A 53,198-nucleotide genomic window follows, 5' to 3' on the forward strand; every position below is an offset into this window, starting at 1 on the left:
AGGCCGCATAATCCGCCGGAGAGGCAGGGGACTTCCCTGCCTTTCGTGGCATCAAAGGCCGCGCGCCTGCGGCGCAGAATAAGCAGGCTGCGCTGACGCGCTGCCTGCATTATTCCTGCGCGTGGTAGTCTGAAGTTCCTGTCTTTTGGTCAGATGGTTAATATTCCTCATTCTCCTGCTGGCGATGATCTTTATTTTTCTTTCACTGATATGGATATAAATGTTTCTTTTCCGGGCGTCGTCCCAGAAGGGACACGGCTGTCGTGAACGGAGCCGGTAAACCGTCTCCGCCCTTCGGGCTTCCATCCTGACGCAAATTCAAATTCACGCTTGCAGCATCCTAAAGGATGCGCCGCTTTCACCGTGGCGGTAATAAATTACCCCACTCTGATGCCCTGAACGGAAATTCGTCTTGCGCCGATTTTCCGTTCAGGGATGTGTGCATTCTCCAGGTGTGACTATTGTTCGATTTCATCAGTTCGCGTAGGGCTGCTTTTAGCATCAGCCAGAAAGGAAATAAAGGGGTATATAAACGCTGCGCGCCCCTTTATTTCCTTTCTGTCAGCTGCTCATTGCCCTTCGCCGCTCAGTGATGAAGTCGAACGATGTAATAACCCAATGAGGAGAAAACCAGAATGCACACATTAAACGTCAAAACCGCCACTCGTGAATCAGCCGAACAATTTAAAATCGATGAACGCCAGCGCTATTGTGTTACAGATGGCGATGAGCGTCTTGATTTTATTCCTGCGCTCTTTTTTACGCCTTCTGCTGATAATATGATTGCCAGCTGGTTACGTCAGCATTCCGATTATGATGGTGGTTTCTGGAGTTACTGGATAATTCCGCAGGGCACCGGAGGAAACGTGGCTCCGAACTGTGTCAGATTCACCACGACGCAAACCGGATATATCGCACCTGAAGGTGAACAGCGCTATAACATGATTATTCCTGGTAATTACTTTGAAGCAGAAGTCAGTGCCGATGCTGCCGGAATTATTGCGACCCTGATGATTATGAACTGGTTGTCCTGGCAGGTTGCCGATATGGGGCCTGAATATTCGAAAGTCTGTAAACACCTCGTCGCTCGTCAGGACGCACTGAAAGACTACATCAGTATCATAAAACACCCTGAAGCATATTTAATTTATCGGGCTATTGATTGACGACATAAATACTGGATGAATAAAAAGACCTCCTGTTGAGGTCTTTTTACTGTTTTGAGAGAGTCTGCCCTGAGTCTTTATTCTTTTTTATCGCCCGGTATGTTGCCTCAATTTTTCTGGCATAGATATATCTTCTCTGCGCCTGTTCTTCTGTTTTCCGGAAACCTGCATTATACGCCCCCACGGCCTGCCAGCTGACTCCCCACTTTTTGAAAGCTATTGCAAGATAGTAAGCCCCGGTGTAGATATTCATACATGGGTCGGAAATAAGGTGCTCCGGTTTTATTCCATAACGAGCCAATTCGTTAAAGTGCTGGGAGTCCACCTGCATAAGTCCGGAGCCAAAACCCGAAACAGGATTGTGGCCTTTAACGTCTGTGCGGAAGTTCGATTCATTCCAGGAGATTGCCCGAAGCAGATCTGGATCTATATGATAATCTCTGCCCGCCATATCAAAACAATCTGCATTAGCATTCTGAGCGGCTATCAGGAGTAATGCTGCCAGAAGTAGATTCCTCACTATTATTTCCCTGTGATGTGTTTTAGATGCCCTGATGATCGCATTATTACCTGATCTCAGGCAAGCCAAATATGGCCGAGAATTACTCTATGGATGCCTGTGCTAATATGCTTCTCCGGTAGTTTCTGTCTCACACCCCACGCAAAATTTCATTTTGCAGGATTATATACTTAAATCATGTATTTACGATTGGATTATGAATGCAAATTAGTGTTTTATCGCACAGAAGGGCACTGCCATAGTGCCGTAATGTCGCCTGTTTGTGGCTCTATTGTGGCTAATGTAGTGCTAAATGAGAATAATCATGCAATTACTATGAATGCCACACATTGCGGTGCCGCTAAATGTGTGGCATTGTAGTGCCTGATTATGGCCAGTTAGCACTGCAATAGTGCTGAATATTTATTGAGGCTATTTTTAAACAGTGCCAGTGTGGTGCTGTCAGGGCAAGAGGGAAATAAAGTTATGCCACGGCAGAATGTTTATATGAAGCAAAAAACAATTGATGGTATCCGACAAATCGTCGATATGAGAAGGGAAGAGGGCGCGACAGCTTCCGATGCCAATATCTCCAGTGTCTGTTCCGAAATGCTGGAACTGGGAATGCGTGTATACCTCAATGCCAAAAATAAGAAGGCATCAGATGCAGAAGCCGGTGAAGATGTATTTCAAAGTGCGCTTTTTGAAGAAGTAGTAAAATCAAGAATGGCATCACAGGAGATACTGGCACTGATGTTTTCTTTGCAGGATATAAAATCTGATAGTCGTAACAATTACGATAAATTGATCGACTCTCTAAAAGAGAAAACAGATTTACGGGTCAAAAAGGTACTCAACAGAGAGTAGAATTTTCTGGTTAAGGAAGCCAGCTAACAATAGTGGTATGGGATGATTGCTACTTTTCTATTTTCAGAAAAACCATGCAATATATATGATGAATTAGTTTTGTAAGTATATCTTTTTGTGGTATATTTTAAATACAGCATAAGGTTATGTTGTAGACAATAAGACTTCGCTCACACAGGGGGGTTCGAGCCCCCTGCATGAGCTAACCATTAACCAACCAACTTTCAGGAGTATGGTCATGGCTACGCACGATCGTATGGATCTGAATGTCAGATCTCAAGCGTTTTATCACGATTTTTCTCCCTATCTTAAAAAAAGTCATGAAGACTGGTACATAAAAGATGCAAGTCATAAGTATCTGGGTGCTAGTGCAACATTTGCGTCACGTTTTTTTCCTTCTGGAATCGTTTCTGTGATTGGTTTGGAGGATTCAAGTATCCCAGCTATTACAGCCAATGATATTAATATTATGTATGCCTTCGAGAATAAAGTAATTCAAACAAAAAAAGATATGACTATTTTTTCTTGTGGTTATTTTATCGATATTGAAGGTGCTAATTGTTTTGTTTTAAAAATGGCTCCTTATTCTTATCAAGGAAGAGATTCGGTACTTGTTGATGTGATAGATATTACATGCCATAGCTATATCCATGAATTGATACCATCAATTTTCACCGGAGAGCAAGTGGTCATGTCAAATGTATCTCTTAATAATTTTAAAGGCTTCAATCCGTTGGGTAAAGTTACTAGCAAAGAGTGGGAGGTGGCATGGCTTATTATTTGTGGTTATTCATCAAGATGGATTATTAACTATCTTAATCTTAGCAAAAAAACAGTTGAGTCAAAAATAAAAAGCATCTATCAGAAACTACAGGTTTTTGATCAGGGAGGTTTATTGCGAGTGGCAAGGTTTTATGGATGGATTAGATTTGTACCTGAAAAATTTTCCTCAGACACTGTTATTTTAAAGGTTAAATGATATTTAAATCCGGTAATAGTGAATGTCAGTGATGATGTTCACTATCCGTATATGCAAACTGTAAATATTCCTCTCGACATATGTATGCTCAGAGAACGTTCGATATCGCTGTGAAGCTTCAATGATTTTATTTACTACCAATAAATTGATTCAGATCAACATAATGTTAACTTTTTTGATCCTTTTTTTGAGAGAAAAAACTAGTTTTCCTTATTTATTATTTGGTTATCAAAACCACTGTATTTTTAAACACCGGGCAGTTGCCCGGCTAGTCAAAAATTTTGCTTATGAAACAATTTATCTCAGTTTATGACGGAGAATTTTGTTGATGAGCAAGCTAACGACAACAGTCCCTATAAAGCGTCCCAAATCCATTACAGTCATCCTGACCGCTGAGGCCAGTGAGCGACTTACTGCACTGGCAAAAAAAAGGTAAGCGTTCCCGCCAGCTTGAGGCCATGCTGCGTATTCATGACAGCCTGAAACGTGTACCTGAAATTACGGGAGACTATTGGGAGATCACCACGCTCTGATATTTCTGGACTGAAAGGGAATATCACCCGACCTGCATTATCGATATTCCCTGCCATTATGTCGGACTGACGCCAACGGTCTGATTTCAGTTTTTTTGTTTTGTCTTATCCGTTTTTTCTTCACCGATAAAACGGCGGGCATCCCTTTGCCCAAAATCCGTCGGGCGAGTTTCCCCCCACGACAGGTGTGACACCCTGGGGCGGTAGCGTGTCTGAAGACGTTTGTACAGATAATCCCCCGCGGCTTCTGCCTTGCGGGCGTCGCGGGGGCGTATCTGCCCGAACAACTTAATCGTTAATTAAAGGAAATAATATGGCTGATATTTCAGTGATAAATCAGGGGGCGGACGTTGTCTGCAAGGGGAATAAAAAGGGACTGCTCTCACGCATGGTATCTGCCGTGAAAGCGGTGCCGTCGCTGGTGAATAACCGTACCGCGAAGGCGCTGTTTAAGTATGTGGCAATGCCGCTGGCATTATTTCTGGCGGCACGCGGTATGGCGCATGCCGAAGACCTGACGGCGGCCGGCAAACAGGATGCGACTGATACCTTTGGTGAAGACTCCACCATGATGTACTACTTCATGATCGCGGAAGTGGTGCTGGTCTTCCTGCTGTACCTCAAATCACATAACCCGGCGACCTTCCTGCTCATCCCGGTGTTTATCGTGATTACCAAAATCATCTTCTCCATCATTTCTGCCCGCTCCGGGGGCTGATCGGCACGGAGACTAGTCAATGGATGAGGAACGCGCTTCGCGCTTCATGTTTCCTCAGACACTGACAGAGCAGACACGGCCCATCGGACTACCGATGGATGAGAAAATAGCCCTGTTCGCACCGATGGGATGGGGCTTTTATACCGGTAAGTACGTTACCGGTCTGGTCATTGCCGTTCTGCTCTGGTTCTGTCTGAAGTATTTCAAAAAGGGGAGAGGGACCGACTGGCTGCTTAACGCCTGCTACTGGTACCTCCCGTCTTCACTCTTCAAAGGCATGTACAAAGTCATTCCCGATTCGTCATTCCGGCTGTGGCTGCGTTGATGGCCAGGAGGTATTCCCATGGACCTGAAGGCAAAGCGCCTGTCGGCCCGCTACACATCACTCATCTTTCTGCTGCTTCTGGTGTTCTTTGGTCTGAGTCTTGCCGGCAACCTGGTGGCCTGGTTGCGACTCGATACGCTGATTAACAGCCGTGAAGAAACCTATATCCCGATGGGGTTTGATACCCCGTTCACGCTGACGCGTAACCGGATGGATGCGAATTATCTGGAGCAAACCGCCGAGTCACTGGTCTTCCTGCGCTACAACGTGTCACCGGAATCGGTGAAGGCCAATCACAAAGCGCTGCTGCGCTTCTTTGATAACGAAGAGCGTCCCGCCATGCAGGAAGTGCTGGCCAGCGAGGCGCAGCGCGTTATCGACAATAACGTGACGACCGCCTTTTATCTGTCCGGCTTCGACACGTACCCGGCTTCGGGGATTGTGGATATTCACGGGACGGTACAGCAGTGGATAGGCAATCGTAAGCAGCTGCCGGAAGACAAAACTATACGGATGGCACTGCGCTATCACCGGGGTATTACCACCATTCAGGATTTCAGGGAGCAGGTGGATGAAAAGAAAAAATAACAGGCATGGCAGGCACCGTCTTGCATTGCTGGCCAGTCTGCTCTGTCTGAGTGGCAACGTACTGGCAGAGCCGGTGGCCGCACTACCGACAAAGATACCGGTTTCGCCGGACAGCCAGGTCCGGGTCGCGCTCAGCAACACTAATCCGAATCTGCTGGTTGTGCCCGGCGATAAGATTATCGCCGTGGACAGTGCGCAGGGGATGTTTCTTAATGACAACAAGGCGCTGGGGCAGGCTAACGGCGGTGTGCAGCTGATGACCGCCCAGACTACCCCGTTCACCTTCTATGTCCGCACGGAAGGAGGGCTGACCGTTTCTGTTATTGGTGTCCCGCAGAAACGGGATGGCCGGGTGCTGCAGTTTATCTCCAGCCGTCCGGTACAGCATGATGATGCGCGGCGCTGGGAGCAGTCGCAGCCGTATGTTCGCACCCTGATCTCTGTCCAGCAGGCGGTACTGAGCGGCGGCGTACCGAAAGGGTTTACTGAAGCTCCTGTCGTGGCGGTACCGACATTTTCCCTGCCGGGCTGGTTGTCGGTGACGCCTCAACAAATGTGGAGCGGTGGTGGGCTTCGGCTCTATCGCCTGACGGTGCGTAATCGTGGTGCCAGTGTGCTGGCTATACCTGAACGACTGTTTCAGGCACCTGGCGTACGTGCAGTGATGGTGTTTCCGTTCAGTACCACGCTGATGCCCGGTACCGATACGCAAGTGTGGGTCACGGTCAGCAACGACGGGGAGGGGCAGGCTAATGGCTAACATTAACGTGCTGACCCGTCGCAAGCAGATGGCGGTGCTGATCGCCGTGGCGCTGGGATTAAGCGCTATCGGCGGTGTCGCCTGGTATATCGGTGCACCATCAAAGGTGTCCCCCGGTAAGAGCCAGGCAAAAAAACCGGTACCGGATATGACCGGCGCGGTGACCTCCAGTACCTTCGGTAAAAAAGTCAGCGATACGGCGGTGGCTGACCTGCAGCATACCGCGAATCAAGCCGATAAAAAGCTGGCCAGCTTCGAGAATCAGCTCAATAAACTCGCCAGTGAAAACAAGGCCTACCGGGAGAAAATTCAGTCACAGGATGATGATATCAAACTGCTGCAGACGCAGATTGATGCCATGAACCAGGCAGGCGATAGCGGCAGCGGTCATGCGTCGCCTGGTCCGGGAGCGCCAGCCGGCACCCTGCCTGTCGGTGGCGGTTCAGGCGCGGTCCCACCGCCAACCGCCTTTTACCCGGGCGTTCCCGGCAATCAGACGACGGTGAATATCGCTCCACAGCTGAATCAGGGGCTGTCCACCATGAGTATCGATTACGGCGAAAAAAAGGATGATGCGCCGGCGCTGCCGTATATTCCGTCGGGGAGTTTTGTCGGGGCGACGGTGATTGAGGGGGCGGATGCTAACGCCTCTGTCACGGGTGAAAGCGCCTCATCACCGATGCAGTTCCGCCTGACCGGAAAGGTGATTTTACCGAACGACGGGGAATATGACCTGCGGGGCTGCTTTGTAACCGCAGCCGCTTACGGTGATATCTCCAGTGAGCGCGCGCTACTGCGTACCGACCGTCTGTCCTGCCGTGTTCATGGCCACGTTATCGACCAGCCCTTCAAAGGACACGTCTCCTTTATGGGGAAAAATGGCATCCGGGCCGAGCCGGTCATCCGCAACGGCAAAATTGTCGGCTATGCCTTTGCCGGTGGTGCCATCGATGCAATGGGCAGCGCCATATCGAACGTCGGCTCAACCAGCGTTGGCCTTGGTGCAGCGAATACCGTCAGCGGTGGCGATGTTGCTCGCGCCGGGTTCGGTGGTGGTACGTCACAGGCAGGCAAAACCCTCTCAGATTACTTCATCAAACGCGCTGAACAGTACCACCCGGTTATCCCGGTCGGTGCCGGTGTGCAGGTTTCGGTCGTCTTCCAGGAAGGTTTCCAGCTGCAGTATGCCGATGTGAAGAAGGAGAAGAAGCCTGCTGTATCTTCCCAGGAAAAAGCGACCGGCAACGGGATCACTATCACCAAAGAAGCGCTGCGCAACCTCAATCTCGGGGACTCCGTGGGTGCCATGAAGGACCAGATACAGGCAGGAATGCAGGAGTCGATGCGATGAAAATTTTATGGACAGGAGTCAGAGCGGGATGGCGGGCGATGCAATTTCACTACACGGGCCCCGGAGCGGCGTTGCACGTCATGGCGCTGACCGTCCGCTGTCTGCTGTGGTGGGCTATGGGCTGCATTCTCTTGCTTATGGCCTATGGCGGACTGCTGCTGTTTTATCTCGAACAGATGCCGGAACGGGTGGCATCAACGATTCCGGACCTGCTGGCGGTGGTTCATGAGGTGGTGGTTCGCTGGCAGTGGCAGTGCATCACGGTACTGAGCTGGAGCCTGCCGCTGTTCTGTCTGTGGGTGACGCTTGTTCGATTTATTCCGGAGTATCCTGCCGGCACTGACCGTACCCGCATTCCGTTCAACCCGCGTCGTTAATTTTTCTTCCCCACTCAGGAGATTGTATGCGTAAACCACAACGCCATCCTCTGGCTTCGTTGTCTTCCCCGGAGCTGGCGCAACACATTCTGGATAACTGCACGACGTTTATCACGCTGAGCCAGCCTGCTCACCCATTCCACCTGCCGGATGGGCCGCAAAGAGGCCATACGATAGTTGTCGGGCGTACCGGCGGCGGTAAAACCGACCTCTGCGCTCGCGTCATGAATGATGTGCTTCGCCGTCCCGGTGACGGTCGCGCTGATAAGTGATAAGCGCCACCTCTTCGGCGCACCGGCAGCCATAAAAATCTTCACCCGCTGACCCCCTTTCTCTCAGGATAAATCATGAATAAATTCATTATGCCTTTACTGGCAGGCGCTGGCCTGCTCTCCGGCTGTGCCGGGATGAACTCTGACTTTGACTGTAATACCGTGGCCCATGACCGCTGCATCACCATGGAGCAGGCTAACCAGCAGGCGGCAGGACGTACGTCGTCTTCCTCTGCGATGCCCGGCGTTGATGGTGATGCAGGAAAGACGGACGCGGCTGCTGAGACCCTGCCGCGCCTGGCACCGGTTCCGGTCTCACCCTCACCGCTGACCGGTATTCAGGCGGCTACCCGTGATGCGGGTTCGCGCTCAGTAAGAACGACGACGGGGAGTCTGCTGCCCGCGCCGCACCCGGTTCGTCCGGATGCGGGAGGCCCGGCAGTACCTTCTCACCGGCCAGCCGTTTCTCCTGCCTTGCCGGCGTCATCACCTGTCACTGAAGCCCGGCGCTATGCCGATACCGGGGTCAGTCAGCCTGTACGGATCAATCCGACCACGGCACGACTGTGGATTGCAGGCTGGATTGACCGGGATGATGTTATGCATCAACCGTCGGTAGTGTCTTTCGTGGTGAAGCCTGATCACTGGGCCGGGAGCTGAATATGGCCCTGCATGATGAACTGTTCCGTCGCCTGATGACCGACTGGCAGCGGAAGGATGGTGCCGCGAAGGCCGGAGAGGCGCTGGATGATATGGACTACCCTTCTCTGGTCAGCGTGCTGCCGTACCAGCATTACGACAAAGACAGCGGCCTGTTTGTAAACCAGAACACCATGGGTTTTATCCTCGAATGTACGCCGCTGATTGGGGCCAACGACGGTATCGTGGAGGCCCTGGACAATTTCCTGCGTAACAAACTCCCCCGCGAACAGCCGCTGAGCGTGCTCCTCCTCGGGAGCAAGTGCGTCAGCCATCTGCTGGATAACGGTCTGTCAGACATGGCCTGGCAGGGGGAGCAGGCAACGCGCTTTGACCATATCACCCGCGCGTTCTATGAACACGGTGCCCTGTACGGACTGCCTAACAACAAAGGCTACCCGCTGTCGCTGCGTAACTATCGCCTCTTTATCAGCTACGCCGAGCCGTTGCGTCGTGATGTTGATGAATTGTTTGCCTCGCTGGGTCAGACGATGAGTATCGTACAGCAGTCGCTGTTTGCCGCGAACCTGCACTCTGAGTTGCTGGATGATCGGGGTCTGGTCGGGCTGGTCCGTGAAATTGTGAACTTCCGCCATGATCGCATCACGCAGCCGTCTGATGAAGTAGATCCGTATGAAGAACTGAATGCTCAGTGCGTCGCCCGATCTATCAATCTGAAGGTGACGCCGGATTGTCTGCACCAGAGCCAGTCCTCCGCAGAGGGTGGTCGGGTGAAAACCCGCATCATGAGCTACATGCCGGAGAAGAACCCGGTGAAGTTTGCGTTGTGGCAGGGCGGGAACAACCTCAGCAATCTGCTGGACCCGACGTCGACGGTGCCATGCCCCTTTGCTATCACGCTGACGACAGAGCTGGATGTTCAGGCGAAGAGTCAGAACGAAGCGGTACGCAAGTTTGCCACCAACGATAAGCGGGCAAACTCCCCGTTCGGTAAGTGGGTGCCGGGGGTTAAAAAGGCCGCCCGTGAGTGGGACGGATTGCGTGAGCGACTGTCTACCGGGCAGTCGGCGCTGGCGCGCTACAGTTTAGGCGTCACGCTGTTCTGCGAGGATGATAATGATAAGGCCCTGATGTGCGAACTGGCGCTGCAGAATACCTTCCGCGCCAATGGCATTTCACTGTGCTCGCCCACCTTTATGCAGCTGCGTAACTGGCTGTCGCTGTTTCCGTTCATGATGCCGGAAGGGTTATGGAGCGATATGCGCCGCAGCGGTGCGACACTCCGGGCGGAGTCCTTCAATGTCGCCAATCTGTTGCCGGTGGTGGCGGACAACCGTATCTGCCCGAAGGGCGTGCCCATTCCGTCGTACCGTAACCAGCTCTCGTATCTGGACCTGTTCGACAGCAAGTCAGGGCTGGGTAATGACAACTATAACCTCGGGGTGTGTGGCACCTCCGGGGGCGGGAAGTCTTTCCTGATGCAGACCATCATCCGGCACATCCTCGACAGCGGAGGGCGGGCCTGGGTGTTCGATATGGGGGATTCGTACAAGGCCCTGTGCGCCAACGTTGGCGGGGTCTATGTCGATGCCACCGACCTCAAGTTCAACCCGTTTGCCGGTATCGTCAATATTGTTGAATCGGCAGAGAGTATTCGCGACCTGCTTCTTGTCCTCTCAAACCCGTCTGGCAAAGTGGAAGATACCGCCAAATCCATCCTGCTCAACGCCGTGCAGGCGGTATGGGAAGGAAAGGCACCGTCGAAGCGTAAGGGGAATGCCGTTCTGATTGATGATGTTCAGGCGCTGCTGAAGGCCTGGACCGCCGACCCGGAATACCGGGATACCACAACGGTCCGCAGTTTAATGGAAGAAATGGTGGTCTCCCTGCACAAATACACCACCGGCGGCATTTACGGCGAGTACTTCAACAGCCCGGAACCGGCGCTCGATGACAACGTCCGCTTCTGCGTGCTGGAGATGGGGCGCCTCAAGAACAAACCCGACCTGCTGGCGGCCATCATGTTCTCGATGATGATTTACGTGGAACAGCGGATGTTCCTGTCCCCGCGCAGTGAGCGTAAGGCAGCCATCATCGATGAGGCCTGGAAGCTGCTGGCGAGCGAAAACGGCTTTATCGGTGACTTTATTGAGAACGGCTACCGCACGGCACGTAAGTACGGAGGGGCCTATATCACCATCACCCAGGGGATTGAAGACTTTGACGGCGACAAGGCCAGCATCGCGGCGAAAGCCGCCTGGTCCAACTCATCGTTCAAGATCATTTTGCGCCAGAACCCGGAAGCCTTCATCAAGTACAACCAGAAGAACGAAGGGCAGTTCAGCCAACCGGAGCAGACCATCATTAAGGGCTTCCCCTCAGCAAAAGACGCGCACTTCAGCGCCTTTATGCTGCGCGTGGCTGGGCAGGTCTCGTATCACCGCCTGATTCTTGACCCGCTGAGCCGGGTGATGTTCTCGTCCGATGGCGATGATTTTGAGTTCCGTGAACAGTGCCTTAAGGAGGGGAAAACCGTCCACGAAGCGCTCTGGTTACTGGCCCGTAAAAAATACGCTAAGGAAATGGAGGTGCTGGAACAATGGCAGATACAGTCGTGAATCAACCGGAGTCCCCTGAATTACAACCGTCTGCGGACGTTACCCCGGCAGACGGAACGCGTCATAACGTCTCTTCAACATCATCCCATCAACGTCTTAGTCGCCGTCGCCGGCGCTGCCTGGTACCGGTGGCCTGTGTCACCGCTTTTATTCTGGTCATGAATGCCGGCATCTCGATGTTGCTGGCGCAATGGCAGCGACCGGAGACGGTGAGCTTCGATATGACCGGTACGGTGAATAACTTTATGGCTCAGGTGGCCGGGCGTCATCTCAGCGATGATGAGGTAAAAGCCACCACCGCGCGTTTTAATACCGCCCTCAATGCCTCGCTGACTGACTGGCAACGCCATCACGGCGCCATCATCCTGGTGGCACCGGCGGTGGTGGGTGGTACCCGCGATATCACTGCAGATGTTCAGGCAGAGGTGGCGAACCGGATGGCAGAGGGAGAGAGTCATGAGTGACGAAGTCGATGTGGCCCAGGACGTTGTTGAGCTGACGAATACCGTGGCGGTGCAGGCTATCCGCCATCAGTTGCAGGCAGCGGGGAGCGAATATTGCCAGTCATGCGGTGAAACTATCCCGGAGGCCCGGCGTCTGGCGGCACCGTGGGCAGACACCTGCACGCCGTGCCAGAGCGTACTGGAGCACCGAAATAAGGTGGGCTACTGATGCATAAACGATATCTGACGTTGTTGCTTCTGGTCTGTCCACTGGTCGGGCAGGCAAAAGATCTGGGCTCATGGGGGGATGTCTGGCCGGTGCAGGAGCAGAGCTTTCTGGCGCTGATTCAGGATCGCCTGCAGGGTTTGCAGGATAACGGCCAGCTGGCGGAGCTGCAGCAACAGTTCCAGGATCGGGTGGTGGAGCACACGCTGCGCCCGGCACCGGCAGAAGGGCTGGTTACAGACACGCAGGCACATACGTCCTGGTATGACCCGACCTTTGTGGTTGGCCAGACGCTGGCCGATGCACAGGGTCAGGTCTTTGCGCGTCAGGGCGATACCCTGAACCCGCTGGATACGCTGGCGCTGAATACCACCCTCTATTTTATCGACGGTGATGATACGCGTCAGGTCACCTGGATGAAGGCGCAAACCCCGCCCACGCCAACCTACAAGGTCATTCTGGTCAACGGCAACATCAAAACGGCAGCAGATGCGCTGTCAGAGCGTATCTACTTCGACCAGCAAGGCGTACTGACGAAGAAACTGGGTATTCACTACATTCCTGCGATGGTCAGTCAGGACGGTAAGCGCCTGAAGATCACCTCAGCCCCCATAAAGGAGGCCCGATAATGCTGTTCCCGCTTGTTATTACCCTGCTGTGTTTCACCGTCGGCGCGCTGCTGTTGGTGGTGATATTCCAGCGACGGGAATACCGTCGCCTGCGGGCGGATGCCGATGGGATCGTGATGCGCTATCTGGCGGTTGCTGAGCGGTTTGAGTCTCTGGTCCGTGAGCTGACGGAGCCTTACGGCGGTGTATTGTATGATTTGATGGAGGTGGAGCAGCTTGCGGCCCGGATGAAGGCGTTGCCCGACCGTGAAATACGGGAGACCGCTGAGCCTATTCTTGAGCGCCTGAATGGACGAATGCGCATGTTACTGAAGCAGGTGTCAGACCGTTATCGCCTGTCTGATGCCGATCGGCAGCGCTGGCTGAGTGAACAGGAATACCCGGAGGCCGGCAAATGACATTCAGACTTTCTGCTTTTCTACTGGCCTGCGGTCTGACCATCGGTACCGGTACGCTGGCCTCTGAACCCGAATGCCAGGGGCGATTTGTCAATCCGATCAGCGATATCTGCTGGGAATGCATGTTCCCGATGTCCATCGGTAATGCGACGGTGTCCTCCGGTTCGTTGCCGGATACGGAGAATCCGTCTTCCCCCATCCAGTTCTGCCCGGTCCCGCCGCCTGTCTTTCAGCGTATCGGACTGGCGATTGGTTTCTGGGAGCCGTTTGCCCTCACGGATGTGACCCGCGCGCCGTTCTGCATGGTCAATCTCGGTGGCGTGAGTATCAGCGCCGGCAAGCTCGGCAGCGGCGGCGGGAAACGCCAGGGGGCGGTCAATACCGGTGCCTTCTACCACGTCCACTGGTACAAATACCCGCTGACCTGGTGGCTCAATATTATCACCGACCTCGGCTGTCTGCAGGGCGGGGACATGGATATCGGCTATCTGTCCGAACTGGACCCGACCTGGGATGACAGCTCGCTGGCCTCGGTGCTGGCACCTGAAGCGTTTTTGTTCGCCAACCCTATCGCGCAGGGGGCCTGTGCCGCTGATGCGCTGGCCAGTGCCGTTTCAAAACCCTTAAACCCCCTGTTCTGGTGTGCCGGTTCGCACGGCAGCATGTACCCGTTTACGGGGTTTGTTTCCAATCAGGCCAGCCCACAGGCCGCCAGCGTGCTGCTCTCCGAGCGAATGGACTACAAGCTGCACCGCCAGGGGATGATCCTGAACAGCGTCGGCGCCGATACGGCCGTGTGCTATGAGTATCCGTCGCCCATTATGCCGAAAGATCGTTACCGCTATCAGATGGTCAACATGTATCCGGACGCGGGACGTTGTCACCCGTTTGGTCGTACCGTGATGGCCTGGGAGGCCGGGCATGCCACGCCGGCGAGCCGACAGAACTTTGGTTACCTCATCTGGCGCAAGCGTAACTGCGTCTTCCTCTGATTTTCCGGGAACAATCTGATGAACCTTAAAATTTTTACCGTGCTGGTCGGTGCACTGCTGGCGGCTGCCAGCGTACAGGCCGATGGCCTGACAGACGAGCAGCAGCTTTTTCGTGCACTGCGGGAGCAGAGTGCGGCGATACGTCAGCTTCCGCAGAACGCCGCAACCCTGCCGGACGTCAACGCCCTTCTGCAGGACAAGATCTCCGGGGCTGACCGGCAGTGGATAGGTGATATGCAACGCCGGGTGCAGTCGTCCGTTGCGCCGGACAGCGAGGCCCGCCCGGATGCGCTGTACTTTCTGTCGTTTTCCATCCCCGAGGAAGGGCTGAAGCAGATGGTCCCGGCGGCAACGCGCTTTCATATCCCGGCACTGATTAATGGTCTCGTGGATAACAACTTCCGCAAAACTGTGGAATCGGTCTTTCGTCTGGCGCGGGAGAACAATCAGGGCGGGGTGCAGATAGATCCCCGGCAGTTCAGCAAATACGGCATCACCACGGTTCCGGCCCTGGTGGTGACCTGTGATGCCGGATATGACCGCCTCACTGGCAACCTGAAACTGAAGGAAGCTCTGGAGCGGATTGCAGCAGAAGGGGATTGTGCCGATACGGCGAAGAAGTTGCTGAAGGAGGGTGCATCGTGAAAAAACAGCTGATACCGGGCATTTTGTTGCTGGCAACGGCGGTATCCGTACTGGCCAGCCCGCAGTATGACGAGGCGGCAAAGTATGCCGGCAGCGTGAAGAATCAGGGGATGAATGTGATGAAGGGGACCGACCCGGCGGCGGCGATCCCCGGCTACACCGCGAAACCGGATGAATCCGGTTATTACGGCGGGACCACCGCCACCAGTAATCCCGACCTGGAAAACGCCGGCAACAGTGAGATGCATAACGGAGAAGCCGGTAAGACCATCATGGAGGTCATTAAGAATCGCCCGAAGGATCTCATCTCCACCGACGCTCCCTTTATCAGCGGTTCGCTGGATATTGAGGATAAGGCTGAAACCATCATGTCTGGTACCGATACGCAGTGCAAGGATGTGAACGTGGATAAGACCCAAATCACCAATTACACCTGCGAACGTACCCCGGCGGTTGAACTGGCCTGTACACGCACCGCGGGTCCCGGAGGAGGTCATGAAGAAGATACAACAGAAGACAAGCGTTTCATTATCAGTCACGATCACTTCACGTTTTCCCGGAGTGGAAAACAGATAGTGTTTGGGTTTTCCCCGCCGGAAACCGGGGTCGTCCTCTCTGCCCGTCTCAATATCACTACTCAGGCATACCTGTTAAATTCAAAAGTCAGCTTCATGAACACTACCTTCAATGCAAGCGGAAGCGGCGATTTTACGCTGAATGCAGCAGGAATGCAGTTGAATGAGGGAACGGTAGTGCAGGGAACAAGCTGTTCGGGAAACGGTACCTGCATTGGCTCGGTGGATGACATCCTTTTCAGACAGCTTCAGCAGGGGCAAATACGTTTCACTCTGACGGTGATGATGAGAGTACCCGCCAAAAAATGGGTCCCGGACGTGGTGTGGTCAGAAAACTGTCCGTTCGACAAAACAGACCAGGTGCTGATCAACAGCGTCTGTACCGACCCTGGTGGCGATCGCACTTTTGCCATCAACGGTGAGAACTATGTTCTGCACAGCGACTGCTGGCAGTATACCGACACGTATGTCTCTCAGTCTGCCGATAACGGTACCTGTAACGACTATATGCAGAACCCCGCCTGTACCGTTGGCTCCACTGCCTGCCTCGACAGCCTGAATGGTACCTGTTTGCGTGAGCAGGTAGTCTTTTCCTGCGAGGAAAAAATGAGCGGCAGCGCGCAGCTGTGCGGTGGTGAACTGGTCTGTACTGATGGCAGCTGCGACCAGCTGGATGACGGTAAGTCAAATGGATTTCAGTCAGCCGTTTCGGGGCTGGCCGCGCTGGCCGCTGCTGGTAAAGATATCGCCGCCCTGAATGGTGTCAACGTCTCCGCCTTTACCGGTGAGGGCCACAGCTGTCGTAAGGCGATGGCGGGTTTCAGCAATTGCTGCAAGGACAGTGGCTGGGGTAACGATGTCGGACTTGCCAGTTGTAACACCGAAGAGAAGGCGCTGGCGGAGGCCAAAAAGCGCAAGCTGAGTATCTACGTCGGCTCGTACTGTGCGCATAAGGTGCTAGGCGTCTGCCTTGAGAAGAAAGAAGGGTACTGCCAGTTTGAGAGCAAGCTCGCGAAAATCGTTCAGGACCAGGGGCGTCGCGGCCAGCTGGGTATTGGCTTTGGCAGCGGAAGTTCGCCGGACTGCCGTGGGCTGACGGTGCCAGAACTGCAGCGTCTGAATTTCGATAATATTAACTTTGCCGACTTTTATGATGACCTGGAGAACGGTGCCACGCTGCCGGCAGACCAGGAGCTGCTTGACCGCGTCAAAGAGCAGATTGCCGGTAAGGTGACGGGAGGAGGCCAGTGAAGCGAACATTCTCTATAGCTTTTCTGTTGCTTGTTACCGGGGCGCAGGCAGCGACCGTCAGTACTGAACCGTCACAAAGCGCATTTCCTCCGGCTGCCTTCTCATCCACCGGGACCTATGTGGATGCGCCCATTGTGGGCTGGCACTGGTACAACGAACCTCAGCCAGAAGAGGAGGATGAGCCGGAAGATGACACTGTCCCGCTTAGCGTCCTGCCGCCAAACCTGCAGATGTCACTTCTGCAGAAGCTGACAAAAGAAAAGCTCAACAGCGCCATATTGTCCCCTTCCCCGGAGAAAGCAGCGGACTACCTGCGCATGCAGTCCTATCTGATGAACCTGTCCGGGCAGTTTACGCAGTCAGCCAAAAAGGCGCTGCTGCTGTATCCGGACCTCGATTACAACCTGGAGCACAGCCGTTATAACGGCACCGCAACCCTGCAGCAGACGGCGGCCCGTCAGCAGCAGAATGATGCCATTCATAACCTTGGTCAGCGCTATGGCCTGTTTATGTTCTACCGGGGTAACAATCCGCAGGATCTGCAGATGGCGGCCACGGTGAACCAGTTCTCACAACAGTACGGACTGTCGTTGATCCCCGTCAGCATGGACGGCGCGCGCAGCGAAGCCCTGCCACAGACCCGGCAGGACAGTGGCCAGGCGGCGAAGATGGGCGTCAGCCAGTTCCCGGCCCTGGTGCTGGTTGAACCGGGCAGTGAGCAGTATCAGCCGCTGGCCTGGGGCTTCATGACGCAGGACGACTTAGCCCGCCGCTTCCTCGATGTGGCGACTGATTTTAAGGCGCAATACTAAGGTAAGGGAAAATATGACAAAAGAAGGCATTTCTCATCATAAGCACGAACAACAGATCAGGCAGGAGAACCTGCTGATGTTTTGTGGCATGGCCTTTATGGCAGCGGGGCCAGTGTTCTGGTATCTGGCGGGGATGGCGCTGGATGCGCGGGCTATTAGTCTGGGGCCGGACAAGGTTGATGTTCTTGAGTGGGTCAGTATTGCCGTTTCGCTATTGCTCAGTCTCTGTGGTGCCGCCCTGGGTCTGGCAGGCTGGGGGCTGGCGTCATGGCATGCCTGGCGAGCGGTACGGCAGCCGGGGGGACTGTGATGAAAATCCAATATCCAAAAGTGGCGCTGGGGCTGGTACTGATGCTGAGCGGGTTTGTATTGATGGCGCACGCCTCGACGCTGGATGAGCTAAAGGCGCTGGAAGCCGGCAAGTCAGAATTGCAGCCCCGGGCAGAGCTAAGGTCAGTACCAGAGACTTCCACTACGCCTGCGGGGCGGGCATACCGTCTTCCGGATGGTCGTTCGATAAATACTGCCGATTATCGACTGGTGTTGTTTATGCAGTCTTCCTGTCATTTTTGTCAGCAGTTTGATCCGCAGCTTATCCAGTTGTCCACGCAGACGGGCTTTAAGGTGTTCCCCTATACGCTGGACGGAAAGGGCGATGTGAGTTTTCCGCAGGCGATCCCGGCCCCGCGTGCCGTTCTCGATCAGTTCTTTGGCCCCGGTAATAACGGCGTGACGCCCACGACCTGGCTGGTGAACGTGAATACCCTGCAGAGCTGGCCACTGGCGCAGGGGATAACAGATATGAACAGTCTGCTGCAGAGGATAAATCAGGCTCTGATGTTCCATCAGAGGTAGCGTCCCACTTACCGCTTCATATAACTCCTTTTATCTGTAACTTCCGGAGAACTTCAATGAAACAGGCATCTTTTCTGATGAAATTTGCTGTTGTCTTTTTTCTGCTGGCGATCGCCTGTGGCTTTGCTGGCTGGGGCGCATGGAAATACTGGAACGCCATGTTCAGTGCGCTCGGTTATGGCATTGCGGAATTTATGACGCTAAACGCGGAAAATCAGTCGATGAAAACCCCGCTCAATCTGACTATGTATGCCATGCCGGTTGGCTTCTGGTGTGCAGCGGCCGGCTTTCTTGCCGCATCCGGTGTGTCTTTTCTCCTTGATGTTGTTGGTGATATTAAAACGCATTTCGTTGATTTGTATTTAGCCATGCGTAGTAAGGATGACAACCATGCGTAAAACGCTTCTGGCCGGGATACTGGCGCTGGTCTGTAGTGCGTGCGCGTATGCAGATGTGAATGGCGATCTTAATAACTACTTCAACAAGCTGGGTTTTGAAGGTAATGCCACCGGCGCTGCTGCCTGGCAGGGGCAGGCGGCAGGCTATATGACCGGCGGTAACCTGTTTCTCAGGAGCCCGGTCAAACAGATGCAGGTGATGTCGTTTACCCCGCCGTCACTGAATGCCGGCTGCGGCGGCATCGATGCCTACCTCGGGTCGTTCTCATTTATTAACAGTGACCAGCTGCAGCAGTTCATCAAAAACCTGATGGCCAACGCCCAGGGGTATTTCTTTGACCTGGCGCTACAAACCGTGGCACCGGAGCTGAAGGACGCCAAAGACTATCTGCAGAAGCTGGCGGCGGACATGAACAGCATGAACATCTCCAGCTGCCAGGCGGCACAGGGCATCATCGGCGGCCTGTGGCCGAAGACTCAGGTCTCCCAGCAGAAGGTCTGTCAGGACATTGCGGGGGAAAGCAACCTCTTTGCCGACTGGGCTGCTTCCCGCCAGGGTTGTACGGTCGGTGGAGAGATGAACAGCGTGCTCGATAAAGCCGGCGACAAGGACAAGGACCGGGTGCTGCGTAACAAAAACCTGATGTGGGAACTGCTGGGGCGTAATGCCATGCTTGACGGGGACACTGAACTGAAAGAAATGGTGATGAACCTGACCGGGACGTTGATATTTGACCGCAATGGCGCGGCAAAATCTCTGATACCGGAGGTAAACCACCAGGGATTACTGGTAGCCCTGATGAAGGGCGGTAATGTTGAGATCCAGCGCTGCGTCTCGAGCGGCGATTGCCTGGAGCTGAAAAACGGGTCCGTGACTATCAGCAGTAACCGCGCCCTGATATCGCGGGTGAGAGACATGATTGGCAGTATCCGCGATAAATTGCGAACTGATGAACCGCTGTCAGCGGCGGAGAAAGGGTTTATCCAGAGTACCTCCATTCCGGTGCTGCGCTACCTGGTGGACCCGATGCAACTGAGCCTCAACGTTGACATGTTGTCCTCGTTGTCGGATTACATCGCCTACGACATTATGCTGCAGTACCTGAAAGAGCTGATTGAACAGGCCAAACTCTCTCTGGCCAGCAGGAATTATGATGAAGAGGTGATGAAACCGCTGAGGGCCAACATCAGCGAATCCAGCCGTCAGGTGGAGGCTCTGCAGCAGGAAGTGCAGGTGAAAAGCGATGCGCTGGCTGAGATGGACCGCCAGATGAGCTACCTGCGTCAGCAGACCTCAAGCCAGCTGCTTGACCGCTATCAGCAGAACTACCGCTTCGGCGGCAGCGAAGGGGGCCTGTGATGGATGCGGTTTATGTCCTGAGCGGCGGGGAGTTCCTGACGGCCATCTTTAACGGCGTGGCCGTCCTGATGGGGACCACAGAATGGGCCTCAATGTTTCGTATTGCGGCGCTGATGTCGGTGATGGTGTTGTTTGCCACCTACATCCGCGGTCATGACCCGCTGGAGGTGCTGAAGTTTATTGCTTTCTTTATGTTTCTCACCAGCGTGCTCATCATACCCAAGCGAACGGTGCAAATCATTGACCGCAGCGACGCAACCAGTGTGCATACGGTCGCTAATGTGCCGCTGGGGCTGGCGGCACCAGCGAAGTTTATCACCGGCATCGGTACCGCCCTGACGGAAGGCTTTGAGGCTGTATTCCATACCCCGGATTCCGCCACCTACAGTAAAACCGGGATGCTGTTCGGCGCCAACCTGGTGGGGACCGCAACCGACTTTGCCTTCCGTAATGGTGACCTGGCAGAGTTGTTTACCGCTTATGTGCGAAACTGCGTGGTAGGCGATATGTTGCTTAACCACAAATACTCCTTCCAGGAACTGATGAACAGCGAAGACCCGTATTCGCTGATATTCAGCAAGCCCAGCCCACTGCGCGGTGTGATGGTGCCGTACGGTAATACGATGGCAAACCGGGAAGGGTTCTGGACCTGTCAGGAGCTGGCAACCGGCGTGCTGCAACCCCAGCTGACCACCGACACCCAGAATGGCGGTAAGACCTGGGACTACTATGTTGCCCGCCTTACCGGCGGAAAACCCAATGCCAGCGCGCTGTTTGGTACCCTGCTGGGTGACAGCTACAGCTATTACTACGGCGGTGGGAGTGGTGCCAGCCAGATTATGCGACAGACCGTGGTGATGAACGGCCTGAAGCAGGGCATCGCCTCCACCAGTGCGCAGAACGGCGATGCCGCCGGTCTGGTCAACCTGGCCTCGCAGTCGTCCTATACCAAGATGCGTCTGAGCCAGGCCACGTCAACCAGCATTGCCACCACCTACCTGCCATTGCTCAATACGGTGTTGCTGGCGATGGTGATTGGTCTGTTCCCGGTGATTATTTTGCTGGCCTCCATTCATACCCTGACGATGGAAGTGCTGAAGGGGTATATCTTCACACTGATATACCTGCAGGCCTGGGGGCCGATGTTCGCTATCCTCAACTACGCGGTCAGTATGTATCTCACGGGTAAAACAGGGGCGCTGAGTTTTTCGCTGTCGAACCTGTCGGTTATCCAGCAGACCCATGCGGATATTGGTTCGATTGCCGGCTGGCTGTCCCTCTCCATTCCGTTCCTCGCCTGGGGTATCGTCAAAGGGCTGGGTAGCGCAGTGTCGCAGGCCGGTAACTACCTGGGCACAGCAATGAACAGCACGGCCTCTTCTGAATCCTCCCGTGCCGGCGACGGCAGCTGGGCATTCAATAATCTGCAGACCGACAATGTTGCCGGCAATAAGTGGGACACCAATTACGCCAGCCGTAGTGGAATGGCAATGACCCAGATGGGCAACGGTGCCACGGCAACCCGGACACAAAGTGGTGCATCGGTCTACGATACCACCGGGGCGATTTCCCGGTTGCCGACCGATATTCAGCTGGACCGTTCGGCTGTCAGTGGATTCCAGCGTCAGCAGCGTGAGGCAGAGAGTCAGCTGCAGAGCCTGAGCAACTCGCTGAGTCACTCGGCCAGTACCGGGACCTCCCAGCTGTCGCAGTGGGCCAGCCAGCGAGGGAGCAGTGATACCGTCAGTCGTGGTGCTGATAACAGCATCAGCGCGAATGATGCCGCGGCTATCAGTAAACTACAGAGTGCCGTGGCGCGTTATGCGCGTGACAATAATGTCAGCCAGGCTGATGCACTCAGAGCGGCAATGGAACAAAGCCAGAATGCTTCAATTAATGTCGGTGCAGGCGTGACGGCAGGTATTGATACCAGTAGGTCTATTGCAGGCAAGGCAGTCAAATGGACGACCGGGCTGAGTGGTAAGCTGGAAGGCCATATTAAAGGAGATTACACCGGTAACAATGGTTCTTCGCACGGTACCAGTTCGGATATGAGCAACCGGACCAGCCATACGAAGGACTTCAGCGCTCAGGATCTGAAAGATATCCGCCATGGCGTTGATGTGGTCGCCAGTCACCGAACCACCGAAAACAGCAGCCACACGGACAACGCGTCCGGCTCGTTGCTTAACCAGATGGCGGCGACGTTCAGTGATATGCGTACCCAGGCCAGCCAGTACAGTGACACACAAAATCGCAGCCATGAATATGCGCAGATGGCAAGTTTTGTGGAGAACAATAGTGCGGCCATCCGTAGTAATGCCACTCAGGAGTTTGTTGAATATGCGAAACAGAATCATCCGGATGCTGAACGTGTGCTGACTGACGTATCCAGCCCGGAAGCGCGTGCCGAGCGAGAGGCACTGGCTGGTCGTTTTGTGGAAGAACGTATGATGCCGCAACTGGAAGCGCAGTTCCGGGCCAATCAGGGACGAGCTGCAGAAGGAATGGGCGATACGGTTGCTGCCGGTGGGTTACAGGGTGTCAACCATAGTGATTTTGAAGGCCAGCAACAACATATGGCGCAGACGGCTGCCGGGCATGGTGTGAAAGCTGATGGTGAGGTGGCTGGTGAAGTCACACAATCGAGAGCGAATGCACAGCGAAGTGTTGATTCTGCTCAAGAAAAGGTCAATCATCAGCAGTCAGAGGTGAACAAACAGTATACTAATCTTGAGCAGGAACATCAGGTGCAGGGACGTCGCTTTGATGAAGCAAATAAGGCTGAACATACTCGTCAGGAAGCTTGGCCTGTCATAGACAAAGTGGACTCCGATAACGCGAAAAAGACACTTGATGAAACCATGAATAAATTTAAGGGTAAGTAAATGGTGAAACGAAGTGATATTGAAAATGATGTGAAAATGTTGATGCAGTCATTTAAAAACGATTACCGCATTCCTACCTCTGGAGAGATTATATCCCCAATAATTAAATTGATGTCAGTTGTTTATATGATGCATTTTGTGGTTATAACGGTAGGGTTGATCGTTTGTGATAAAAAAATCTGGTTTCCGGGGATTGCCATGTGGTTAGTTTTGTCTTGTGGAATTTTAACTGTTATGGCCATCATGATGGCCTATGGGAATCTTTCTCTGCTGATGTGTATCCCAAAGGAAGTGCGTGAAAAATCATTGCTTGTTAATTTGGCTAAAAAGAAACTAAGATTATATGGTCTAATTATGATTGTGTTTAATACTTTTGTCGCTGTTGTATTAATCAGCGAACGATCATCTCTTATTATAGGCTATGGATTTTCTTGGTTTGCTTCTTTCCTAATTGGCGGGGTTGTTTTCAGCATGTCCATGAGTCGGTACATGACCCCTGCAGTGGTCGCAACACTCGATAAAATTCGCCAGGTGGTCTCCTCTCCTCAAATATCATCAAATAGCGAAGAAGTTTAATAATAAATTTTTGTGTTATTCTGGTTTATGGAGGGATGATAATGTTGGGGTTTAAATGGAATAAAAAGGAAAAGAAAGAAAAGCAGGCGAGTCCAGTTGATGTTAGCCTTGGAGTCAAAAAGCATTTATTTGCATTAATTGTCAATAGAACCAATAAAGAATGGTATGAAAAGAATGGGGCGATTGGTTTTATTAATTTCATTGGTTCTTATGATGGCGCGGAGTTATTGCCCGCTAATATAGAATACCCTTTTGTATACACATGGATGGACCTCGCTCATGAAGGTGGGATGCGTATGAGCTTTAATACGCGAGATATGAAGTTTTATTGCCAGGCCGTCATTGAATCTTTGGGTATTGACGAGGTTAATGAGAATTCAGATAGCATTGTTAATGAAGTGATTGACGATTTTGTGAAAATACACACAGAGACTTTCTTTAAATTGATTGAGGAAATCAATAAGGGTAATGTTTAATTGTCACTGCTGTGAATGTTCATTGTTTTGAGATTCAATGAATGTAAGTATGTTTTGATGAGGTTTATGCGTTGGCATTGAATTCTAGGTTAAGGGGCAGGATTCAGTCCTGTCCGAACTTACTAGGTTTGTTAAAAGCTATTTTCTGTTTTTTACTCCGAGACTCGATGTCGACCCGTTAAATATCTAATCCGCCATGCCATCGTGCTGTCACTCCCGGCAGTGCTTGCTGCTTCTATCTAAATTAAGGTTCAGCTATGAATTGTTCTGATAATGTCAGTTCTGATGCCGTGTTGCCTGAAGGAAATATTTTGTCTTCGCGTCAGACAGGAATGGGATACGCCCATATAAACCAGCTTCTGCCCAGAATGAAATGGAATAATAATGACCTCATTATCATTTATGATCCGACTGCTGCATTTCGGGATGTGTTTTCTGATGCACTGATTGTCTCGCCTTCATGTGAATATGCCGGGAGGGATAAATGAGTTCCACCAAGCATATTACTCAGGGCGGGCAGGTATTCAGCTATATGCTGAATATGTTTATGCAGGTCAACCGCCGTATTGCCTTCTGGTTGTTAAATCTCTTTTTTGTGCTGACACCGTTATTTTTCTGGATGAGGGTCCCGTGGCAGGACATGCGTAATGGTGGGCTGTACTGGTGGTTATACCTTTCCGCTGGCGGTGAAAAGGCGTTGTTCAATGTCCCCCCTGTATATGACGTGCCCTACGACGGACAAACGCTGCATTTTACTTCAGCAGCCATTCTGAAAGACCCCTATATGACCTATGCAGGTCAGCTGACGCTGCAGGAACTGTTTATTGCGGTATTCCTGGCGAGCTGTGTGGTGCTGGCGGTGGCGTATGGCGTCTATTACCTCCTGCGCCGACTCGGTGAGAAGCAGGCTCAGGACGACATGGTGGGTGGCCGTTCGCTCACAGAGGACGTGAAGTCGGTGGCCAGAACCCTGCTCCGCAATAATGAAGCATCGCCACTGCATTTTGACCAGTTACCACTGCTGCTCGACAGTGAGGTTAAAAACCTGTTGCTGCATGGTACGCCCGGCTCCGGTAAATCCAATGCCCTCAACAAACTGCTGCAGCAGCTGCGTGCACGCGGGGACATGGTGATTATCTACGACAAGGGCTGTTCGCTGGTTAAGCGCCACTTTAATGAAAACATCGATAAGCTGCTGAATCCACGTGATAAACGCTGTGAAAACTGGGATTTGTGGCTGGAGTGTCAGTCCACATCGGACTTTGATTCCATTGGCAATACGCTGATCCCCCAGAGTACCAAAGAAGATCCATTCTGGACGGGGTCTGCCCGTACCATTTTTACCTCGGTATCTAAACGTTTCCAGAATGACCCGCATCGCAGCTATAACGCGCTGCTGCGTACCCTGCTGGCCATCAATCTGAAGGCACTGCGGGAATACGTGCAGGGTACGGAAGCCTCCAACCTGATGGAAGAGGGGTCTGATGCTCAGTCGAACGAAAACTCACGTTAGGCGGCAAAGGTCGTCTGAAAAATCGATTAATGGACAGTAGTGTCCGTTAAATGCCATTTGCCGATTAAAAACACACCGTTTTCGGCGCATTTTTCGCTGTCCACAATGTTTTGATTTATCAGACAAAAAAGTCTTAACGTGAGAAACCGTTCCGTTGAGCATCGAACCCCGAAGAGAAGGTGGAGAAGACCGCCATTTCTATCCGTGGTGTACTGACCAACTACGTGAAGGCATTGCGCTACATGCAGGGGATTGAGCGCACCGGCAAACCCCGCTTTGCTATCCGCGAATGGATGAAGCAGGTGAACGAGCCGGGGCAGCGCAACGGCTGGCTGTGGATCACCTCCAATGCACGGGAGCACGAGTCCCAGAAGCCACTGATTTCCATGTGGCTGGCGCAGGCGGCCAACTGCCTGCTGGAGATGGGAGAGAACCCGACCCGCCGGGTGTGGTTTATCTACGATGAACTGACGTCCCTGCATAAGCTGCCGGAACTTCCTGGCGTACTGTCGGAGGCCCGTAAGTTTGGTGGCTGTTTTGTCCTCGGTTTTCAGAACAAACCGCAGCTGGATTTCACCTACGGTCGTGAATTTGCTGACGCGATGATGGATTTACTCAATACGCGCTTTTTCTTCCGCTCCCCGGATGAAGGGGTGGCGAACTATGTGATGCGTCAGCTGGGCCAGCGCCGGGCGAAGGTGTTTAACGAGCAGTACAGCTATGGTGCAGATACCGTACGTGACGGGGTGTCGTTCAGCAAGCAGGAAGATGACCAGTATCTGGTCAACTACTCCGATATCCAGTCTCTGCCGGACCTGACCTGTTATGTGACCCTGCCGGGGAATTACCCGGTAGTGCGTATGAATATGACTTACGAAAAAATGGACTTTATCGCGGCAGAGTTCCTGCCACGGGAGCTGAATGACAGTCTGGATCAGGAGATTGAAGAGGAAATTACCCGCCGCGAGCTGGATGAAGACAGCATCGACAGGCTGCTTGCTGTACAGAGCAACGAGCCTGCCGTTCCGGCAACAACAGCACCAATTGCCACCGTATCTTCGGTCACTGCGGCAACAGAAACTATCAATTCATCCCCTCTGCCACCGGCCACTGTATCGTCCTCCGTACCTGATACCCGGAGCAGCCAGGCATCGACCAGTCCGGTCCAGAACGGTGGTCGGGTGAAGGAATATGACGGACTGCAGGTGGATACGCAGACCGGTGAAATTCTGACTGAGCCAGATCGTTACGAAGACTATGCGGCGTACGAGCAGGAGGCCCTGCAGGCGATGAAGGAAGAAGAGAAAAATATCCTCGTTCACCGTGAACATGACGAACCGGACAGGGAGTATGAGCCGGGGGACCGCTGGTAATGCTGACCGTATCATCGACTGCTGGCGGCGGAGCCAGCTACTACATGGCGAAAGATAATTATTACTTTCTCGGCAGTATGGAAGCGTCCTGGATGGGGAAAGCCGCAGAGCTGTTAGGGCTGGAAGGCCCCGTGGATGCGAAGACATTCGATGATGCCCTGGCCGGATTTTTCCCGCAGGGCGTCGATCTCTCCCGGATGTCGGGCGGTCAGAATATTCACCGGCCGGGTTACGATCTGACGCTGTCGGCACCCAAAAGTATTTCCGTACTGGGTGTGGTACTGGGCGACAGCCGTATTCTGGAGGCGCATCAGCGTGCTGTCGGTGTGGCCATGGGGGAAATTGAAAGACTGGCCAGTACGCGTGTCATGGTAGATGGGGTCAGCCAGACAGAGATGACAGGTAAGTTGCTGGCTGCGGCTTTCCACCATGACACCTCGCGTGAACTTGATCCACAGCTGCATACGCACCTGATAGTGATGAACCTGACGGAGTACCTGGGGGAGTGGAAGACACTTTCCAGCGATAAGGTCGGCAACAGCGGGTTTATTGAGAACGTCTATGCCCTGCAGGTGGCGCTGGGCAAAATCTACCGTAACGAACTGCGTCAGGCCGTGGAGGAGATGGGATTCCGGACCGTGGTGACCGGCAAAAACGATCTGTGGGAAATCGAGGGTGTTCCGGTGGAGATATTTTCACAGCGTACGCAACAAATTCGGGAGGCCGTCGGGGATGGCGCGTCCCTGAAATCCCGTGACGTGGCGGCGCTGGATACGCGTAAGGCCAAACAGAAAGATCCCGACCGGGTAGAACTGCTGACCGACTGGATGAACCGTCTTGAGCAGGAAGGATTCGATATCGGCGCGTTTCGCCAGGAAGCTGAAGCCCGTCTGAAGACAATGGACAGTGACAGAGCTGTACGGCCGGAGACGACCCCGGACGATGTCCGTCAGGCGGTAAGCCTGGCGATTTCTCAGCTCAGTGAAAAGCGGACCCGCTTCACTTATTCCGACGTACTCAACCGGACGCTGAACAGTCTCGATGCGCGGGAGCAGATTGCGGTGATGGCGCGTTCGGCCATTGAGTCGGCGATTGAGAGCCAGCTGCTGATACCGCTGGACCGGGAGAAAGGTCTGTTTACCTCCTCTATTCATCTCCTGGACGAACTGAGCCTGCAGCAGCTGGCCGGGGAGATGAAATCCACCGTGGTGATATCCGGTGGTGCCCTGGCCCGGTCTTCTTCGTCTGTGCCGGTGATGCAGCAGATTGAGGCCGACCGCCCGGCACTGGCGATTGTCAGCCAGCCCGGAGGCGCGGGCGGTATGCGCGAATCGGTGCTGGCCGGGGTGCAGCTGGCGCAGTCACAGGGACGGGAAGTGGTGGTGCTGGCTACCGACCGCAGCAGTGAACGCTGGCTGGCTGAACAGCCTGGTCTGGCGGATAAAGTGGTGACGCTGAAAGGGCTGTCAGAGTCTGCGTTGCCGGAGAACAGTACGCTGATTGTGGCCGGGGCGGAAAAGCTCTCCGTCCGTGATGCGCTGACGGTCACCGACCAGGCACTTCGTGCGCAGTCCCAGCTGCTGCTGATGGACAGCGGCGGGCGCAGCGGGACCGGCAATGCTCTGCAGACGCTGGAGGCGGCCGGGGTGACCCGCTACCGGGCGGAAACGGAACGTACTGTGGCTGTCAGCGTGGTCAGTGAGCCGGACAAGAGGCAGCGCTATGCGGCTCTGGCCCGGGATTATGTAACGATGCTGAGCCAGGGAGAGAACGTGGTGGCCCAGGTCGGCGGCGAGCGTGAACAGCAGACACTAACGGCTGAGTTGCGGCAGGCGCTGCTGGAAAAGGGACTGCTCGGGGTAAAAACGGCGTCCATCGACACGCTGGTTCCGCAGTGGCTGGACAGCAAAAACCGCCGCCAGCTGGATACGTACCGGGAGGGCATGGTGCTCGAACAACGCGCTCCGGACAGCCGGGCACCTCAGCGCTATACCATTGACCGCGTCAGCGCGGAGACCCGCACACTGATGCTGGTCGGGGAGGATGGCCAGCGTCAGGGAATGAAGCTCAGTCAGGTGGACAGCAGCTGGAGCCTGTACCGGTCACAGACCGTTGATATTGCCGAAGGGGAGAAACTGACCTGGCTGGCACGGCAGGGCAAACAGCGTGCCGGTGACAGTGTCACCGTTACGGCCGTGCGAAAGAACAGCCTGGTGGTGGAGCATGACGGGCAGAAGCGGGTTATTCGTACCGATGAACCGCTGAAGGCCGGGTACGGTTACGTCACCTCGCCGGGAAAACGCGTCAGCGAGCAGGGCACGGTGCTGGCAGCGGTCTCCGGTCGGGATACCGGTGCGACAATGCTCAATACCCTGGCCCGCAGCGGCGAGCACATACAGCTTTATACCCCGCTGGCGAACGATGAAGCTGAACGCCGGTTATCCCGCTCACCGCTGTACCGTACCGCGCTGGCGCAGGTGAATCCGCAGAACGGTGAGCTGGCTGACGCGATGTCGGCGGCGCAGGATGCGCTGATGAGTCCGGCTGAGAAAGCGGTACGGCAGGCGGTGACGCTGACCCAGGGCAGTGAGGTGGTGTTCAGTCGCCCCGACGTCCTGGCGAATGCGCTGCCGTTGCATGCCTCCCTGCGTAAGGATGATGTGGACCGTGAGCTGGCCCGCCAGGTGCAGACTGGTGAACTCATCCCGGTACCGGGACCAAAAGGTACGGCGCAGCAGCTGTATGTGACGGCCGCGAGTTATGAGGCGGAGAAACGCGTCATCCGTCTGGTGGTGGAAGGGCTGGATACGCAGTCATCGCTTCTGAGTCACGCTGACCCGGCACTCTTTGCCGGGCTGACTGCAGGGCAACAGCAGGCCTCCAGCCTGATACTGGAGAGCACCGACCGCTTCATCGGGATACAGGGTTATGCCGGTGTGGGTAAAACCACCCAGCTGAAAACCGTCCTGGCGGCGCTGGAGACCCTGCCGGCAGAGCAGCGTCCGGATGTTGTCGGCCTGGCTCCGACCCACCGGGCGGTGGGCGAGATGGCCGATGTTGGCGTTAAAGCGCAGACGCTGGCGAGCTTCCTGATGGATGTGGAGCGCCGGATTCAGGGCGGAGAGACGCCCGATTTCAGTAAGACCCTGTTCCTGGTGGACGAGAGCTCGATGGTGGGTAACCGGGATATGGCCGATGCGATGGGCTATATTGCCGCCGGCGGTGGTCGCGCGGTGCTGAGCGGTGACCGGGACCAGCTGCTGCCGGTGGATAACGGCGCGCCCTTCACTCTGCTGCAGGAACGCAGTCCGTTAGATACCACCATCATGCAGGATATTGTGCGCCAGAGTCCGGCACTGAAACCGGCCATTGAATCGGTCATTGCCCGCCAGGTCCCGGCTGCGCTGGACACCATCCGCAGCGTGACGCCGGATACGGTGCCGAGAACGCCGGGTCGCTGGTCACCGACACAATCCGTGGTGGCCATCCCCCAGACGAAAGAGCAGAAGGAAGAGCAGGGTGACCGGGTGATACAGGCCATCGTCGATGACTTTACCGGTCGTACCGCAGAAGCACGTGACAATACGCTGATTGTCACCCAGACCAACGCTGACAAGAACGCCATCAATACCGCCATTCATGCTCAGCTGCAGGAGCGCGGCGAGCTTGGCCGTGAAGTGGCCATTACCGTGCTGGAACGGGTGAAAACGCAGACCGACAGGCTGAAGTCGGTGGCGGGGATGGCTGCGCAACACGGCAATATCGCGCTGATTAACGACCGCTATTATACCATCCGTGCCGGACAGGACAGCCGCCAGAACGGTTATGTCGAACTGGTTGATGAAACCGGTCAGGCACAGGCGCTGTCGGCTTTTGAGAGCAGCCTGCGGGACATTGCGGTGTTTAAACCCCGCGAGATAAAGGTATCGGTCGGGGAGAAAGTCAGCTTCTCCCGGTCTGACCGCGAGCGCGGACGCGAAGCGAACAGCAACTGGACCGTCACCGGCGTGACAAAAGAGGGCGAGCTGCAGCTGACTCAGGGGGAGGAGACCCGCATCCTGAATCCGAATGCCGACCTGGCCGACCGCCATCTGGACTACGGCTATGCCGGAACAGCGCACAAGGCTCAGGGGGCCAGTGCATTGTACGTCATCGTGCTTGCCGGCGTGGACGGCGGCAGAAAAGCGCTGGCCTCGCTGCGTGATGCGTATGTAGGCCTGTCGCGTGTAAAAGTGCATGTGCAGGTCTATACCGACAATCTGGGTAAATGGCTGACGAAAGTCTCTCAGCCTGCAGAGCGGCAGACGGCCCACGATGTGTTGCTGGCAGACAGCGATCGTCAGGCGGCAACCGCACAGCTGTTATGGGAAAAGGCCACGCCGCTGTCTGACAGCGCCCTGGGGCGGGCACTGGCAACACAGTTACCGGAGGCGGGGGAGGCCCGCTTTATCCACGGCAGCCGGAAATACCCGGCGCCGCATGTGGCGCTGCCGGTGCACGATGCCAGCGGCGTGCAGCGGGCAGTATTGCTGCGGGAGGTGCAGCTTGATGGTGATGGCCGGTTACGGGGCTTAAGTGATAACACCCGCCTGCTTGGCAGTGAAGAGGCCACACTGGTGATATTCCGGCAAAGTGAAACCGGCCTGACCCGTCAGGCCACGGACCTGGCAGAGGCCCGACAGCTGGGGCTGCAGCATCCCGGCGACGGTATTGTGGTCGTCAGTGGTGAATCACCCACCGATGCCATCATGAAGCGCCTGAGCGGTGGTCTGGTTCTGCCGGACAGTGCCGACATTTCCCGTCACCCGGGAAGCAACCCGGCAGACACGCCTGACCCAGTGAGCCTGAAAACGCCGGAAGAGCAGCGGATGGCGAAAGCAGTGGCTGAAGAGGCCCGACGCCAGCAGCATCAGGAGGCCGCCCCGCATTTGCCTGGTGACCCGGAACGCCCTGATGCCCTGCAACAGGCGGAGCGCGCTGAATCCCGTGCGCTGCAGCGTGAGGCTGAACAGTTCCGGCAGCAGGAGCAGGCCGGGCTGAGTCAGGTCATACAGCAGGATCGTCAACAGACGCGTCAGCGGGAAAGCGTGACCGACCAGCTTCACCGGGTTGAGCGCGAGATAGTGAAAGAGAAGGAAATTGGTGAGTAACCGGCATCTGTCGCGCAATATCAATGCCGCCAGCGTCGGTCCTGTGGAATACTTCACATATCAGTCACCCCGAGCTATCAACACACTACAGGAGTCAGCCTGTGAATGATGACAAAACCCGTCCGCGCCTGAGCCTGAAGCGTAAGGCCCCGCCAGCAGACGCGTCCGTACCTGCCAGCGAGGCGGAGGCGGACATCACGGTCTCCCGGCGGAAAACGGTGGTGGTGAACACCGGGCCGAAACGCAATAAAAAGCCGCTGGCGGATGACCGACCGCCCGCCTCCCGGATGCTCCAGCCAGGCAAAGGGCAACCCAAAAAGACAAAGGAAAAAAAACAACCAGCACTCCCACCCAACAAAGCGGTGGAGGTAATACCTCCTCCACCGAAGAAAAAGCCACGCCCTGGCCGTTCGCCGCGGCTGATGCGTCCGGCGGACGCCGTGCAGACGTTGAGTACACACTGGCCGGGCCTGTACGCTGGCGGCCAGCTGCGCCCGCTGGCCATCGGGGTAAGGGAACAGCTCTTTGCCGATGTAGAACGCCGGGCACTGCCGTTGTCGAAGAAGGTAATACGCCGCTGTCTGAAAACGCTGACGCGGACGGAAACGTATCTGAGCGGCCTGACGGCCGGAGTCGCATGCTACAACGCGGATGGCTCTGTTGAATCGCTCATTCCGCCTGAGCGTGAACGTGCAGCCATGGCAAAGCTTGCGAGGGTACAGGCAGACAAACCGAAGAAACAGGCGGCAAAAGCACCCGCCATAGATGAAAAAAAGGAACATTAAAATGTTAACAGTAAAGCGCACCGCACTGGCGGTGCTGATGACCAGCGCTCTGTTGTCCGGTATGGCAAATGCGGCGGAGAAAGCCACACCTGTCTTTACTCCGGAGCAGGAAGCCCGCATTGGTGAAATCGCGAAAGACTACCTGCTGGCTCATCCTGAAGTGCTGGTTGAGGTCAGTCAGAAACTGCAGGCACAGCAGCAGGAAAAGCAGCAGCAGGCGATGACGGCGGCCGTGATTCAGCATCAGGCCGCGCTACTGAACGATAAAGGCACGCCATCATATGGTCCCGCGGATGCGAAAGTGACGGTCGTCGAATTCTTCGATTACCAGTGCATCTACTGTGCCCGCCTGGCACCGGCGCTGGAGAAGGTGATGAAGGCCAACCCGGGTGTGCGCTTCGTGTTCAAGGAACTCCCTATCTTCGGAACCCGCTGGCCGGCGTCCCTGATGGCAGCGAAAACCGGGCTGCAGATTTACCAGCAAAAGGGCAGTGAGGCTTATCTGCAGTACCATAATGCGGTGTATGCCACCGGGCATAATGAGGGCAAGCTGACGGATGCCGATATTACCGCAGCGGCAAAAGCCGTGAAGCTCGATGTGAAAACCGCGCCGGATGTTCAGGGGACCCTCGAGGGTATCGGTGCACTGGCACAGCAGCTGGGCTTCAGCGGCACACCGGCCCTGGTGGTCATGCCGTCCAGTGGTGCCAGCGCGGACAATGTGACCGTTATCCCTGGTTTCACTGACGGCGAAACTCTGAACGCCGCTATCCAGAAAGCGGCAGGTGGTATTCGCTGATTTCACCCTGGTGGTGGTCTTCCTGACCGCCGCCCGGCGACGTCCGTCGTCGCGACGATCTGCGCTGCCCCCCTCAGCGCCAATACGAATCCTGCCGAACCAAACTTTCGTTCCCGGCATCGCCGGGCACGATGACCTGCCGCTCTCACGCTGTTCGGTTGGCCAACCCCGGATGCGGGTAAAAGCGAGTTTTCCCCGCATCCGGCGTTTCTTAGTTAATTCAGAGAAGATGAAATCATATGGCATGTTTTGAATGCAGCAGCGATGCAATGCTTATCAACCAGTTCGCCCCCTGGGTAACCGTCGGCATTTTGATAGTCAGTGCACTATTTTTCAGTCGTCTCCTGAAGCGCGATCATCGGATGTGGACATTCGTCGTCGTTACGCTGGTGTTGATGGAGGAGCTGGCTCTGAGCCTCTGGCTGCTGCTTGGTGATGTGCAGATAGTCTCCCCGTATTTTATGGGGAGCATGTAATGAGGATCGCAATGCGATTAAACCGTAGTGTCCGAAGATGGTGTCTGCCAGGTCTGCTCAGTCTGGCACTTTCAGCGCCTGTGCCGGTAGTTTGCGCAGCCAGTATCGAGGCGGGTTTTTCACCGGAAGGAACGGCGCTGCAGCTGGTCCTTAAGACCATTGACTCAGCACAGCAGGATATCCGCCTGATGGGCTATTCCTTCACCTCTCCGGAGGTGGTCAGGGCGCTTGTCAGAGCAAAATGCCGGGGAGTGAATGTGGCCGTGGTTCTGGACTGGAAAGCCAATACAGGAAAGAACAACCACGCCAGTAAAGCAGCCATGAATCTTCTGTTGGGTGCCGGTATACCGGTTCGTACTGTCAGTGCTTACAAAATTCTCCATGACAAAGTGATCGTCGCTGACGGGCGCAACACTCAGGTCGGCTCGTTTAACTTCAGCAGGGCTGCGGACCGTTCGAATTCGGAGAACGTGCTTGTAGTCTGGGATGACCCCACAGTGGCGCAGCGTTATCTGGACCACTGGACATCCCGCTGGGCGCAGGGAACGGACTGGAAACAGACGTACTGACCCTCAGGAAAACGATCATACAACGTAGACCGTGCGCCAACACGGTTCACACTTTTGTCTGAAGTTAAGTCGCTGATTTCAAAAATCTGTAGTATCCTCTGCGAAACGATCCTTGTTTGATCCTTGAGGAGGCAGAGATGTCGCAGGTCGGAAATGCAGTAACTTCCTCATCGAAAGAAAAGCGTCAGTATCGAAAAGGTAATCCGCTTTCTGCGTCAGAACGTCAACAGCAGGCTCTAGCTCGTAAAAAAACAACTCACAAAGAGATTCGAGTTTTTGTAAAAGATGTTCTCAAAAACCAGCTTCAGCTTCTTTGTGAGAAAGAAGGTATTACCCAGGCAGAAATGATTGAAAAACTGATAGCGATGGCGTCTGCGAAAGAGTAGAAAGAATGCAACAACATCACATTCTTGATACTTAAGTTTGTGAGTGCTAGATTACTGATCGTTTAAAGAATTTTGGCTGGCCACGCCGTAAGGTGGCAGGGAACTGGTTCTGATGAGGTGTCTACCCGGAACCAGAAAAGCAAAAACCCCGATAATCTTTCAATTCTTGGCGGGATCGAAGATTAACGGGGCCTACTTAAACTGTATAGAAGCTGTTGCTCTATGCAGGGAGTATAGTTTTATGCTCAGAAAAGTTCAACACCTGTTTCTGCGCCATTTGCTCCTTCCGTGCAACATAAGTGCGGGAAGGTGTGACTGACGCTCAGACCCTGTTCTCCCATTATCGTCAGGTCAAAAACCCGAATCCGGTATTCACGCCGCGAGAAGGGAAAAAGACCCTGCCGTTCTGTCGTAAGCTGATGGCGAAAGCTGAGGGCTTCACGTCCCGTTTTGACTTTTCCGTCCATGTGGCGTTTGTACGCTCGCTGGGTAAACGTCACCGGATGCCGCCTCTGCTGCGTCGTCGTGCCATTGATGCACTGCTCCAGGGGTTGTGCTTCCACTATGACCCGCTGGCCAATCGTGTACAGCGCTCCATCACCAATCTGGCCATCGAGTGCGGTCTGGCCACCGAGTCAAAAAGTGGCAATCTGTCCATCACCCGTGCCACGCGGGCGCTGAAGTTCATAGCGGAGCTGGGGCTGATTACCTACCAGACCGAGTATGACCCGCAGATTGGCTGCAACATCCCGACCGATATCACCTTCACGCCGGCACTGTTCTCCGCGCTCGACGTCTCTGACGTAGCTGTTGTGGCCGCACGCCGCAGCCGCGTCGAATGGGAAAATCAGCAGCGTAAGAAGCAGAACCTGAAGCCACTGGAGATGGACGAGCTGATAGCGAAGGCCTGGCGTTTTGTGCGCGAACGGTTCCGCAGCTACCAGTCCGAACGTAAACAGCATGGCCTGAAACGCGCCCGTGCGCGACGTGACGCGGACAGAACCCGTAAGGACATTGTGACCCTGGTGAAGCAACAGCTGACGCGGGAATACGCCAGCGGGCGATTCACCGGCGGTCTTGATGCCATGAAGCGGGAGCTGGAGCGCCGCGTGAAAGAGCGCATGCTAATGTCGCGTGGCAACAACTACACGCGGCTGGCCACCGTCCCCATATAACCTACCTGACTGAAAAATCCGGCTGGCGCCGGAGGGTTTCGCGCGTCTGCAGCTCCAGACTGACGGTTTTCTGCACGAAATGACGGCCGTCCTTCCTGACATTCACCCCATTCCGCCATCAGAATGGCCAGAAATTGCATCAGAGTGGCCACATCTCATCGCCAGATTCAGTTACCCACAAATAACTGCAAGGGACCTTTCCATAAGGTTACAGCCGTTATGCTTACAGAGCGCCAGCCGACCTGATTTCAAAGTGCGTGGTTTCCTTTAAAAACCTGCTCTGTACTTCTTTTAAATATCTTTTATTTCATTCATATAAATATATAACCTGTTCGTCGCCTGACCTGTGGACAGGCTCCTGAAAATGCCCGCCCTTGCAGCGGACTCACGTCCGCGCCGGTTCGGCAACTACCTAAAGTAGCTCCCATCGCTACGCGACGGGCCCCGGCACAGCACATATAGTTACAACATTCAAAATACTCACTCAAAAGCAGGAACCGTGCCTGCCTCAACCCTCACAGCCCCTCCCACCACTGAAAAGCGAGGCCGCCCCGGCCAAAGGCCGGAACAGCATCGCTTTTAATGATGGATGTTGTAACTAGAGCTAAGTCGCTTTGAGAAGTATCGCTGGAAGGTCTGGAATAACACGCCCGTAAGCGGCCCTCACGGCCCGCTAACGCGGAGATACGCCCCGACTGCGGCTACGCCTTGTCGTGACCACTCCGACGGCGCACAAAAGCTTCTGTATCGCTTTTAGCGGGTTTATGTCTGGCAGGGTGAAGGGGTGGATTGGCAGAACTTATCAGAACGGTAACCGGCTGCGCCGGGCCACGGCGCCATTCACTCACTGAGCCATATTCAACACCCGCTGGCGCCTCCATGACGCTTCGCGTCATTCAGTGGACCGGCTGCGCACTGCTCGCCAGTCCGGTATGCATATGATATAAACGATAGTGTTTATAAACACTTCTGTGGATATCGTTATGCTGCTGGCCGACTACATTGACAGCGTGTACGGAACGGCGCGCGGAAACCGGACGTTTTCTGAAGGACAATCCGGATATCCTTCCCCAGGAGCTGAGCCGCTGGCTTAAGGCTGGCCTGAAAATCAGGCCGGAGACCGGCAAAATCTACAAGCCCGTATCACGCCGCGTCAGGATACCGTCGGCGGTTGCCGCCGGGGCTGGCGTCTTTCTCTCTGATGACCTGCGTGAACGTGTCGCGTCACTGGCCACCGCACAGAACGTGACAACGGATGCCATGCTGAATGCCCTGGTGGAGCGCGAGGAACTGTGCCGTAAACTGTCCCTTCAGACAGAGAATGGTGACGCCGTGCCGGAACAGCAGATTGCCGGCATTGTCAGCCGGTACTTTTCAGCACTGTCTGAGCGCAGTGAAACCGGGGCCTGGCACAGGGCGCTGGAGGTGCTGGTCCGGGAACTGACGGAATCTGGCCTGCTGTCATTCCATACCGGTAATATTGCCGAGAGCCGCCGCCTGAACATCCCCCGCACCGCGTATTACTGGTACGGCGGTTTCGTGGCAAAACGCGTGGCCATGATGCTGGGCTGCTACGATATCTACCTGTGGAACGAAATGATGCGCCCGGACAGCGATGTGGTCTTTGTGGGGGATGCGCGCAACGTCGTCGCCTGCTACTTCATCTGCCAGCAGATGTGCCGCCTGCTGAAAGCCGTGCGGCTGAACTGGCGTAAGCAGCAGGGCGCGTGGGGGAGTCGGGCTGAGCTGGATGAGGCTGCGCACCGGTATACGCAGCGGCTGGCCGAGGGGATTATGGATAACGGTATTTTTATTGGTGGCGACGAACAGAACTCTTACCGGCTGTACAACTATGCGGAAAAACATTACGCCTGGGCTATGCGCTGAGAAGGGCACAACAGGTAAGAGAGAAAAAGTAATGTGTTATATTGAGGGGATTTTAATTATCTTTTAAATAACAAAATAACAGGAGGTGACTTTACTATGTTTAATAGTATTTGTACTTTTGGTGGTGTCGATAAGTGCTACTCAGTTATCGATTTCCAAAAATTACCTGAGAAAGAAATAGAGAAATTAAGGCATTCACTGGTATGCCCTGGTTGCCGTGAACGGGGGCGTCCATTCCATTAGAACCGGTAGCCGAGCTGGTAATAATTGATTATAGTTATTAATAGCTTTTAATTACCGTCTCGCCGGGATTATTCCATGCGGAATATTAACCTGTTACCTGTTACCTGTTACCTGTTACCTGTTACCTGTTTCTGTGAATCCTTATTGTGATTAAAACAAACTGCCTTCTCACCTCCCCACGCCCCCGTAAGATGCTGCGTGCAACCGCATGGCTCAATATTGCCATACAGCTTGCTTTTCCCCTGGCCGGCGCGTTTACGCCGGTAATGGCCGCAGAGAATAAGACGCAGCACTTCCTGCCACAGTCAGGGGAGGCGCTGTCCCTGCATACCCGGCCCCGGACGCTGGCACCGGGCGAAAGCGTGGCCTCGGTCGCAAAAAAATACAACATGACGGTGGAGGCTCTGCGCCGGCTCAATCAGTTTCGTACCTTTGCCCGCGGCTTTGACCACCTGCAGCCCGGCGATGAGCTGGACGTACCGCTGGCGCCGCTGCCTGCGGTTGCGTGGGATGATAAACACCCCGCGCCGCAGCCAGAGGTGACTGACGCAGGCTCCCGGTCCGTGGCGGGACTGGCCTCACAGATAGGCACATTTTTTTCCGGGCATCCGGACGGCGATGCGGCAGCCTCTCTTGCCCGCGGTATGGCGACGGGTAAGGCGACAGGCGAAATTCAGCAGTGGCTCAGCCGGTTCGGCACCGCCCGCGTACAGCTTGATGCGGATAAAAACCTCTCCCTGAGAAATTCCAGCTTTGACATGCTGGTCCCGCTGTGGGAGCGCCAGGACCGGCTGCTTTTCGCTCAGGGCAGCCTGCACCGCACTGATGACCGCACTCAGGCCAACCTGGGGATGGGGCTGCGCACCTTTCAGCGTGACTGGATGGCGGGCGGCAACGTTTTTTTTTGATGACGACCTCTCCCGCTATCACTACCGCGCCGGGCTGGGGCTGGAGTACGGTCGCGATAACCTGAAGCTGTCGGCCAACCGCTATCTGCGGCTCAGCGGCTGGCGGGATGCGAAAGAGCCTGAGGATTACGAAGCGCGCCCGGCCAACGGCTGGGACCTGCGTTCTGAAGCCTGGCTGCCGGCGTATCCACAGCTGGGCGGAAAGCTGATGTATGAACAGTATTACGGTAATGAGGTGGCGCTCTTCGGCACTGACCACCGGCAGCGCAGCCCGCGGGCGGTTACGGCGGGTATCACCTGGACGCCGGTGCCGCTGGTCACCTTCAGCGCGGAAAGAAAGCAGGGGCAGTCCGGCGTGAGCGATGCCCGTTTCGGCGTCGATTTCCGTATTCAGCCGGGCGTGCCGTGGCACCGGCAGTTCAGCCCGGACGCGGTGGCTGTCCTGCGCAGCCTGGCGGGCAGTCGCTATGACCTGGTGGACCGCAATAACAATATCGTGCTGGAGTACCGCAGGAAGAAGGTTATCCGGCTTCATCTGAGCCCTCTGATTACCGGCTGGAGCGGGGAGATGAAATCGCTGGGCGCGTCGGTGAACAGCAAGTACGGGCTTGACTATATTGACTGGGATGCGCCGCTGCTGCTGGCGCGCGGCGGCAAAATCGTGGCGGACGGTGCCGGCGGGTATAACGTGGTGCTGCCGGCCTGGCAGTATGATGCACAGGGCAGCAACACCTATACTGTCGGCGGCGTGGCGGTGGATAAAAAAGGCAACACTTCAGCGCGGGCTGAAGCACAGGTGACGGTTACCCAGCCTGCCATCAGCGCCATATCCAGTACCCTGACGCCGCCGGAGTCAGTGATGCCGGCGGACGGCAGGACACAGCAGACGCTGACGCTCTCCCTGAAGGATTCGCGCGGCCAGCAGGTGGACGTGGGTGAAGGCGAAATCACGGTCAGCACGAAAGAGAAGGCTTACGCGGGTAAGGACGCTGTACCGGCTGCGGCGGCAAAGAGTCAGCCGGCGATGACCGCATTCCGGCGTCAGTCGGCCGGTATTTACACGGCAGTGGTGACGGCCGGCACGATACCGGACAGGTACAGCGTGACGCCGGCCGTCCGCGGCGTCAGCATACCGGAAGCGGTTATCAGCCTGGCGGCAGACAGCAGTACGGCGTCGGTGACAGCGGTAGCGCTGGACGGTGACATCATCATGAAACCGGCCAGCGGCGCGAGCAGTTTTAACTACAGCGTGACGGTGCAGGATAACCAGGGGAACCCGGTGGAGGGTGCCGTTGTGGAGGCCGCAGCAGATAAAACGGGCGTCAGCGTCAGCGGTGGTGCCCGGACCGGTAAAGACGGTCACGCCACGGTGACCCTGACAGGTACCACGACGGCGGTCAGCGACATCATGGTTACCGCCGGCACCGGCGCGCAGCAGAAAAAGGCGGCGGACAGAACGGTGAGCTTTGTGGCCGACAGCAGTACGGCGACGGTGACCGCGCTGGAGGTGACCGCAGACAACTCCATGGCAGATGGCCGGGCACAGAACGCGGTGAGGGCGACGGTTAAGGACGCCGGCGGTAACGCGGTGGCGAATGCGGCCGTCAGGCTGACGGCGCCCGCGCTGAGTATCGACGGAAAAGGCGACTCTGCGGAAGTGACAACGGATGCGCAGGGACAAGCCCGGGTGACGCTGACCGGCAGCGTTGCGGGTCAGTTCAGCGTCACCGCTGCTGCGGCCGCGGACGGCGGCAAGGGTAAAACGGTGACGGTGACGTTTGTTGCAGGCCAGGTGACGCAGGGAACCATTGCGACCGACAAAACCAGCTACGTGGCCGGTACCGACATGGCGCTGACGGTGACGCTGAAGGACACGCAGGGCAACCCGGTGAGCGGCCAGTCGGCGCTGCTGACGGCGGGCGCGGTGACGGTGGCCAACGCCGCGCTGAAGGGTAAGTGGAAGGACAACGGGGACGGCAGCTACGCGGTGGCCTACACGGCGGTGACGGCGGGCAGCGGCCTGAAGGCGTCGCTGACGCTGAGCAGCGGCAGGCCCGCAGAGTCGGCGGCGTATGCCATCACGGCCGGCGCGGTGACGCAGGGAACCATTGCGACCGACAAAACCAGCTACGTGGCCGGTACCGACATGGCGCTGACGGTGACGCTGAAGGACACGCAGGGCAACCCGGTGAGCGGCCAGTCGGCGCTGCTGACGGCGGGCGCGGTGACGGTGGCCAACGCCGCGCTGAAGGGTAAGTGGAAGGACAACGGGGACGGCAGCTACGCGGTGGCCTACACGGCGGTGACGGCGGGCAGCGGCCTGAAGGCGTCGCTGACGCTGAGCAGCGGCAGGCCCGCAGAGTCGGCGGCGTATGCCATCACGGCCGGCGCGGTGACGCAGGGAACCATTGCGACCGACAAAACCAGCTACGTGGCCGGTACCGACATGGCGCTGACGGTGACGCTGAAGGACACGCAGGGCAACCCGGTGAGCGGCCAGTCGGCGCTGCTGACGGCGGGCGCGGTGACGGTGGCCAACGCCGCGCTGAAAAGCGACTGGACGGACAACAACGACGGCAGCTACGGCGCCACTTACACGGCCACCACGGCGGGCAGCGGCCTGAAGGCGTCGCTGACGCTGAGCAGCGGCAGGCCTGTGGCGTCGGCGGCGTATGAGATATATGCGGCACCGGCGGTGAAAGGCGGCAGGGTAACAATAAGCGGCGGGCTGGAGGCCGGCAGCAGCGAGCTTACGGCGGAGTACGCCTTCGAGAGCAACGGCACCGGAGAGGACGCCTCCACGTACCAGTGGCAGTGGCGGCCGGCAGGCAGCACAGACGAGAAAGACTGGAAAAACGGTCAGCAGGACGGTCATGACAGACGCACCTACAAGCCCGGCAGGGATTATGCCGGTGACGAGGTCCGGGTAATCGTCACGCCGGTCGGTAAACTGCATCCGGTGCTGGCGGGCGCGCAGGTTATCAGCAACGTGGTGACGATGTACGGAGCGCCGTCAGTGGCGAACGTGAAGGCGCCGGCGACGTCGCTGGCCGGTAAGGAGCTGGACGTGACCTATGATTACAGCGGCAACGGCAGCGGCAGCGATGCCTCGTCCTATCAGTGGGAGTACCGGCAGACCCCGTCAGAGGGCTGGACGGTGCCGCAGAGCAACGCCGCGAAGAACCGGAAGTGGACGCCGGACGCCAGCTACGCCGGTTACCAGGTGCGCCTGACGGTGACGCCGAAGGGAAGCCTGCACCCTGAGCTGGCCGGCACGCCGGTCAGCAGTGATGCGGTGGCAATCTACGCAGCGCCGTCAGTGGCGCATGTGAAGGCGCCGGCGACGTCGCTGGCCGGTAAGGAGCTGGACGTGACCTATGATTACAGCGGCAACGGCAGCGGCAGCGATGCCTCGTCCTATCAGTGGGAGTACCGGCAGACCCCGTCAGAGGGCTGGACGGTGCCGCAGAGCAACGCCGCGAAGAACCGGAAGTGGACGCCGGACGCCAGCTACGCCGGTTACCAGGTGCGCCTGACGGTGACGCCGAAGGGAAGCCTGCACCCTGAGCTGGCCGGCACGCCGGTCAGCAGTGATGCGGTGGCAATCTACGCAGCGCCGTCAGTGGCGCATGTGAAGGCGCCGGCGACGTCGCTGGCCGGTAAGGAGCTGGACGTGACCTATGATTACAGCGGCAACGGCAGCGGCAGCGATGCCTCGTCCTATCAGTGGGAGTACCGGCAGACCCCGTCAGAGGGCTGGACGGTGCCGCAGAGCAACGCCGCGAAGAACCGGAAGTGGACGCCGGACGCCAGCTACGCCGGTTACCAGGTGCGCCTGACGGTGACGCCGAAGGGAAGCCTGCACCCTGAGCTGGCCGGCACGCCGGTCAGCAGTGATGCGGTGGCAATCTACGCAGCGCCGTCAGTGGCGCATGTGAAGGCGCCGGCGACGTCGCTGGCCGGTAAGGAGCTGGACGTGACCTATGATTACAGCGGCAACGGCAGCGGCAGCGATGCCTCGTCCTATCAGTGGGAGTACCGGCAGACCCCGTCAGAGGGCTGGACGGTGCCGCAGAGCAACGCCGCGAAGAACCGGAAGTGGACGCCGGACGCCAGCTACGCCGGTTACCAGGTGCGCCTGACGGTGACGCCGAAGGGAAGCCTGCACCCTGAGCTGGCCGGCACGCCGGTCAGCAGTGATGCGGTGAGTATTTATGACCTTAAAGCACCACGTATTACATGGAGTGCGTGTTGGGTAGTGGGGAGCATCTGGAATCGTGCCCCCGAACTTTCATTTACTTGGGATACCACAAACATTCCCCCAGGTATTAATATCGTTATAGGTGATTCTATTCGAAGACCTGCATCTGATGGGAAGTTTGAAAAACAGGTGGTAAATCAGGAAACGAGAGTATATTTTATGGATAGCTATGGGAATAAGAGTAATGCAATCACTATCACGAGTTTAATTACATTTAGTTGTGATACTTTCGTGAATGAGGACTAAAAACACGCGCTTTTATCCGGAGGTCCGTCAGCGGGCTTGTGCGAATGGTTCTAACAGGTCAGAGCGACTATGACTCACCAGACTCTGTACACAATTCTGTGTAAATGCCTTTCTCAGTAGTGGCCGTCCAGGCGGTCACCGAACTCGATAATAAAAGGGCTCATGGTCATACGCCAGTCCCGCAGCGGCATCGTCCATTTAAGTGAGGCCGCCTGGATTGCCAGCCACACCACCTTTTTCACTGGCTCGATGGTTAGGAAACTCAATCGACCCTTTTGAGTTTCCTAACCATCAGGGGTGACGATGAAGATCCTTATGTAATGGTGACTGTTGCGCGGTAATGCGGAAAATAGCCAGTGTCGCTGTGTTTTTAATCTAAACCCGGGCACTGGCTATGTCATCGCCAACGACGTCCGCAGCACGGACTCTGTGTTGTGTCGTCAGGGTCTCTAGCTTTTAGTCTTTAGTTTTTAAGGGTATTCCGGAAATCCTGTTGTTAGGACATCCCGAACCCCGTTGAATGGAAAATGATGGGTATGTTGTTGGCGGCTAGTTATTCGCCGATTTTGGATTCCAGAATAGCGTCGATAGATACGCCGTAATCGTCTAGGATTTCATCATCCAGATCCCACGAACCAACGGTGACATAGCCAATCGTGAACGGTGATTCTTTCACTGGTTTCGGCTTGCTGAACTTGTGCCTGAGGGTGAATAGCGTTTTAGCCCTGAACATCTCAAAGGACATCCCTCGCGAATCACGGTTCAGATCGCGCATCTTGCGGTTGATGGACTCCGTAAAGGCGTTGGTCTTCCGTTGGGCCGGGCCGAAGTAGGCGAATATCTCTTTTTCCCAGTTCGTCATCGACGTAATCAGCGGCTTCCAGTGCTTTTTATGACGCTCGGGTATCTTTGCCAGCCAGTTCTGATAGCGCATTCTGGCCTCAGGTTCGGTCTGTGCCAGCCAGATATCAAAGAACTCTTCCTTCAATTGGCAGGCAAGCCCCAGCTCAGGATAGTGATCCAGCCACGTTTCGATAATCATCTGCTGCATGGGGTTAAGGTCACGCTGACGCATCAGCATCATCTTGCGGTCGCCTTTAAGCTGCCGCCGGTGGTGAACTGTCAGATCCTTTTTGAGCGACTTACGCAGCGTTTCCATCGCCTCGTTAGCCATGCGCTGGATATGGAAGCGGTCAACGACGATGCTGGCTTTCGGGAATAGCTGGCTGGCAACGTCGCGGTATGGCTTCCACATGTCCTGACAGGGGTCAGTTTGGATATAGAGAATTATTGTACGGTAAGCCTGTTTTTTGAACAGGCTTACCTGTAGCAATAGGGTGTACTCCCGCGCTATACAGCATTTTCAGGGGTTTTGACCTTAATCCGATAACCTAAATGCGAGACCTCAAGGGCGACAACTTAAAAGCGATAACCGCTGAAACAAAATCAATCCGTTACGCAGCGGTATTGGTTAAATAATGCGCTTAACGTACAAAAATTTCCGATCTCCAAACTGCCCCCTCTTATACCGATGCCGGAGTAGCTGTCACTTCAGAAGTGAGATAGCAGCGCTAATTCTTCGGAAAAAATACTTAAATTTGCTTAATCCACTGAAACTGTGCGTGATAATTTGTAAAATCGTTGTATTGTGGTAATCAGCCGCGGTTTTAGGGGATAGGGAATGCTGGAACTTTTTGACGTGAGCTACGAAGAGCTAAGGACAACGCAGGCGTCAGAGCTTTACATGCTGCGAAAGCAGACCTTCAGTGACCGCCTCGGCTGGGACGTGGCCTGCAGTCAGGGAATGGAATCGGATGAATTTGACGGGCCGGGCACGCGGTATATTCTTGGACTTTATGAAGGGCAGCTAATCTGCAGCGTCCGGTTCGCCGCGCTCAGTCAGCCAAATATGATAACTCACACCTTCCGCGACTGCTTCAGTACGGTAGAGCTGCCTGAAGAGGGGACCGAATCCAGTCGTTTCTTCGTGGACAAGGCCCGCGCGCGCAGCCTGCTGGGAGAGAGCTATCCGGTCAGTCAGGTGCTGTTTCTGGCCATGGTTAACTGGGCGCAGCAACGGGGACATGCCCGCATCCACACCATCGTGAGCCGGGCTATGCTGACCATCCTGCGCCGCTCCGGGTGGCAGATCTCCGTGCTGAAGGAGGCTCATCTGACCGAAAAAGAGCGTATTTACCTGCTGACGCTGCCGACGGGCCCGGAGGATCAGCTGCAGCTCTCAGGTTCTGTTATCTCCCGTACGGGCTGTCCGCCTCAGGCGGTGGTCACCTGGCCGCTGAGGCTGCCGGTCTGATGAGATCCAGCTCAGCGCCCAGGCGGATGGCCTGCCGGGCGTTAGTGACGCCCAGTTTGGAAACCACGTTCTTGATATGAAACTTCACCGTGCTCACGGAGATACCGGTGATCGCCGCGATTTCCGCATACGTTTTCCCCATGCTGGCCCAGTAAAGCACTTCATTTTCCCGCACCGTAAAAATCGCGCCGTCAGTATTTTCAAAGCGCCCTCTGGCCTTATCAGTCATCGATCCCGTGAGTTTATACATCTGCGCGTTGAAGTCGATCAGCAGCATCTGGAGGGCACCCTGTTCTGCTGAAATGCGGGCTTCGAGCCCTTCCTGACCGATGCCGTTGATGATAAGCGACAGCAGCGCAAGGTTATTCATGTGATCGTGAAGCACAAACGTAAACCCGTTGACGATGTTATACTGACGCGAGAGCGTGAAAATTTTGGTAAACCGCAGGTCGGACATCAGCGTGATATTTTCGTCCCACGAAAAAGGCGAGGTTCGCTTAAAAGCAGAAAGAATAACGGGATCGGTCAGCTGAAAGTTGTTGGCCCGGTAGAGGTGAATCCACTCGTCCGGATAACTGGAGATTATAAGAACTTCTGAAGGTTTTTTTTTGTTTACGACGGTGTAGGCATACTCAGGTGAGCCGTATGGTTGCAGCTTTCGCTGAATATAAGCCTGCAGCGTCTCTGTAACCGTGTTGTTTCCAGTAAAAAAAGCAAACATCACTGCTCCGGGTGGTTTCGTATTGCCGGTTTAATACCATACCTGCACTAAAGCACAGTAACATTAATACTTAAGCATAACTTACAATCGGAAGGCAAGCAGCTACAATAGCTGCAAGTTGTTGAAGCAGAAAAAAAACCTGACCTTACGGTCAGGTCGCTAAAACAGCCAACACCAGGGAAATCCGGTCAGACAGTACGCAAACAATAAAGTCACCGCTGGCCGGATCCACATTTTGCCACTTCCTCATGCCTCCAGTCAAATCATAGTGTTTCAGCTGGTTCTGTCGCATTAGCGTAGGCAAGTCAGAAAAAGTTGTGCTGCCGATATTTTAGGCAGCCAACAAATAAAATTGTTCCGCTGGTGACAATCTGTCGCCGGCGGGATGCTGAAGTTGTCCTTTGCGTATCATCTGTACCAACTCAATGCCTGCTAACAGCGTCTGCGACCGACGAAATGATGTAAATCCCAGCATCGGCCGTATTCGCCGTTTGATATTCCGATGGTCCTGCTCAATCAGGTTGTTCAGGTATTTGCTCTGCCTGACAGTGATGATGTCTTCTTCTGGTTTGTCAGCGTAGAGCGTGGACAGCGCCGCCGTATTGGCGCCACTTTTATCGATAGTGACCACCCCGGGTTTGCCGTGATAACGAATGGCCTTGCGAAAGAAACGCAACGCAGCGGCGGCGTCCCGTTTGGCGGTCAGCAGGAAGTCGACGGTTTGACCTGCCGTATCTACCGCGCGGTACAGATATTTCCACTGGCCTTTGATTTTGATGTAGGTTTCGTCCATGCGCCACCGCCGACCCACGGTGCGCTTATGCCGACGAAACGCCTTATCCAGCAGCGGCACCAGACGGATAACCCAGCGGTGAAGCGTCGAATGGTCAACAATAATGCCGCGCTCGGCCATAATTCTTCGAGATTGCGCAGGCTAAGGGCATAAACCAGATACCAGCGAACGCATTGAGCAATAACATCGAGGGGATAAGTGCAGGCGTTTGAAAGCTTTACGTATCAGAGGCATGAGCAGGCAATATCATAACAAAAAACAGCATGTTACCTGATGCCGTCTTAATGCGACAGAACCGTCTCAGGAAAGGGTTAGTGGCGGATCTGCGCCAGGTCGTCTTCAGACAGACCTGTCATTTTCATGACGGTATTGCGGTCGATGCCGTTTTCCAGCATGGTACGGGCAACTTCGAGTTTGCCTTCCTGTTTGCCTTCATTGCGGCCTTTTTCAATACCGCGTTGTTCACCGAGCTGCAGGCCTTCAGCCCTGCCCTTCTCGATACCCTTCTGTTCAAGTTGTTGAGCGATGGTCATAAGTGCGTCTCCGTGTTGCGGCACACGCTGTGCCAGTTCGCGTACAAAAGCTTCGGCGTCGGATGTTTCGCCTGCCTGCACTATATAGTGTACCAGCGATATGACCTGCGATGAAGACAGATATCCCGCCAGCAAAATGGGCGCCAGCCGGTCAACCAGTTCTGCCAGGTCCCGCTGATGAATATGTTTCTGCAGTAAGGTCAGGGCGGCCATGCTGCGATGGCCAGCAATTTCATCATCCGGAATGACCGTAACGTCTACCAGCGGGAAAGCGCTGTTGTAGAGTTCACCGGCCAGCGCCGGATCGTCAAACTCATCCAGCCAACGGGTGGAGTACGGATACGGGCTGCGCTTACCCGTATAGAACAGCACCGGTATCACCAGTGGCAGTTTTTTATGCCCTGCCTCCAGGTGGCGCTGCATGGCGTCCACCGCATAGCGTATCAGGCGGAAAGCCATATGTTTGTCCGGCGTTGACTGGTGCTCGATGAGCACGTGGACATAACCATCACCTGCAGTGGTTTTCAGGCTGTAGAGGACGTCGCTGAAATACTGGCGGAGATCATCCTCAACGAACGAGCCGGATTCGAGTTTCAGCGTGCTGAGATCGCAGACTGCACGCAGCTCTGCGGGCAGGTGGATTTCCAGGAAATCCCGTGCAATATCCGGTTGCGTCAGGAACTGCCTGAACGTGGCATCGTGGGGGGTGGGTGTGCTGCTTTTCTTTTTCATCAACCCTGGCTCTGAAAAATGACCCTAAGATGTTATCACAGCCAGGAAAAAGCTAATATTGGCGGTGAATGGAATTGCCATTCCTTCAGGGAACTGTGCCGGGGTGGTTCGGTCCCCTCCCCTTTATTCTGGTAACTCCGGGCTGACTGCATCGTCTCGCAGGCGCATGATGGTTTGTCTTGAGGTACCAAACTCGCGGGCAACGGCGCTGATACTGGCACCCGCTTTCAGGTGTTCAAGCGCTGCCTGCCGCTGGTCCGGGTTCAGCGCCGGTGGCCGGCCAAACCGTTTGCCCGCTGCTCTGGCCCTTGCAAGGCCTGAATGCGTGCGCTCAATCAGCAGGTCTTTCTCAAACTCAGCGACAGCCGAGATCACCTGCATGGTCATTTTCCCCGCCGGGCTGGTCAGATCCACGCCACCCAGGGCCAGGCAGTGAACCCTGATACCCGATGCCGCCAGTTGTTCCACCGTTTTCCTGACGTCCATAGCGTTTCGTCCAAGACGATCCAGTTTAGTGACAATCAGAACATCGCCATTTTCCATTCTGTCGAGCAGGCGGGTAAATCCCGGGCGCTCGCTGGCAGCAACGGAGCCACTGATGTGCTCCTCGAGCAGCCGCTGGGATTTGACGGCAAAACCGGCAGCCTCTATTTCCCTGCGCTGGTTTTCCGTGTTCTGCTCCAGTGTGGAAACACGGCAGTAGGCAAAAGCGCGTGACATAGTTAAAATCCCGTCCGAAAAGTATGTCCGAATCATAATGCATATCCGAAATTAATTTCACTTACTTTCGGACAGTATTGAGATCCAGTGTACGAAACCGAACAGTTTTGGACACCATCAGGCGGCCAATGCCAGCCGCTGATCCATGTTCAACTCGATACGGCCATACGGATTAACATGGTGTTATATCAATGGCGTCAGACCACGCCAGTCTTCTTCGGTCATTCGCTGACGCCAGGTCGGCTCCGACAGCACATTCTGGATCAACAATGTATTGATGTAGACCAGACTGATTTGCAACAGGTGTAATGAGAGCATAGATAGCTCCTGATCCGCAGTCCGGTTGCTGGTGAATTCTCCGTATTCGCCATAAAAAATAAAATTATTGGCGCTGTTCCAGTTTTCCACGACATTGAGACCCGCATTAATTTCGCAACGTAGCGACTCATCATGCAAATAACGGCAGAGGAAGATGGTCTTAATCGCTTTGCCCAACTCAGCCAATGCCTTATAGGTTGGATGCTGGATGTTATTGCGGGTGAATCGCCTCAATATTGCCTCGGGTTCGGCTGTTCCGACTTTAAGTGCCGCTGTATATTTGATTATTTCGTCATACTGCTGTGCGATCAGTTCCCAATCGATCCCCCGGGTTAAAATCGGGGTAAGGTGCGGGTACAACGATGCATCTTCCTTTTCACACACATACAGTTTCTGTCGGGCGATAGCTTTCAGGCGCGGCAGTAGATCGAACCCCAAAACATCGCTGAATGCAAAGGCCACCTCACTTTGCCCGTGGCTGTCCACATACTGGTGGTTGATCTCCATGTCAGTACAGTGGCGCAGAACACCCTCCATCATGGCAGCCACCTCCGATGAAGAACATCGACGCAATTGTGAATAAATACATGTGGAGTGCGTGTCCACATGCCAGTAAATCATCACGCCACGCCCGCCATAGCGCGCATGCCATTCGGTCATCAGATTTTGATCATAGGCGCCAAATTTCCGGGAGTCTGCGGCACAGGATGTCGTCGCATTCCCCCATATGGCCGGCTGACGAATACGGAAAATACCGTTCACGATATGTGAAATCGCTGAGCGCAAAGCATCTTTTTGAATAAACCGCCGTTTAACGTAGCGCAATTCATCATAGTTAACGCGAGGTTGCTGGCTGGCAATGCGTTTCAGTCCTACATTGGTACCGAGGCCAAACAGACATAACAACATGCGACGTTGCAATACCTCAGGTTCAAGAACTTCCCGGCTGGCAGATGTGCGAAATAACGACGAGAAATGTTCCCGTATATCGACTTCCTTGAGTATGTCTATTAACTCCAGATCGGCCCACCGATGGCCAATCTCCTGCTTCAGCGCAGCTGTGTTGGGAGGCTCACTCTGTTTGTCCAGTGGAGTCAGGTGAATACGATTTTTTCCTTGCTCCCTGATGCGAAGTTTGGGGTTATCTGGCAGGCCATTATTTAGCGTGCCGAGCCAATGGCGCATCCTGTCTTTGATTTGAATAATAAAGGTTGTCGCATCGGTAGGAGCCTGCAACAGGGAGTAATAATAGGTCCGGTTAGTGGCAAAGTCCTCCGGGAGATCCTCAGCTGGATCACGATAACGGTCAGCGCCTGTTACCCAAATTTCTTTGTTACGCAGACTCTTACGTAAAGCTCGTAAAACGCAAATTTCATAGTTGATGCGATTTATTCGTTCTTCGCCTGATTTGCTTTGTTCGATGACAATATCCCGCCATTTTTTCTGAATAATACCGTCAACGGGTACATCGCCCACAGCGTAGAAATACTTATTGCTGGCCCTGTTTTCTTTAATGATCTGAATGGCATCAATAACGGGTCGATACAGCGCATTACCAGACTGAAATTCAAGCCTGTCCAGCACCGGCATCAACATGCGTCGATAGTGGCTACCGTAAGAAGAACGCATGGATTCATGGACTTCCTGTTCGGTATTTACCCCCAGTGTTTTGAATTCATCGACCAGATTTTGCAGCATTTTCTGAGAAACGACAGGATAGACAACCTCTTTTATGACACCGTCCGGCTGGTCAACAGTGGCTTCGGCCATGCGAAACAGCAGACGCGCCTTACCCCTGACTTTTTTAAACGCTGCGAACTGCTTTTTATCGACTTTTTTTTCAGCCCGGGTACCGAGGTTATGGATCAGTACCATCAACATTTCAATCAATGCATCGGTCAACTGTTGGCGACGACGCCAGCAAAACATGGCCACCATACTGTAACGGATCGCCGAAGGGTGTCGACGAAGCTCCCTGATCGATTCACTGGCACACCGTTGTTGAAACTGCACGATGAATTTAGGAGATATTCCCTGAAAAATACCCGGCTGTAGCGCAACGTTATCAAGGCATTTTAGCTGGGCGATGACGGAAAGAACATTCTCCAGACTGGCTCTTCCCGGGTCGGCTTTGAGTCCACTCAACGTGAATTCGGTTACTCTGTCGGTACCGGGCTCTTCGGCCGACAATAAATGGTTGATGGCAACCTTACTGTCGAGTGAAAGGCGGGTAAATATGATGTTTTGCTGTTCTGTTTCGAACTGGTGCACAACTGAACGAATAATCCGATCCAGGTGATCGGCTGCGGGACGTTCAATCTTCTGCTCCTGACACCAGTCAGAAACAAGCTCACGGCCATGTAGAGCTTGCGGGTTTAATGGAAGGATAAATTCGGTTAACCAAGCGGTAAGCTGCGCTATATCGTTTTGATTGGGGAGTCTGACCCCCAAATAGCGACGAATATTTTGTCGGTGACGCTGGGCCTGTCGTCCCTGAAGAGGGTAATTTTCGAAGGGCACAGAAGTACATCCAATCTGTTCAGCAATAACGCGCACTATTCCTGAGGGGAGTTCGCTTATTGATTCAGGGTAATGGCCATATGTTTGTCGGAATTTCAATTGAATGGCAAACCCTAAACGACCAGCATCGGTCATGCCTGGCAGTAAGGAAAGCTCGTCAGCAAGCAAACTCCAAACATCCCTTTCATCAAATGGCTGATCCTGTGACAAAATTCTAACTCCCTGAATCATCAGTGGGTAATCGCTATAGCAACCATTTCACAGGTAAGTGATTTTTACTCAGATCCAGCTCAAAAAAGTCAGATGTCGCATTTTGTAGCTTCGCTCCCACTGGGCCTATTCAGAGGAGCAGATTAACCCCTGGATCAATTTTCAACCGCTGGGGTGGATCAGTTTTGCACCGTTGGTAACAGCTGGTTCATTCTGACCAAGGTAGTCAGTACACAAGCCATGAGTGGCAGTCGTTCCTGAAATCACACGGTCTGGAGGGCAGTATGAGCCGTCGTGGTAACTGTCACGACAACGCAGTTGCAGAAAGC

Annotated in this window: 48 protein-coding genes and 6 pseudogenes; 44 read left to right on the forward strand and 10 right to left on the reverse strand. The window is 54.9% G+C overall.

The features are described from left to right. The first annotated feature begins 635 nt into the window (after positions 1-635). Positions 636-1,166: an antirestriction protein gene (locus QRY16_RS14715; protein ID WP_289777127.1), complete on the forward strand. Its 531-nt coding sequence runs from the start codon at positions 636-638 to the stop codon at positions 1,164-1,166. A 46-nt stretch (positions 1,167-1,212) separates the two neighbouring features. On the opposite strand, the gene QRY16_RS14720 is transcribed toward QRY16_RS14715, so the two are convergent. Further along, entirely contained in the window at positions 1,213-1,686 is a 474-nt protein-coding gene (locus QRY16_RS14720) for a transglycosylase SLT domain-containing protein (protein ID WP_289777128.1), read from the reverse strand. A 465-nt stretch (positions 1,687-2,151) separates the two neighbouring features. On the opposite strand from QRY16_RS14720, the gene traM reads away from it, so the two are divergent. The 36 genes and pseudogenes from traM to repA (QRY16_RS14900) all read left to right on the forward strand — a co-directional run bounded on the left by traM (position 2,152) and on the right by repA (QRY16_RS14900) (position 35,288). After that, positions 2,152-2,532: a conjugal transfer relaxosome DNA-binding protein TraM gene (gene traM, locus QRY16_RS14725; protein WP_032667774.1), complete on the forward strand. Its 381-nt coding sequence runs from the start codon at positions 2,152-2,154 to the stop codon at positions 2,530-2,532. A 238-nt stretch (positions 2,533-2,770) separates the two neighbouring features. Then, positions 2,771-3,511: a helix-turn-helix transcriptional regulator gene (locus QRY16_RS14730; protein WP_289777129.1), complete on the forward strand. Its 741-nt coding sequence runs from the start codon at positions 2,771-2,773 to the stop codon at positions 3,509-3,511. A 401-nt stretch (positions 3,512-3,912) separates the two neighbouring features. Then, positions 3,913-4,044: a hypothetical protein gene (locus QRY16_RS14735; protein WP_289777130.1), complete on the forward strand. Its 132-nt coding sequence runs from the start codon at positions 3,913-3,915 to the stop codon at positions 4,042-4,044. Between the two features lie 313 nt (positions 4,045-4,357). Further along, complete coding sequence (locus QRY16_RS14740; RefSeq protein ID WP_017694216.1) at positions 4,358-4,762, forward strand: type IV conjugative transfer system pilin TraA; 405 nt, start codon at positions 4,358-4,360, stop codon at positions 4,760-4,762. 19 nt (positions 4,763-4,781) lie between these two features. Next, positions 4,782-5,087, forward strand: coding sequence for a type IV conjugative transfer system protein TraL (gene traL / locus QRY16_RS14745; protein ID WP_289777131.1), 306 nt, complete (start codon positions 4,782-4,784; stop codon positions 5,085-5,087). 18 nt (positions 5,088-5,105) lie between these two features. Next, on the forward strand, positions 5,106-5,675 hold the full coding sequence (gene traE / locus QRY16_RS14750) for a type IV conjugative transfer system protein TraE (protein ID WP_017694218.1): 570 nt from the start codon (positions 5,106-5,108) through the stop codon (positions 5,673-5,675). Next, positions 5,659-6,435: a type-F conjugative transfer system secretin TraK gene (gene traK / locus QRY16_RS14755; RefSeq protein ID WP_193406768.1), complete on the forward strand. Its 777-nt coding sequence runs from the start codon at positions 5,659-5,661 to the stop codon at positions 6,433-6,435. The genes traE and traK overlap by 17 nt, the downstream gene beginning before the upstream one ends. Continuing rightward, positions 6,428-7,786, forward strand: a complete 1,359-nt coding sequence (locus tag QRY16_RS14760; protein WP_289777132.1) for a TrbI/VirB10 family protein — start codon at positions 6,428-6,430, stop codon at positions 7,784-7,786. The genes traK and QRY16_RS14760 overlap by 8 nt, the downstream gene beginning before the upstream one ends. Next, positions 7,783-8,163: a hypothetical protein gene (locus QRY16_RS14765; RefSeq protein ID WP_289777133.1), complete on the forward strand. Its 381-nt coding sequence runs from the start codon at positions 7,783-7,785 to the stop codon at positions 8,161-8,163. The genes QRY16_RS14760 and QRY16_RS14765 overlap by 4 nt, the downstream gene beginning before the upstream one ends. Before the next feature lie 26 nt (positions 8,164-8,189). Continuing rightward, complete coding sequence (locus tag QRY16_RS14770; RefSeq protein ID WP_289777134.1) at positions 8,190-8,435, forward strand: hypothetical protein; 246 nt, start codon at positions 8,190-8,192, stop codon at positions 8,433-8,435. A 75-nt stretch (positions 8,436-8,510) separates the two neighbouring features. Then, a complete protein-coding gene (gene traV / locus QRY16_RS14775) occupies positions 8,511-9,095 on the forward strand; it encodes a type IV conjugative transfer system lipoprotein TraV (RefSeq protein ID WP_193406771.1) in 585 nt (194 codons plus the stop codon). A 2-nt stretch (positions 9,096-9,097) separates the two neighbouring features. Beyond that, a complete protein-coding gene (traC, locus tag QRY16_RS14780) occupies positions 9,098-11,713 on the forward strand; it encodes a type IV secretion system protein TraC (protein ID WP_289777135.1) in 2,616 nt (871 codons plus the stop codon). Beyond that, positions 11,695-12,177 carry a type-F conjugative transfer system protein TrbI gene (gene trbI / locus QRY16_RS14785; RefSeq protein ID WP_289777136.1) on the forward strand — a complete coding sequence of 161 codons (483 nt, stop codon included), beginning with the start codon at positions 11,695-11,697 and terminating at the stop codon, positions 12,175-12,177. The genes traC and trbI overlap by 19 nt, the downstream gene beginning before the upstream one ends. Then, the gene (locus QRY16_RS14790; RefSeq protein WP_289777137.1) at positions 12,170-12,385 is read left to right on the forward strand and encodes a TraR/DksA C4-type zinc finger protein; all 216 of its coding nucleotides are present in this window, start codon (positions 12,170-12,172) and stop codon (positions 12,383-12,385) included. The genes trbI and QRY16_RS14790 overlap by 8 nt, the downstream gene beginning before the upstream one ends. After that, entirely contained in the window at positions 12,385-13,011 is a 627-nt protein-coding gene (gene traW / locus QRY16_RS14795; protein ID WP_289777138.1) for a type-F conjugative transfer system protein TraW, read from the forward strand. The genes QRY16_RS14790 and traW overlap by 1 nt, the downstream gene beginning before the upstream one ends. Continuing rightward, complete coding sequence (locus QRY16_RS14800) at positions 13,011-13,409, forward strand: hypothetical protein (protein WP_289777139.1); 399 nt, start codon at positions 13,011-13,013, stop codon at positions 13,407-13,409. The genes traW and QRY16_RS14800 overlap by 1 nt, the downstream gene beginning before the upstream one ends. After that, positions 13,406-14,401, forward strand: a complete 996-nt coding sequence (gene traU, locus QRY16_RS14805; protein WP_289777140.1) for a conjugal transfer pilus assembly protein TraU — start codon at positions 13,406-13,408, stop codon at positions 14,399-14,401. Before QRY16_RS14800 ends, traU begins: the two co-directional genes overlap by 4 nt. 18 nt (positions 14,402-14,419) lie before the next feature. Beyond that, positions 14,420-15,046 (forward strand): type-F conjugative transfer system pilin assembly protein TrbC, encoded by a 627-nt coding sequence (gene trbC / locus QRY16_RS14810; RefSeq protein ID WP_289777141.1) that lies wholly within the window; start codon positions 14,420-14,422, stop codon positions 15,044-15,046. Beyond that, positions 15,043-16,872, forward strand: a complete 1,830-nt coding sequence (gene traN, locus QRY16_RS14815; RefSeq protein ID WP_289777142.1) for a type-F conjugative transfer system mating-pair stabilization protein TraN — start codon at positions 15,043-15,045, stop codon at positions 16,870-16,872. Before trbC ends, traN begins: the two co-directional genes overlap by 4 nt. Continuing rightward, positions 16,869-17,684, forward strand: a complete 816-nt coding sequence (traF, locus tag QRY16_RS14820) for a type-F conjugative transfer system pilin assembly protein TraF (RefSeq protein ID WP_289777143.1) — start codon at positions 16,869-16,871, stop codon at positions 17,682-17,684. Before traN ends, traF begins: the two co-directional genes overlap by 4 nt. Before the next feature lie 13 nt (positions 17,685-17,697). After that, positions 17,698-17,994 (forward strand): hypothetical protein, encoded by a 297-nt coding sequence (locus QRY16_RS14825; protein ID WP_017694233.1) that lies wholly within the window; start codon positions 17,698-17,700, stop codon positions 17,992-17,994. Beyond that, a complete protein-coding gene (trbB, locus tag QRY16_RS14830) occupies positions 17,994-18,539 on the forward strand; it encodes a type-F conjugative transfer system pilin assembly thiol-disulfide isomerase TrbB (protein WP_017694234.1) in 546 nt (181 codons plus the stop codon). The genes QRY16_RS14825 and trbB overlap by 1 nt, the downstream gene beginning before the upstream one ends. A gap of 56 nt (positions 18,540-18,595) precedes the next feature. Further along, positions 18,596-18,937, forward strand: a complete 342-nt coding sequence (locus tag QRY16_RS14835) for a hypothetical protein (RefSeq protein WP_193406779.1) — start codon at positions 18,596-18,598, stop codon at positions 18,935-18,937. Continuing rightward, positions 18,930-20,297 carry a conjugal transfer pilus assembly protein TraH gene (gene traH, locus QRY16_RS14840; RefSeq protein ID WP_058655873.1) on the forward strand — a complete coding sequence of 456 codons (1,368 nt, stop codon included), beginning with the start codon at positions 18,930-18,932 and terminating at the stop codon, positions 20,295-20,297. The genes QRY16_RS14835 and traH overlap by 8 nt, the downstream gene beginning before the upstream one ends. Next, the gene (gene traG / locus QRY16_RS14845; RefSeq protein WP_289777144.1) at positions 20,297-23,185 is read left to right on the forward strand and encodes a conjugal transfer mating-pair stabilization protein TraG; all 2,889 of its coding nucleotides are present in this window, start codon (positions 20,297-20,299) and stop codon (positions 23,183-23,185) included. Before traH ends, traG begins: the two co-directional genes overlap by 1 nt. After that, positions 23,186-23,761, forward strand: coding sequence for a hypothetical protein (locus tag QRY16_RS14850; RefSeq protein WP_017694238.1), 576 nt, complete (start codon positions 23,186-23,188; stop codon positions 23,759-23,761). It begins immediately after the preceding gene. Between the two features lie 41 nt (positions 23,762-23,802). Next, a complete protein-coding gene (locus QRY16_RS14855) occupies positions 23,803-24,237 on the forward strand; it encodes a hypothetical protein (protein ID WP_289777145.1) in 435 nt (144 codons plus the stop codon). A gap of 257 nt (positions 24,238-24,494) precedes the next feature. Beyond that, positions 24,495-24,725, forward strand: a complete 231-nt coding sequence (locus tag QRY16_RS14860) for a hypothetical protein (RefSeq protein ID WP_289777146.1) — start codon at positions 24,495-24,497, stop codon at positions 24,723-24,725. Further along, positions 24,722-25,750, forward strand: a complete 1,029-nt coding sequence (locus tag QRY16_RS14865; RefSeq protein WP_289777147.1) for a type IV secretion system DNA-binding domain-containing protein — start codon at positions 24,722-24,724, stop codon at positions 25,748-25,750. The genes QRY16_RS14860 and QRY16_RS14865 overlap by 4 nt, the downstream gene beginning before the upstream one ends. Positions 25,751-25,920: 170 nt before the next feature. After that, a pseudogene (locus tag QRY16_RS14870) lies at positions 25,921-27,123 on the forward strand (type IV secretion system DNA-binding domain-containing protein); the annotation flags it as partial. Next, positions 27,123-32,273 (forward strand): conjugative transfer relaxase/helicase TraI, encoded by a 5,151-nt coding sequence (gene traI / locus QRY16_RS14875; protein WP_289777149.1) that lies wholly within the window; start codon positions 27,123-27,125, stop codon positions 32,271-32,273. The pseudogene QRY16_RS14870 and the gene traI, both read left to right, overlap by 1 nt. 101 nt (positions 32,274-32,374) lie before the next feature. Beyond that, the gene (locus QRY16_RS22105) at positions 32,375-33,058 is read left to right on the forward strand and encodes a ProQ/FINO family protein (protein ID WP_289777150.1); all 684 of its coding nucleotides are present in this window, start codon (positions 32,375-32,377) and stop codon (positions 33,056-33,058) included. 1 nt (position 33,059) lies between these two features. Continuing rightward, positions 33,060-33,857, forward strand: a complete 798-nt coding sequence (locus QRY16_RS14885; protein WP_289777151.1) for a DsbA family protein — start codon at positions 33,060-33,062, stop codon at positions 33,855-33,857. Positions 33,858-34,096: 239 nt separating this feature from the next. Beyond that, positions 34,097-34,333 (forward strand): hypothetical protein, encoded by a 237-nt coding sequence (locus tag QRY16_RS14890; protein WP_230979151.1) that lies wholly within the window; start codon positions 34,097-34,099, stop codon positions 34,331-34,333. Positions 34,334-34,344: 11 nt separating this feature from the next. Continuing rightward, positions 34,345-34,902, forward strand: a complete 558-nt coding sequence (locus tag QRY16_RS14895) for a phospholipase D family nuclease (protein WP_058655891.1) — start codon at positions 34,345-34,347, stop codon at positions 34,900-34,902. Between the two features lie 137 nt (positions 34,903-35,039). Next, positions 35,040-35,288 carry a replication regulatory protein RepA gene (repA, locus tag QRY16_RS14900; RefSeq protein WP_058655865.1) on the forward strand — a complete coding sequence of 83 codons (249 nt, stop codon included), beginning with the start codon at positions 35,040-35,042 and terminating at the stop codon, positions 35,286-35,288. A gap of 51 nt (positions 35,289-35,339) precedes the next feature. On the opposite strand, the pseudogene QRY16_RS22110 reads toward repA (QRY16_RS14900), so the two are convergent. Next, positions 35,340-35,444 (reverse strand): annotated as a pseudogene (locus QRY16_RS22110) (replication protein RepA). An 85-nt stretch (positions 35,445-35,529) separates the two neighbouring features. Here QRY16_RS22110 and tap point away from each other — a divergent pair. Both tap and repA (QRY16_RS14910) read left to right on the forward strand, forming a co-directional pair. Further along, the gene (tap, locus tag QRY16_RS14905; protein ID WP_072201924.1) at positions 35,530-35,607 is read left to right on the forward strand and encodes a RepA leader peptide Tap; all 78 of its coding nucleotides are present in this window, start codon (positions 35,530-35,532) and stop codon (positions 35,605-35,607) included. Continuing rightward, positions 35,588-36,463, forward strand: coding sequence for an incFII family plasmid replication initiator RepA (repA, locus tag QRY16_RS14910; protein WP_261667011.1), 876 nt, complete (start codon positions 35,588-35,590; stop codon positions 36,461-36,463). The genes tap and repA (QRY16_RS14910) overlap by 20 nt, the downstream gene beginning before the upstream one ends. 701 nt (positions 36,464-37,164) lie before the next feature. On the opposite strand, the gene QRY16_RS14915 is transcribed toward repA (QRY16_RS14910), so the two are convergent. Beyond that, positions 37,165-37,359 (reverse strand): hypothetical protein, encoded by a 195-nt coding sequence (locus QRY16_RS14915; RefSeq protein WP_289777152.1) that lies wholly within the window; start codon positions 37,357-37,359, stop codon positions 37,165-37,167. A 106-nt stretch (positions 37,360-37,465) separates the two neighbouring features. Between QRY16_RS14915 and QRY16_RS14920 the strand changes: the two genes are divergently transcribed. The 3 genes from QRY16_RS14920 to QRY16_RS14930 all read left to right on the forward strand — a co-directional run bounded on the left by QRY16_RS14920 (position 37,466) and on the right by QRY16_RS14930 (position 44,008). Continuing rightward, entirely contained in the window at positions 37,466-38,350 is an 885-nt protein-coding gene (locus QRY16_RS14920) for a hypothetical protein (protein ID WP_289777153.1), read from the forward strand. Between the two features lie 434 nt (positions 38,351-38,784). Beyond that, complete coding sequence (locus QRY16_RS14925; protein WP_289777154.1) at positions 38,785-39,501, forward strand: inverse autotransporter beta domain-containing protein; 717 nt, start codon at positions 38,785-38,787, stop codon at positions 39,499-39,501. Next, a complete protein-coding gene (locus QRY16_RS14930) occupies positions 39,419-44,008 on the forward strand; it encodes an inverse autotransporter beta domain-containing protein (RefSeq protein WP_289777155.1) in 4,590 nt (1,529 codons plus the stop codon). Before QRY16_RS14925 ends, QRY16_RS14930 begins: the two co-directional genes overlap by 83 nt. Before the next feature lie 113 nt (positions 44,009-44,121). On the opposite strand, the gene QRY16_RS14935 is transcribed toward QRY16_RS14930, so the two are convergent. Next, positions 44,122-44,274, reverse strand: a complete 153-nt coding sequence (locus tag QRY16_RS14935) for a hypothetical protein (RefSeq protein WP_289777160.1) — start codon at positions 44,272-44,274, stop codon at positions 44,122-44,124. A gap of 287 nt (positions 44,275-44,561) precedes the next feature. Beyond that, a pseudogene (locus QRY16_RS14940) lies at positions 44,562-45,272 on the reverse strand (ISL3 family transposase); the annotation flags it as partial. Positions 45,273-45,689: 417 nt separating this feature from the next. Here QRY16_RS14940 and QRY16_RS14945 point away from each other — a divergent pair. After that, entirely contained in the window at positions 45,690-46,322 is a 633-nt protein-coding gene (locus tag QRY16_RS14945) for an acyl-homoserine-lactone synthase (RefSeq protein ID WP_289777156.1), read from the forward strand. On the opposite strand, the gene QRY16_RS14950 is transcribed toward QRY16_RS14945, so the two are convergent. The 5 genes and pseudogenes from QRY16_RS14950 to QRY16_RS14970 form a co-directional block, all read right to left on the reverse strand. After that, complete coding sequence (locus QRY16_RS14950; RefSeq protein WP_289777157.1) at positions 46,294-47,043, reverse strand: LuxR family transcriptional regulator; 750 nt, start codon at positions 47,041-47,043, stop codon at positions 46,294-46,296. The two genes, QRY16_RS14945 and QRY16_RS14950, sit on opposite strands and share 29 nt — an antisense overlap. 331 nt (positions 47,044-47,374) lie before the next feature. Then, a pseudogene (locus QRY16_RS14955) lies at positions 47,375-48,070 on the reverse strand (IS6 family transposase). Between the two features lie 77 nt (positions 48,071-48,147). Then, complete coding sequence (locus QRY16_RS14960; protein ID WP_289777158.1) at positions 48,148-49,101, reverse strand: Rpn family recombination-promoting nuclease/putative transposase; 954 nt, start codon at positions 49,099-49,101, stop codon at positions 48,148-48,150. Between the two features lie 123 nt (positions 49,102-49,224). Further along, on the reverse strand, positions 49,225-49,821 hold the full coding sequence (locus QRY16_RS14965) for a recombinase family protein (RefSeq protein WP_289777159.1): 597 nt from the start codon (positions 49,819-49,821) through the stop codon (positions 49,225-49,227). Between the two features lie 117 nt (positions 49,822-49,938). Next, positions 49,939-52,890 (reverse strand): annotated as a pseudogene (locus QRY16_RS14970) (Tn3 family transposase). Positions 52,891-53,072: 182 nt separating this feature from the next. Here QRY16_RS14970 and QRY16_RS14975 point away from each other — a divergent pair. Beyond that, a pseudogene (locus QRY16_RS14975) lies at positions 53,073-53,198 on the forward strand (DDE-type integrase/transposase/recombinase); the annotation flags it as partial.

The organism is Mixta mediterraneensis (genome assembly GCF_030283135.1).
Taxonomy (GTDB): domain Bacteria; phylum Pseudomonadota; class Gammaproteobacteria; order Enterobacterales; family Enterobacteriaceae; genus Pantoea; species Pantoea mediterraneensis.

What these genes read in the sequence shown, in the direction of transcription:
- traG (WP_289777144.1), top strand. Translation starts at nt 20,297, where the DNA reads ATGGATGCGGTTTATGTCCTGAGCGGCGGGGAGTTCCTGACGGCCATC.
- traL (WP_289777131.1), top strand. Translation starts at nt 4,782, where the DNA reads ATGGATGAGGAACGCGCTTCGCGCTTCATGTTTCCTCAGACACTGACA.
- QRY16_RS14860 (WP_289777146.1), top strand. Translation starts at nt 24,495, where the DNA reads ATGAATTGTTCTGATAATGTCAGTTCTGATGCCGTGTTGCCTGAAGGA.
- traI (WP_289777149.1), top strand. Translation starts at nt 27,123, where the DNA reads ATGCTGACCGTATCATCGACTGCTGGCGGCGGAGCCAGCTACTACATG.
- QRY16_RS14950 (WP_289777157.1), bottom strand. Translation starts at nt 47,043, where the DNA reads ATGTTTGCTTTTTTTACTGGAAACAACACGGTTACAGAGACGCTGCAG.
- QRY16_RS14890 (WP_230979151.1), top strand. Translation starts at nt 34,097, where the DNA reads ATGGCATGTTTTGAATGCAGCAGCGATGCAATGCTTATCAACCAGTTC.
- QRY16_RS14855 (WP_289777145.1), top strand. Translation starts at nt 23,803, where the DNA reads ATGTTGGGGTTTAAATGGAATAAAAAGGAAAAGAAAGAAAAGCAGGCG.
- traM (WP_032667774.1), top strand. Translation starts at nt 2,152, where the DNA reads ATGCCACGGCAGAATGTTTATATGAAGCAAAAAACAATTGATGGTATC.
- QRY16_RS14740 (WP_017694216.1), top strand. Translation starts at nt 4,358, where the DNA reads ATGGCTGATATTTCAGTGATAAATCAGGGGGCGGACGTTGTCTGCAAG.
- traC (WP_289777135.1), top strand. Translation starts at nt 9,098, where the DNA reads ATGGCCCTGCATGATGAACTGTTCCGTCGCCTGATGACCGACTGGCAG.
- QRY16_RS14915 (WP_289777152.1), bottom strand. Translation starts at nt 37,359, where the DNA reads ATGACGCGAAGCGTCATGGAGGCGCCAGCGGGTGTTGAATATGGCTCA.
- trbC (WP_289777141.1), top strand. Translation starts at nt 14,420, where the DNA reads ATGAACCTTAAAATTTTTACCGTGCTGGTCGGTGCACTGCTGGCGGCT.
- QRY16_RS14960 (WP_289777158.1), bottom strand. Translation starts at nt 49,101, where the DNA reads ATGAAAAAGAAAAGCAGCACACCCACCCCCCACGATGCCACGTTCAGG.
- tap (WP_072201924.1), top strand. Translation starts at nt 35,530, where the DNA reads ATGCTCAGAAAAGTTCAACACCTGTTTCTGCGCCATTTGCTCCTTCCG.
- QRY16_RS14825 (WP_017694233.1), top strand. Translation starts at nt 17,698, where the DNA reads ATGACAAAAGAAGGCATTTCTCATCATAAGCACGAACAACAGATCAGG.
- traE (WP_017694218.1), top strand. Translation starts at nt 5,106, where the DNA reads ATGGACCTGAAGGCAAAGCGCCTGTCGGCCCGCTACACATCACTCATC.
- QRY16_RS14945 (WP_289777156.1), top strand. Translation starts at nt 45,690, where the DNA reads ATGCTGGAACTTTTTGACGTGAGCTACGAAGAGCTAAGGACAACGCAG.
- QRY16_RS14895 (WP_058655891.1), top strand. Translation starts at nt 34,345, where the DNA reads ATGCGATTAAACCGTAGTGTCCGAAGATGGTGTCTGCCAGGTCTGCTC.
- traK (WP_193406768.1), top strand. Translation starts at nt 5,659, where the DNA reads ATGAAAAGAAAAAATAACAGGCATGGCAGGCACCGTCTTGCATTGCTG.
- QRY16_RS14715 (WP_289777127.1), top strand. Translation starts at nt 636, where the DNA reads ATGCACACATTAAACGTCAAAACCGCCACTCGTGAATCAGCCGAACAA.
- QRY16_RS14850 (WP_017694238.1), top strand. Translation starts at nt 23,186, where the DNA reads ATGGTGAAACGAAGTGATATTGAAAATGATGTGAAAATGTTGATGCAG.
- traH (WP_058655873.1), top strand. Translation starts at nt 18,930, where the DNA reads ATGCGTAAAACGCTTCTGGCCGGGATACTGGCGCTGGTCTGTAGTGCG.
- QRY16_RS14765 (WP_289777133.1), top strand. Translation starts at nt 7,783, where the DNA reads ATGAAAATTTTATGGACAGGAGTCAGAGCGGGATGGCGGGCGATGCAA.
- QRY16_RS14730 (WP_289777129.1), top strand. Translation starts at nt 2,771, where the DNA reads ATGGCTACGCACGATCGTATGGATCTGAATGTCAGATCTCAAGCGTTT.
- repA (WP_058655865.1), top strand. Translation starts at nt 35,040, where the DNA reads ATGTCGCAGGTCGGAAATGCAGTAACTTCCTCATCGAAAGAAAAGCGT.
- traU (WP_289777140.1), top strand. Translation starts at nt 13,406, where the DNA reads ATGACATTCAGACTTTCTGCTTTTCTACTGGCCTGCGGTCTGACCATC.
- QRY16_RS14925 (WP_289777154.1), top strand. Translation starts at nt 38,785, where the DNA reads ATGCTGCGTGCAACCGCATGGCTCAATATTGCCATACAGCTTGCTTTT.
- traW (WP_289777138.1), top strand. Translation starts at nt 12,385, where the DNA reads ATGCATAAACGATATCTGACGTTGTTGCTTCTGGTCTGTCCACTGGTC.
- traV (WP_193406771.1), top strand. Translation starts at nt 8,511, where the DNA reads ATGAATAAATTCATTATGCCTTTACTGGCAGGCGCTGGCCTGCTCTCC.
- trbB (WP_017694234.1), top strand. Translation starts at nt 17,994, where the DNA reads ATGAAAATCCAATATCCAAAAGTGGCGCTGGGGCTGGTACTGATGCTG.
- QRY16_RS14800 (WP_289777139.1), top strand. Translation starts at nt 13,011, where the DNA reads ATGCTGTTCCCGCTTGTTATTACCCTGCTGTGTTTCACCGTCGGCGCG.
- QRY16_RS14770 (WP_289777134.1), top strand. Translation starts at nt 8,190, where the DNA reads ATGCGTAAACCACAACGCCATCCTCTGGCTTCGTTGTCTTCCCCGGAG.
- trbI (WP_289777136.1), top strand. Translation starts at nt 11,695, where the DNA reads ATGGCAGATACAGTCGTGAATCAACCGGAGTCCCCTGAATTACAACCG.
- QRY16_RS14790 (WP_289777137.1), top strand. Translation starts at nt 12,170, where the DNA reads ATGAGTGACGAAGTCGATGTGGCCCAGGACGTTGTTGAGCTGACGAAT.
- QRY16_RS14865 (WP_289777147.1), top strand. Translation starts at nt 24,722, where the DNA reads ATGAGTTCCACCAAGCATATTACTCAGGGCGGGCAGGTATTCAGCTAT.
- QRY16_RS14885 (WP_289777151.1), top strand. Translation starts at nt 33,060, where the DNA reads ATGTTAACAGTAAAGCGCACCGCACTGGCGGTGCTGATGACCAGCGCT.
- QRY16_RS14760 (WP_289777132.1), top strand. Translation starts at nt 6,428, where the DNA reads ATGGCTAACATTAACGTGCTGACCCGTCGCAAGCAGATGGCGGTGCTG.
- QRY16_RS14835 (WP_193406779.1), top strand. Translation starts at nt 18,596, where the DNA reads ATGAAACAGGCATCTTTTCTGATGAAATTTGCTGTTGTCTTTTTTCTG.
- QRY16_RS14965 (WP_289777159.1), bottom strand. Translation starts at nt 49,821, where the DNA reads ATGTCACGCGCTTTTGCCTACTGCCGTGTTTCCACACTGGAGCAGAAC.
- QRY16_RS14930 (WP_289777155.1), top strand. Translation starts at nt 39,419, where the DNA reads ATGACCGCACTCAGGCCAACCTGGGGATGGGGCTGCGCACCTTTCAGC.